51 protein-coding genes are annotated in these 52,019 nt (G+C 38.1%); 24 read left to right on the top strand and 27 right to left on the bottom strand.

Annotation, left to right across the window (positions count from 1 at the left end):
• The 9 genes from AC07YT_RS22475 to AC07YT_RS22435 form a co-directional block, all read left to right on the top strand.
• A partial coding sequence (locus AC07YT_RS22475) for a type II toxin-antitoxin system RelE/ParE family toxin (protein ID WP_494945538.1) occupies positions 1-250 on the top strand: 250 nt, incomplete at its 5' end.
• Positions 251-369: 119 nt separating this feature from the next.
• Positions 370-813 (top strand): SPOR domain-containing protein, encoded by a 444-nt coding sequence (locus AC07YT_RS22470; RefSeq protein WP_086548933.1) that lies wholly within the window; start codon positions 370-372, stop codon positions 811-813.
• Complete coding sequence (locus AC07YT_RS22465; protein WP_086548934.1) at positions 800-1,984, top strand: M20 metallopeptidase family protein; 1,185 nt, start codon at positions 800-802, stop codon at positions 1,982-1,984. The genes AC07YT_RS22470 and AC07YT_RS22465 overlap by 14 nt, the downstream gene beginning before the upstream one ends.
• Positions 1,985-2,103: 119 nt before the next feature.
• Positions 2,104-3,045: a hypothetical protein gene (locus AC07YT_RS22460; RefSeq protein ID WP_086548935.1), complete on the top strand. Its 942-nt coding sequence runs from the start codon at positions 2,104-2,106 to the stop codon at positions 3,043-3,045.
• A gap of 254 nt (positions 3,046-3,299) precedes the next feature.
• Entirely contained in the window at positions 3,300-4,868 is a 1,569-nt protein-coding gene (locus AC07YT_RS22455; protein WP_086548936.1) for a serine hydrolase, read from the top strand.
• 17 nt (positions 4,869-4,885) lie between these two features.
• The gene (locus AC07YT_RS22450) at positions 4,886-5,545 is read left to right on the top strand and encodes an SGNH/GDSL hydrolase family protein (protein ID WP_086548937.1); all 660 of its coding nucleotides are present in this window, start codon (positions 4,886-4,888) and stop codon (positions 5,543-5,545) included.
• 124 nt (positions 5,546-5,669) lie between these two features.
• Positions 5,670-7,649, top strand: a complete 1,980-nt coding sequence (dnaG, locus tag AC07YT_RS22445; protein WP_086548938.1) for a DNA primase — start codon at positions 5,670-5,672, stop codon at positions 7,647-7,649.
• Between the two features lie 289 nt (positions 7,650-7,938).
• On the top strand, positions 7,939-8,304 hold the full coding sequence (locus AC07YT_RS22440; protein ID WP_086548939.1) for a YraN family protein: 366 nt from the start codon (positions 7,939-7,941) through the stop codon (positions 8,302-8,304).
• Positions 8,282-9,364, top strand: coding sequence for a glutaminyl-peptide cyclotransferase (locus AC07YT_RS22435; RefSeq protein ID WP_086548940.1), 1,083 nt, complete (start codon positions 8,282-8,284; stop codon positions 9,362-9,364). The genes AC07YT_RS22440 and AC07YT_RS22435 overlap by 23 nt, the downstream gene beginning before the upstream one ends.
• A gap of 89 nt (positions 9,365-9,453) precedes the next feature.
• On the opposite strand, the gene AC07YT_RS22430 is transcribed toward AC07YT_RS22435, so the two are convergent.
• The 3 genes from AC07YT_RS22430 to AC07YT_RS22420 form a co-directional block, all read right to left on the bottom strand.
• Positions 9,454-9,984: a DUF4251 domain-containing protein gene (locus tag AC07YT_RS22430; RefSeq protein WP_086548941.1), complete on the bottom strand. Its 531-nt coding sequence runs from the start codon at positions 9,982-9,984 to the stop codon at positions 9,454-9,456.
• Between the two features lie 97 nt (positions 9,985-10,081).
• On the bottom strand, positions 10,082-10,714 hold the full coding sequence (locus AC07YT_RS22425) for a prealbumin-like fold domain-containing protein (RefSeq protein WP_086548942.1): 633 nt from the start codon (positions 10,712-10,714) through the stop codon (positions 10,082-10,084).
• Between the two features lie 88 nt (positions 10,715-10,802).
• The gene (locus AC07YT_RS22420) at positions 10,803-11,144 is read right to left on the bottom strand and encodes a TfoX/Sxy family protein (protein ID WP_086548943.1); all 342 of its coding nucleotides are present in this window, start codon (positions 11,142-11,144) and stop codon (positions 10,803-10,805) included.
• Positions 11,145-11,266: 122 nt separating this feature from the next.
• On the opposite strand from AC07YT_RS22420, the gene rnhB reads away from it, so the two are divergent.
• The 4 genes from rnhB to AC07YT_RS22400 all read left to right on the top strand — a co-directional run bounded on the left by rnhB (position 11,267) and on the right by AC07YT_RS22400 (position 15,234).
• A complete protein-coding gene (gene rnhB, locus AC07YT_RS22415) occupies positions 11,267-11,875 on the top strand; it encodes a ribonuclease HII (protein WP_086548944.1) in 609 nt (202 codons plus the stop codon).
• Between the two features lie 22 nt (positions 11,876-11,897).
• Positions 11,898-13,100: a glycosyltransferase family 4 protein gene (locus AC07YT_RS22410; protein ID WP_086548945.1), complete on the top strand. Its 1,203-nt coding sequence runs from the start codon at positions 11,898-11,900 to the stop codon at positions 13,098-13,100.
• Positions 13,101-13,355: 255 nt separating this feature from the next.
• Positions 13,356-14,435, top strand: a complete 1,080-nt coding sequence (gene gcvT, locus AC07YT_RS22405; RefSeq protein WP_086548946.1) for a glycine cleavage system aminomethyltransferase GcvT — start codon at positions 13,356-13,358, stop codon at positions 14,433-14,435.
• Positions 14,436-14,517: 82 nt separating this feature from the next.
• Positions 14,518-15,234 carry a 2-phosphosulfolactate phosphatase gene (locus AC07YT_RS22400; protein WP_086548947.1) on the top strand — a complete coding sequence of 239 codons (717 nt, stop codon included), beginning with the start codon at positions 14,518-14,520 and terminating at the stop codon, positions 15,232-15,234.
• Here the strand turns inward: AC07YT_RS22400 and AC07YT_RS22395 are convergent.
• From AC07YT_RS22395 to gldB, 4 genes are all read right to left on the bottom strand, one after another.
• Positions 15,231-16,070, bottom strand: coding sequence for an omptin family outer membrane protease (locus tag AC07YT_RS22395; protein ID WP_494945537.1), 840 nt, complete (start codon positions 16,068-16,070; stop codon positions 15,231-15,233). The two genes, AC07YT_RS22400 and AC07YT_RS22395, sit on opposite strands and share 4 nt — an antisense overlap.
• A gap of 152 nt (positions 16,071-16,222) precedes the next feature.
• Positions 16,223-17,017 (bottom strand): M12 family metallopeptidase, encoded by a 795-nt coding sequence (locus tag AC07YT_RS22390; protein WP_086548949.1) that lies wholly within the window; start codon positions 17,015-17,017, stop codon positions 16,223-16,225.
• 315 nt (positions 17,018-17,332) lie between these two features.
• Positions 17,333-18,103 (bottom strand): patatin-like phospholipase family protein, encoded by a 771-nt coding sequence (locus tag AC07YT_RS22385; protein ID WP_086548950.1) that lies wholly within the window; start codon positions 18,101-18,103, stop codon positions 17,333-17,335.
• A gap of 66 nt (positions 18,104-18,169) precedes the next feature.
• On the bottom strand, positions 18,170-19,204 hold the full coding sequence (gene gldB / locus AC07YT_RS22380) for a gliding motility lipoprotein GldB (RefSeq protein ID WP_086548951.1): 1,035 nt from the start codon (positions 19,202-19,204) through the stop codon (positions 18,170-18,172).
• Between the two features lie 30 nt (positions 19,205-19,234).
• Here gldB and AC07YT_RS22375 point away from each other — a divergent pair, with 30 nt between their 5' ends.
• Positions 19,235-19,918, top strand: a complete 684-nt coding sequence (locus tag AC07YT_RS22375) for a porin family protein (protein ID WP_086548952.1) — start codon at positions 19,235-19,237, stop codon at positions 19,916-19,918.
• 48 nt (positions 19,919-19,966) lie between these two features.
• The gene (locus tag AC07YT_RS22370; RefSeq protein ID WP_086548953.1) at positions 19,967-21,607 is read left to right on the top strand and encodes an NAD+ synthase; all 1,641 of its coding nucleotides are present in this window, start codon (positions 19,967-19,969) and stop codon (positions 21,605-21,607) included.
• A gap of 131 nt (positions 21,608-21,738) precedes the next feature.
• On the opposite strand, the gene AC07YT_RS22365 is transcribed toward AC07YT_RS22370, so the two are convergent.
• The 7 genes from AC07YT_RS22365 to rsmI all read right to left on the bottom strand — a co-directional run bounded on the left by AC07YT_RS22365 (position 21,739) and on the right by rsmI (position 27,814).
• Entirely contained in the window at positions 21,739-22,512 is a 774-nt protein-coding gene (locus AC07YT_RS22365) for a hypothetical protein (RefSeq protein WP_086548954.1), read from the bottom strand.
• Positions 22,513-22,641: 129 nt separating this feature from the next.
• Positions 22,642-23,058 carry an OsmC family protein gene (locus AC07YT_RS22360; protein ID WP_086548955.1) on the bottom strand — a complete coding sequence of 139 codons (417 nt, stop codon included), beginning with the start codon at positions 23,056-23,058 and terminating at the stop codon, positions 22,642-22,644.
• Positions 23,059-23,261: 203 nt separating this feature from the next.
• The gene (locus AC07YT_RS22355; RefSeq protein ID WP_086548956.1) at positions 23,262-24,011 is read right to left on the bottom strand and encodes a M57 family metalloprotease; all 750 of its coding nucleotides are present in this window, start codon (positions 24,009-24,011) and stop codon (positions 23,262-23,264) included.
• A gap of 138 nt (positions 24,012-24,149) precedes the next feature.
• A complete protein-coding gene (gene lspA / locus AC07YT_RS22350) occupies positions 24,150-24,656 on the bottom strand; it encodes a signal peptidase II (protein ID WP_086548957.1) in 507 nt (168 codons plus the stop codon).
• A gap of 31 nt (positions 24,657-24,687) precedes the next feature.
• Entirely contained in the window at positions 24,688-26,304 is a 1,617-nt protein-coding gene (gene lnt / locus AC07YT_RS22345) for an apolipoprotein N-acyltransferase (protein WP_086548958.1), read from the bottom strand.
• 104 nt (positions 26,305-26,408) lie between these two features.
• The gene (locus tag AC07YT_RS22340) at positions 26,409-27,062 is read right to left on the bottom strand and encodes a PH domain-containing protein (RefSeq protein ID WP_086548959.1); all 654 of its coding nucleotides are present in this window, start codon (positions 27,060-27,062) and stop codon (positions 26,409-26,411) included.
• Between the two features lie 38 nt (positions 27,063-27,100).
• Complete coding sequence (gene rsmI, locus AC07YT_RS22335; RefSeq protein ID WP_029277358.1) at positions 27,101-27,814, bottom strand: 16S rRNA (cytidine(1402)-2'-O)-methyltransferase; 714 nt, start codon at positions 27,812-27,814, stop codon at positions 27,101-27,103.
• Between the two features lie 98 nt (positions 27,815-27,912).
• Between rsmI and serS the strand changes: the two genes are divergently transcribed.
• On the top strand, positions 27,913-29,184 hold the full coding sequence (serS, locus tag AC07YT_RS22330; RefSeq protein WP_086548960.1) for a serine--tRNA ligase: 1,272 nt from the start codon (positions 27,913-27,915) through the stop codon (positions 29,182-29,184).
• 178 nt (positions 29,185-29,362) lie between these two features.
• Here serS and AC07YT_RS22325 read toward each other — a convergent pair whose 3' ends face one another.
• The 6 genes from AC07YT_RS22325 to AC07YT_RS22300 form a co-directional block, all read right to left on the bottom strand.
• Positions 29,363-29,677: a seryl-tRNA synthetase gene (locus tag AC07YT_RS22325; protein ID WP_029277363.1), complete on the bottom strand. Its 315-nt coding sequence runs from the start codon at positions 29,675-29,677 to the stop codon at positions 29,363-29,365.
• Positions 29,678-29,774: 97 nt separating this feature from the next.
• On the bottom strand, positions 29,775-30,461 hold the full coding sequence (locus tag AC07YT_RS22320; RefSeq protein ID WP_086548961.1) for an SIMPL domain-containing protein: 687 nt from the start codon (positions 30,459-30,461) through the stop codon (positions 29,775-29,777).
• A gap of 583 nt (positions 30,462-31,044) precedes the next feature.
• Positions 31,045-31,497 carry a cold-shock protein gene (locus AC07YT_RS22315; RefSeq protein WP_029277369.1) on the bottom strand — a complete coding sequence of 151 codons (453 nt, stop codon included), beginning with the start codon at positions 31,495-31,497 and terminating at the stop codon, positions 31,045-31,047.
• A 371-nt stretch (positions 31,498-31,868) separates the two neighbouring features.
• Positions 31,869-32,408, bottom strand: a complete 540-nt coding sequence (locus tag AC07YT_RS22310; protein ID WP_086548962.1) for a GNAT family N-acetyltransferase — start codon at positions 32,406-32,408, stop codon at positions 31,869-31,871.
• Between the two features lie 100 nt (positions 32,409-32,508).
• Positions 32,509-33,702 (bottom strand): enoyl-ACP reductase FabV, encoded by a 1,194-nt coding sequence (gene fabV, locus AC07YT_RS22305; protein ID WP_086548963.1) that lies wholly within the window; start codon positions 33,700-33,702, stop codon positions 32,509-32,511.
• A 146-nt stretch (positions 33,703-33,848) separates the two neighbouring features.
• Positions 33,849-35,174 (bottom strand): hypothetical protein, encoded by a 1,326-nt coding sequence (locus AC07YT_RS22300; protein WP_086548964.1) that lies wholly within the window; start codon positions 35,172-35,174, stop codon positions 33,849-33,851.
• Between the two features lie 134 nt (positions 35,175-35,308).
• Between AC07YT_RS22300 and AC07YT_RS22295 the strand changes: the two genes are divergently transcribed.
• The gene (locus AC07YT_RS22295; protein WP_086548965.1) at positions 35,309-36,016 is read left to right on the top strand and encodes a DUF2490 domain-containing protein; all 708 of its coding nucleotides are present in this window, start codon (positions 35,309-35,311) and stop codon (positions 36,014-36,016) included.
• Positions 36,017-36,101: 85 nt separating this feature from the next.
• Positions 36,102-36,992, top strand: coding sequence for a hypothetical protein (locus AC07YT_RS22290; protein ID WP_494945536.1), 891 nt, complete (start codon positions 36,102-36,104; stop codon positions 36,990-36,992).
• A 222-nt stretch (positions 36,993-37,214) separates the two neighbouring features.
• Here AC07YT_RS22290 and AC07YT_RS22285 read toward each other — a convergent pair whose 3' ends face one another.
• From AC07YT_RS22285 to AC07YT_RS22265, 5 genes are all read right to left on the bottom strand, one after another.
• Complete coding sequence (locus tag AC07YT_RS22285; protein WP_086548967.1) at positions 37,215-37,667, bottom strand: DUF1572 family protein; 453 nt, start codon at positions 37,665-37,667, stop codon at positions 37,215-37,217.
• 9 nt (positions 37,668-37,676) lie between these two features.
• Positions 37,677-38,435, bottom strand: coding sequence for a hypothetical protein (locus AC07YT_RS22280; RefSeq protein ID WP_086548968.1), 759 nt, complete (start codon positions 38,433-38,435; stop codon positions 37,677-37,679).
• Between the two features lie 497 nt (positions 38,436-38,932).
• On the bottom strand, positions 38,933-39,664 hold the full coding sequence (locus tag AC07YT_RS22275; protein ID WP_086548969.1) for a head GIN domain-containing protein: 732 nt from the start codon (positions 39,662-39,664) through the stop codon (positions 38,933-38,935).
• 266 nt (positions 39,665-39,930) lie between these two features.
• The gene (locus tag AC07YT_RS22270; protein WP_086548970.1) at positions 39,931-41,583 is read right to left on the bottom strand and encodes a M1 family metallopeptidase; all 1,653 of its coding nucleotides are present in this window, start codon (positions 41,581-41,583) and stop codon (positions 39,931-39,933) included.
• A 182-nt stretch (positions 41,584-41,765) separates the two neighbouring features.
• Positions 41,766-43,637, bottom strand: coding sequence for a CocE/NonD family hydrolase (locus AC07YT_RS22265; RefSeq protein WP_086548971.1), 1,872 nt, complete (start codon positions 43,635-43,637; stop codon positions 41,766-41,768).
• A 241-nt stretch (positions 43,638-43,878) separates the two neighbouring features.
• Here AC07YT_RS22265 and AC07YT_RS22260 point away from each other — a divergent pair, with 241 nt between their 5' ends.
• From AC07YT_RS22260 to AC07YT_RS22235, 6 genes are all read left to right on the top strand, one after another.
• Positions 43,879-44,712, top strand: coding sequence for a DUF6515 family protein (locus tag AC07YT_RS22260; RefSeq protein ID WP_086548972.1), 834 nt, complete (start codon positions 43,879-43,881; stop codon positions 44,710-44,712).
• 631 nt (positions 44,713-45,343) lie between these two features.
• Positions 45,344-46,504 carry an esterase-like activity of phytase family protein gene (locus AC07YT_RS22255; protein WP_086548973.1) on the top strand — a complete coding sequence of 387 codons (1,161 nt, stop codon included), beginning with the start codon at positions 45,344-45,346 and terminating at the stop codon, positions 46,502-46,504.
• A gap of 25 nt (positions 46,505-46,529) precedes the next feature.
• Positions 46,530-47,195 (top strand): HAD family hydrolase, encoded by a 666-nt coding sequence (locus AC07YT_RS22250; protein ID WP_086548974.1) that lies wholly within the window; start codon positions 46,530-46,532, stop codon positions 47,193-47,195.
• 341 nt (positions 47,196-47,536) lie between these two features.
• On the top strand, positions 47,537-48,088 hold the full coding sequence (locus AC07YT_RS22245) for an outer membrane beta-barrel protein (RefSeq protein ID WP_086548975.1): 552 nt from the start codon (positions 47,537-47,539) through the stop codon (positions 48,086-48,088).
• Positions 48,089-48,328: 240 nt separating this feature from the next.
• Positions 48,329-48,841 carry a DUF2306 domain-containing protein gene (locus AC07YT_RS22240; protein ID WP_494945535.1) on the top strand — a complete coding sequence of 171 codons (513 nt, stop codon included), beginning with the start codon at positions 48,329-48,331 and terminating at the stop codon, positions 48,839-48,841.
• Between the two features lie 57 nt (positions 48,842-48,898).
• Positions 48,899-49,225, top strand: coding sequence for a bleomycin resistance protein (locus tag AC07YT_RS22235; protein WP_494945534.1), 327 nt, complete (start codon positions 48,899-48,901; stop codon positions 49,223-49,225).
• Positions 49,226-49,290: 65 nt separating this feature from the next.
• On the opposite strand, the gene AC07YT_RS22230 is transcribed toward AC07YT_RS22235, so the two are convergent.
• Together AC07YT_RS22230 and AC07YT_RS22225 are read right to left on the bottom strand one after the other, a co-directional pair.
• Positions 49,291-49,923: a response regulator gene (locus AC07YT_RS22230; RefSeq protein WP_086548977.1), complete on the bottom strand. Its 633-nt coding sequence runs from the start codon at positions 49,921-49,923 to the stop codon at positions 49,291-49,293.
• Positions 49,916-51,931, bottom strand: coding sequence for a sensor histidine kinase (locus AC07YT_RS22225; protein ID WP_086548978.1), 2,016 nt, complete (start codon positions 51,929-51,931; stop codon positions 49,916-49,918). The genes AC07YT_RS22230 and AC07YT_RS22225 overlap by 8 nt, the downstream gene beginning before the upstream one ends.
• Positions 51,932-52,019: the final 88 nt, after the last annotated feature.

Raw genomic sequence — 52,019 nt, 5'->3', positions numbered from 1 at the left:
ATTTTATGCCAATAGAAATGGGAATAAAAAATATTCTGCTAAACTTTATAAAAGGTTTAATAAAGAAATCAAACTCGTAATTAAGAATCCGAACTTAGGGATTCAGTCCTCAGATCCAAATATTAGGGGTTTGATTATTTTTGATTTTATTATATTTTATGAGGTTAGTGACACTCAAATCATTATTCACACCATTTGGCAAACACATCAAAACCCAGATAAATTAATTGTTGAAATACCTGCACGCTAAACTATTTGCTTAACCCATAAAGAATGCCGATTTTTGCAACGATTTCGGCATTCTTGTTGTTAAGAAGAAAGGAGATGATATTTTATTCATCTGCTCACTAAATGCCGGGGTTTTTACACATGAAAATAATATTAACTTTTATAAGCTGTTTGTTCCTTTTTACTACTGCTTTTGCACAAAAAGGAGAGGTAACGGTTATAAAAGATCCTTTAATCGATAGTTTAATTGCTAAACGTTTGGAAGTTTATAAAACTTCTGGCGAGGTAAAACCCGGAAAACCGATTGTTTCGGCTTATGGTTACCGCGTACAAATTTTTTATGGCTCAGACCGGCGCGAAGTTTTTAGCGAACAAGCCAGGTTTAAAGGTCTTTATCCTAAATTAAACACCTATCTCGTTTATAAAGAACCCAACTATTATGTGCGCGTGGGCGATTTTAGGACACGGCTGGAAGCACAACGCCTCATCAATGAGCTCAGACCAAATTTCCCGACATTGTTTATTTTTAGGGAGAAAATTAATGCACCAAGTTTAGATACCACCACAAGTAATGATCAAAAATAAAATCCAAGAACTGGCCAGCAACATTTTTAATGATGTAGTAGGCTATCGTCAACATATCCATGCCAATCCCGAATTATCTTTCAAAGAATTCGAAACTTCATTGTTCATCAAGGATAAATTAAAAAAATGGGGCATTGAATATACCGACTGTGCCAATACTGGTGTGGTAGGTTTAATTAAAGGTAACCTGCCCTCCGATCAGGTAATTGCCTTACGTGCGGATATGGATGCTTTACCGATCCATGAAACCAATGATAAACCTTATCGTTCTAAAAACCATGGCGTAATGCATGCCTGCGGCCATGATGTGCATACCTCTTCGCTTTTAGGAACAGCACATATTTTAAATCAGCTAAAAGATGAATTTGGAGGGACAATTAAACTGATCTTCCAGCCAGCCGAAGAATTGTTGCCGGGCGGAGCGAGTATCATGATTAAAGAAGGTGTATTGGAGAATCCAAAGCCTAATGCTATCGTTGGTCAGCATGTAATGCCATTAATTGATGCTGGTAAAGTAGGTTTCCGTTCAGGTATTTACATGGCCTCAACCGATGAGTTATATGTTACTGTAACCGGAAAAGGCGGTCATGGTGCACAACCTCACCAAAATATCGATCCGGTTTTAATCGCATCACATATTATTGTTGCGCTGCAGCAAATTGTTAGCCGTAATGCCGATCCACGTTTACCATCCGTTCTATCTTTCGGTAAGGTAATTGCCAACGGGGCGACCAATGTAATTCCAAACGAGGTAAAAATCGAAGGTACATTTAGAACCCTGGATGAAAACTGGAGAGATGAAGCACACAAACGCATGAAAAAAATGGCCGAAGGAATGGCTGAAAGCATGGGTGGAAGTTGCGATTTTGATATCCACAGAGGTTATCCGTTTTTAATCAATGAAGAAAAACTAACCGCAAACGCGAGGGCTTTCGCCGAAGATTTTTTAGGCAAAGAAAATGTGGTTGATTTAGATATCTGGATGGCTGCCGAAGATTTTTCTTTCTACTCGCAGGTAACAGATGCCTGTTTTTATCGTTTAGGTACTGGGAATGCAGCAAAAGATACGCAATATTCGGTACATACCCCACGATTTGATATTGATGAAGATGCTTTGAAAATATCCACAGGATTAATGGCTTATATTGCTTTAAAACAACTAGGGAATTAATGATGTAAGGTGGAGGATGTAAGATGGACAACGGCGTTAAATCGTCCATGAGAGACATCTTACATAACACATTTTCCATTATCCATCGTCTATTTTCCATTTTACCTATTCCATTTTCCATGAAAAAAGTACTTTTTCTTTTACTGTTAATATCGCTCTTTAATAAAGGTTTTGCTCAGGAAATCAACCGTTTTAATCCTGATACCATTAAAACCATTACGCTCGATTCGGCAGTAAATATTAAGGCCGAAAAGTTGAATGTCGAAACTTTCATCAGAAAGGTCATGTACGATACTTCTTTTTATCAGTCGTTTAGGGATATGAAACGTTATACTTTTATCGCTGAAAACAGGATTTATAGTTATGACAAAAAGAATAAGGTGGATGGAAAAATTTACCGCAAAATCCGCCACAACAACAGCGGACCTTATAAAATGGAATACCTGGTAAAGCAGGATACCGGTAAGATTTATAAGAAAAACGGTAAATACCAGTTATATACGGTAGAAATGTTCGATTACATTTTTATGAATGCTTACAATACTGACTTTGTACCGAATGCACCAAAACCTGACGGAAAAGGTGGAACAAACGAAAGTTATAAAGACAAACTGAAAACATTAATCTTCAATCCCGGTCGTCCGGTAAAAGTTCCTTTCATCGGTAGTAAAACCGAAATATTTTCGGCCAATATGCGCCAGTATTACGATTATGGTTTCACCAGTGGCACTTATCTCGATTCTATTCCGGTGTATCGATTCAAGGTTTCAGTTAAGCCTGACCTAAGTAGCTGGACAAAAGATGGTATCATGATCAAAGAGCTGGTGACCATTTTCGATAAACGGAATTTTAACATTCTGGGCCGTTATGTCGACATGAAATACAGCAATATGCTGTTCGATTTTGATGTACAAATGAATATAGAAATGGGCTATTTCGGAGAGGATAAATTACCAACCAAAATTACTTACCAGGGTAACTGGGATTATCCTTTCAAAAAAGAAGAAAGGGCAAGTTTTTTAATCGTACATAAAGATTATAAACTCGAAAAGGGCAAATAAGGATTTGAGGCAAGCGGTCGTCATCCTGACCTTTAGCGCAGCGGAAAGCTACGCAGTATATTTATTCAGGATCTATTTTGCATGAAGATGCTGACCACGTAGTAGCTACAAGGCAATTGAAAACACTATTCTACTTGTAAAATGAATTCAGCATGACGATCGCGTTGGGATGAGGGGATGAAAATTAATCATTGAGAATAAATATTAATCGAATTCAGGTTATTATCTTTAAACGATTATTTAAACCGATCAATATGCAACTCTTTTCTTCCTTGAAATTTAAAATATCATTTACTTTAGTATTGTTTACGGGTATTCATGTGCATGCACAGGTATTGTCGTCGAAGCAAATCGATAGTGTGGTAGAAAAAACGCTGAGCACCTTTAACGTTCCAGGGATTGCAGTTTCTGTAATTAAAGACGGTAAAATTATCCACTTAAAGGGTTATGGATTAAGCTCTATTAAAACCAATAAAAAAGTTGATGAGCATACCCTTTTTGGTGTGGCATCAAACACGAAGGCTTTCACCGCTGCTGCTTTGGGGATGCTGGTTGATGAAAAGAAAATTACCTGGGACACAAAAGTTACCGATGTAATTCCGGAGTTTAAAATGTACGATGCCTACGTAACCAGCGAATTTACCATCCGCGATCTGCTTACACATCGCAGTGGCCTGGGTTTGGGCGCTGGCGATTTAATGATCTGGCCGGATTCGTCAACTGTAGATAAAAAACAGCTGATCCATAACCTCCGTTATTTAAAACCAGTTTCTTCTTTCCGCACCAAATATGATTACGATAACCTGATGTACATTGTTGCTGGAGAGGTGGTAGCAAGAGTTTCAGGGATTACTTATGAAGATTTTATTGAGAGCAGGATTATTAAACCATTAGGTATGACCAAAACGGCAGCTTCTTGGTACCGCTTAAAAGACAAATCGAATGTGATTGATGGCCATGCACCATATCAGGGCAAACTGCTGCCTGTAGGGTTAAGTTTTGGAGAAATCGCAAATGCCGCTGGCGGGATTTACTCGAACGTTACCGATATGAGCAAATGGGTGATGGCCATGATTAATGGTGGTAAGTATGGCGAAACATTGGATAAGAAATTATTCAGTCCTGCTGTAGCAAGAGAACTTTGGACTCCGCAAACCATTATCGCTGGAGGTAATCCGGCTGCTTTCAGTAGTTATGGTTTAGGTTGGTTTTTAAGTAATGTGAATGGCAATTTCCAGGCGACACATACTGGTGGGTTATCTGGAATTGTAACACAGGTAACCATTCTTCCCGAAATGAAATTGGGCATTATTGTATTAACCAATCAACAATCGGGTGCGGCATTTAATTCGATCACGAATTCGATTAAGGATGGCTACCTGGGTATTAAAGGACAGGATCGGATTAAAACCTATAACGATAACAGACTTAAAAACGAAAAACAGGCTGACGAAATGGTGAGCAAAGTTTGGAATGATATTGCAGCACAGCAAAAACTGTCGGTCGCAAAGCCAGATGCTAAAAATTATTATGGCACTTTTCATGATGCCTGGTTTGGCGATGTAAGCATTAGCGAGGTGAATGGCAAGATGCATTTTCAGGCAAAAAATGCCCCCAAATTAAAAGGTGATATGACTTACTATAAGGGCAACACCTTTATTGTAAAATGGTATGATAGAAGTTTAGATGCCGATGCTTTTGTTAATTTTAGTCTAGATAACAATGCTTTGGCAGATGGGTTTAAAATAGAAGCCATTTCGCCATTAACCGATTTTAGTTTCGATTTTCAGGACCTGGATTTTAAAAGAACCGATAAAAAATAATACTAATCAATTATACAATGAAAACATTATTTAAAACGAGTATTTTACTAAGCTTTTGCTTACTTGCATTAACATCAATGACATTTAAACCAAAACGGATTATCTTCTTTGGCGATTCGATTACCCAACAGGGCCTTTCTAAAAATGGGTATGTAACCCTGATCAAAAAATCGCTTGATTCTACCAAATACGATGTAATCGGGGCTGGGATAGGCGGCAACAAAGTTTACGATTTATACCTGCGTTTAGAGGATGATGTATTAAATAAGAAGCCTGATTTAGTGGTAATTTATGTCGGTATTAATGATGTCTGGCATAAACAATCATCCCATACCGGAACCGATTACGATAAATATTTAAAGTTTTACCAGGCTTTAATCAATAAAATTCAGGGTGTGGGCAGTAAGGTGGTATTGGTTACCCCATCGGTTGTTGGGGAGAAAAAAGATGGTACCAATGAGTTGGATGCCGATTTAAATAAATATGCAGAAGGGATAAGAACATTAGCCGCAAAAAATAATCTTCCTGTATGCGATTTGAGGAAAATTTTTGCAGAATACGAAGCGAAAAATAATCCCGAAGATAAAGAAAAAGGCATTTTAACCGTTGATAGAGTACACTTAAACGAAACAGGTAATAAATTGGTTGCTGATCAGTTATTGCCTTTGGTAAAATAGTAGGTTTTAAACCGCAGAGTACGCAAAGTATTCCACAAAGAACACAAAGAAATTTTCTCTGTGTTCTTTGTGTTTTTTCTCTGTTATCTTTGTGGTTAAATAAGAAGGAAAGAGCTGTGCGTATATGATCAACCGCGAAACGATAGATAAGATAATGGATACCGCCCGTATTGAGGAGGTAGTTGGGGATTTTGTGCACTTAAAAAAACGCGGAACCAGTTTAATTGGTAATTGCCCTTTTCATGGCGAAAAAACCCCTTCCTTTCACGTATCCGTAACTAAAGGCATTTACAAGTGTTTTGGTTGTGGTAAAGGAGGCGATTCAGTGCGCTTTATCATGGATCATGAAAAATATTCATATCCGGAAGCACTTAAATTTTTAGCCAATAAATACAATATAGAAGTTGAGGAAGCCGAATTAAGCCCTCAGGATGCCGAAGCACAGAGTGCCAAAGAAAGCCTTTATGTGGTTTCGCAGTATGCCGCTGCATTTTTTGTAAAACAGCTCTGGGAAACCGACGAAGGCCGGGGAATAGGCCTGAGCTATTTTAAAGAACGTGGTTTTAGAGAAGATATCCTGAAGAAATTCGAGGTAGGTTATTCTCCCGATGTGTGGGATGCCATGACCCAGAGCGCAACTAACGCCGGCCATAAATTAGAGTTTTTAGAAGCTACCGGATTATCGATCAAAAACGATAACGGAAAAATTTATGATCGCTTTCGGGGTCGGGTAATGTTTCCGATCCATAACTTTACGGGCAGGATTATTGGTTTTGGTGGTAGAACGCTAAAAACAGATAAAAACGTTCCGAAATATGTAAACTCGCCTGAAAGTGAAATTTATCATAAGTCGAATGTACTTTATGGCTTATTTCATGCTAAAAAAGCCATCCGCGATTTGGATAACTGTTACTTGGCAGAAGGTTACGCCGATGTGCTTTCGGTACATCAGGCCGGAATAGAAAACGTGGTGGCCTCTTCGGGTACTTCGCTAACGGTAGAGCAAATTAAACTGATCGGGCGTTTTACCCAGAACATTACCATTTTATTTGATGGCGATGCTGCGGGGATTAAAGCCTCACTTCGTGGTTTGGATATGATTTTGGAAGAAGGCCTGAACGTGAAAATCGTTTCCTTTCCCGATGGCCACGATCCCGATTCTTATATGCACCATGTTGGGGCAGGCGCTTTTAAAACTTATCTCGAACAGAACAGAAAAGATTTTATTCTGTATAAGGCGAATGTGCTGCTTAAAGATGCAGGGAATGATCCGATTAAAAGAGCAGGTATTATCCGCGATATTGTAGAAAGTATTGCCAAAATTCCTGATCCCATTAAGGCTTCTGTTTTTATCCGTGAGTGTAGCAGCTTACTTGAAATCGATGAGCATATTTTACTGAGCGAACTCAATAAAATGCGTTCGGCTAAGCTTAAGAAAAGTTTTGATAATAATCAGCGGGCAAATCCATCAGCAAGTCCGAAACCCTATTCTTCTGGTCCGCCGGAGCCGCTTGGTCCACCCGACGATTTATGGGATGATAGCGCAGGCCCGATGGGTCACGAGGCACCTGTAGAAGAAAATGAACATCAGGAAAAGGAAATTGTACGTTTGTTACTGGCTTTCGGGCACGAATTTGTAAACTGGGATAAAATTGATGATATGTACATCGGTTCATTCATCATGCAGAACCTGAGTGATGTAGAATTTGATGATCCACTTTGTAAAAGAATTATCGATTATTATAAATCAGAAATCGACAACGGCAGATTACCTACATCGAACCATTTTGTTAAACATGAGGATAGGGATATTGCCGATCTGGCCATTACACTTTCAACCTCAGAGTATGCTTTAAGTGAAAACTGGTTAAATAAACACCTTATTTATGTGAAGGATGAATCGATGAATTTAAAAGCCACTATTTTAGGCGGTATTTTTCACCTTAAAAAACGTAAAGTCGAAAAGATATTGATGAACCTGTTGAAAGAGATAAAGGAAGAAAAGAACGAGGATAACCAAATGATTTTAATGCAGCGTTATGGCGTAATTAAAGGTGTGGAAAGGGAAATTTCTAAGTTTCTGGGTTCTGTAATTGTTAAATAATGACGGAATAATTAGTAGCAAGTAATGATCGCTTATCTTTAAGTAATTTTACTTCATACGTTACTATAGTATCGTCACCCTGACCTGTAGCGCAGTGGAAAGCTACGAAGTAAATTTATTTCAGGGTCTTAATAGTATGAAAGATGCTGACCACGAAGTAGCTATTAGACCATTAAAAAACAATAGAAATGGCTAATAAAATAAATTCAGCATGACGATCGACCTAAATAAGAAGCTAAAAGCAATCATTGTAGTAAAATATTAATCAAACTCCAATATTTAATCACTCATGGCATTTCACAATGATTTAGGTAAAGAAGGAGAAAATATTGCAAAGCATTATCTGGTGGATAAAGGTTATGAGATCTTAGATGAAAACTGGACCTATGGCAAAGCGGAGGTGGATTTGATTGTTTATAAAAATGGCATCATGGTTTTCGTAGAAGTTAAATCACGTAGCTCGGTTGCTTTTGGCGAACCTGAAGAATTTGTGCACAAAGCCAAGCAAATTCAGATGGAATTAGCCGCTAATGCTTATATTGAAATAATGAACCATCAAAACGATATCCGTTTTGATATTATTGCCATTACATTTACAAAGAATAAAAATTATAATTTAAACCATATAGAAGATGCGTTTTGGCCTGAAGATTAACCCCATTAAAAATTTCCTGTTTATCGGAATTGCACTTGCATTGGTAAGTTCCTGTAAAGACAGTTCTACCACAACATACCGTAGCTTTCTTTCTCCAATGATTGGCCTCAATGTGCCCTCAGGAAGCGAATTTGATGTGAAAGTACAGTTTGGAGCTGAACAAAAAGTAGACTCTGTCGTTTACCTGATCAATACACTTAAAGTGGCTTCAAAAGCAGATACTTCTGCCATCAAACTTAAAACCGCAGGTTTAAAATTGGGTAATCACCTGTTGACGGCCAAAATATTTGGCGCCGGAAAGTCGGAAGATTTAACTTCGAATATTAATGTATTGGCTGCCCAGGCGCCTGTTGAATATACTTACAAAGTGATTAAAACCTTACCTCACGATACCTCTTCGTATGTAGAAGGTTTAGAATATCATGATGGCTTTTTCTATGAAAGTGCCGGCGATTATGGCCACTCCAGCTTGCGTAAAGTAGATCCTTCAACTGGTAAAATCCTTCAGAAAACAGATTTGGATAAACAGTATTTTGGCGAAGGCATAACGGTAATCGGCAACAAGATTATTCAATTAACTTACCGCGAGAAAGTTGGTTTTGTATATGATAAAGCAAGCTTTAAAAAACTATCCGAATTTTCGTACACCACTGGCAGAGAAGGCTGGGGTCTGGCTTTTGATGGTGAGAAAGTATTGAATACCGATGGCTCGAACACCATCTTTTTCCTGAATAAAGATACCTATCAGAAAATTGGATCAATTGATGTTTTTGATCATAAAGGGCCAATTCAAAATCTGAATGAACTGGAAATTATCGATGGAAAAATTTATGCAAATGTTTATACCACCAACGAGATCCTGATTATTAATCCAGCAACTGGTGCTGTGGAAAGCAAGATTGATTTATCGGGATTGTTGCCTGCAGATTATTTTAAAACTGACGATGCAAAGGCCAATAATGTGTTAAACGGTATCGCCTACGATAAAGCAACCAAAAGACTTTTTGTTGCCGGTAAAAAATGGCCACATATTTTTCAGATTGAGTTGATTAAGAAATAATTTAATTTTCGATATGTCACATTGAGCTTGTCGAAATGCCTTACTATGAATTTAAGTAAGTCCTTCGACAGGCTCAGGATGACAAACTTCTAATCCTGTTTCTTTGGCTCATCTAAATAACCATTAAAAATAATGGGTTGTTTATTCATGCTGCTTGCCGTTAATGAGGCATACCCATTGGTTGAAATGTTTATCGTAAACCGATAATTTTCTCTTTTCACATCCTTTGTATTAATCTGGATTGTGTACGATCCTTTTTTATTCTTCGATTCCGTATAGGTAAAATCTTTTGAAGTAAATTTAATACCACCCTGTGTAGGATCCATCGGGGCAGAGAAAGATCTGCCATAATAAGGCAGATAAGCAACAATACTGTCTTTGGTAACCCTAACATCGTATTGCGAACCCGATAGGTTGATAGAAGAACCACCCTGACTACCCGGCATCATGGCCAATACTCTGCTAATGTCGTTGTTCGACATCGGCAGGGCAGTGTTAGCAACAAAAGTATAATTTTTATCTGCTACAATTTTTACTGTAGTTTCCTTATTGGTTTGGGCAAAAGATTGAAATCCAAGCGAAAGAAGTGCTAGACTCAATATTAAATTTAAACGTTTCATAATGTGTGTTTTAAATGTGTAACAATTTAAAGATGCACAGAATTGAAAGATTCCATAATAGTGCCAGAAAATGGAAGGTAGCGTAAATTTAACGTTTTTAGTTTTTATATAAAGGGTTTACCTTTTCCGAATAACTCGATTTGTATAAAGGATTACTTTTTTCTGTTGCAGAAGCACCTAAAGCGGTGAATTTATACGTACCCACAGCAAGGTTATTAAGTTCTATCTCACCATTTTCGTTCGTGATTAGCGTAATTAAACTTCCTCCAGGATTTTTGCCACCTTTCACAATTATGCCACCAATTGGTGATCCCGCTACCCGCGATTTGGGATTAGTAGCAGGTACTGAAATGATAAATTTATAATTCCCTGCGCTGGCGTTGTTAAATTCGATTTCCCCATTCTGATTCGTCACTAGTGTAATGGTATGGTCTCCAGGGTTTTTGCCGCCTTTCACTACAATACCGCCTATTGGTTGCCCCGCCACAAAACTGACTTCACCCGTGGCTACATCTAGTTTGCCTTTAATAGACTTCATGAGACAAGGGAAATGCGATTCAGGATAATTTAATTTACAGTAATCACAATAATGTCCTTCCGGTGCCTGAACCCTTAATGGTTGCGTATTTGTTTCCTTAGTTTCTGTTGATGTACTGGTTCTTTTAACCTGAGCTTGAATGGTAAATGAAATGCATAGCAGACATACTGCTATAAAAGCCCGTTTTTTCATAATATTTGATTAGTAAGATAAAATTAATCAAAAAATATGGCTCTTGCTAGTTTTTGAAGAGGGATGAGGCAATAACTTTTTTGTGTGATCATTTCTTTTTAGATGCCTTGGCAAAGGGGTTGAAGGCCAGGGCAAGCTTAACCCAGAAATCGAGTTCATCATTCCGGCCCAAAACATCTTCTGATACAGAGATATAACCCTTCATTGGTCTGTCGCCCATAATCATCTGCTGCCAGCCATCTTTATGTGATAGGCTTTCTAAACTATTTGGATCGAGCCGTACCATTAAGCTATTCTTAGAAACACCAAGGCACATTTTGCCATTAACCATAAAAACAAGTCCGCTGAACATTAGTTTTTCTTCTACATCGGCTATATGCATCAACCGTTCGGCCACGCGAAGGGCTAAGGTTTCATTATATGCTCTCATAATTCAGTTGTATGGTCTGTTGAAACAAATTTGATTCCTTTTGATTTAGTCGTGTTCAAAACTAAATTACATCTTTATCAACCAATTTTCAATAATCTGACGTTATTCTTTAAATTTGCAACATGTTGTTAAACTGCTATCAGGAAGAATTATTAGAGGCCGGATGTGATGAAGCTGGAAGAGGTTGCCTCGCTGGTCCTGTTTTTGCTGCGGCGGTTATTTTACCAAAAGGTTTTGTACTGGAAGGACTAAACGATTCGAAACAGCTATCTCACGAGCAAAGGGCTTTACTGAGGCCCATTATAGAGCAGGAGGCTTTGGCCTGGGCGGTTGCTTCTTGCGATCATGAAGAGATAGACCGGATCAACATTTTAAATGCTTCTTTTCTGGCCATGCACCGGGCGATCGAAAGATTGCATACCCAGCCACAATACCTGGTCATTGATGGCAACCGTTTCAAAACCTATCCGCAAATTCCACATAGCTGCATTATTAAGGGCGATGGTAAATATTTAAATATCGCTGCAGCCTCTATATTGGCAAAAACGCACCGGGATGAATACATGACCAACCTGCATCTCGATTTTCCGCATTACAACTGGCAACAGAATAAAGGATACCCAACCATTGCACACCGTAAAGCCGTAATCGAAATGGGCCTATCGCCTTTTCACCGCAAAACTTTTAATGTGAGCGATCCTCAGTTAGAACTGTTTTCAAAAAACGCCTAAAATTTCGTATTTTCACAACATCGTGAAAATTCTGTTGATTACTAAGCGGGTTCCCTTTCCGCCAAATAGTGGTTATCCCATTGTGGTTTATAATACCATAAAAGGTTTACTGCAACTTGGTGCAGATATTACTTTGTTTAGCCTCAACCCCACAAAAGGACGGATTGATATCGAAGATATATACGATCCTATTTTTGAACAGATTAAATACCACACCTACGATTTAGATACCGATGTAAATGTGTGGTCGGCATTTTTTAATATTTTCACCAACGAATCCTATAATGTTTCCAGGTACTATAGCGAAGATGCTGCGCGGCAGTTAGAAAATCTCCTGCGCGAAAATGTGTTTGATATCATCCAGTTTGAAGGACTCTTTGTCGTGCCTTATCTGGATGTGGTTAAGGCAAATAGCAATGCAAAGCTGATTTACCGGGCGCATAACATAGAGTTTACTTTGTGGGAACGTCTTTCTCATTCAGAAAAGTTTCTCATTCGGCGCAAATACCTAGCTTTTTTAGCCCAACGGCTTAAAGCGTATGAAACGGATCAGATTAACCGTTTTCACCAGATTTTTGCCATTTCCGAGCCCGACCGCCAAAGTATATTGAGGTTTGGCTGCGAAATTCCAATGTCGGTTTTTCCTGTTGCCATCGATCTGGAAAAATATAAGGTAGATAAAACCAAAACCAGTTTCCCTACACTTTTTCATTTGGGTGCGATGGATTGGCGACCAAATCAGGAAGGATTAGAATGGTTTTTGGATGATATCTGGCCCGATATTGAAAAACTGAATAAAGACCTGCGTTTTTATATTGCGGGGAAAAACATGCAGAAACATTTCTTCGAATACGATTCTGAAAACCTGATTGTAGAAGGAGAGGTTTTCGATGCCGTAGAATTTATGAATTCGAAGGCGATTATGATTGTTCCTTTAATTTCGGGTACCGGCATGCGGGTGAAAATTATTGAAGGCATGGCCATGAAAAAATGCATTATTGCTACAACTACCGCTGCAGAGGGCATTAATTGCCGGCATGGGCACGATATTTTAATTGCTGATTCTGCAGATGAATTCTATCGCTCCATTTTACAATGCATCATCAACCCTAAGCGTTGGGTAGAGATAGGAGAGAACGCCCGTAAAACGGTCGAAACCGACCACGGCGTGCATTTAATTTCCAGTAAAATGCTGAAGATTTACGAAGAATTGGTGAGCGCGTAAGTATATAAGAGTTGACAACTTTTCTATGCACTTGGAAAGAAAAATTGTCAACGCTGGAAATCTCTTAAATAGATGCTGAAGCAAGTTCAGCATGACGATTACGATAAGCAGTCTTCTAAAAAACTCCTTAAAATTAACCTCAAAATTTTGTCTTTTTCTTAGTAGTTTTGCCCCACGAAGAATAAAGATGAAATCATCATATTAAGGATTAATAAATTACAATCGCTTCATTATCATAAAATATAAAATTTACGGATGAAAAACACCGCATTAACAGAAAAACACATCGCTTTAGGCGCTAAAATGGTTCCATTTGCAGGTTACAATATGCCTGTTACTTACGAAGGTATTAACGCCGAACATGCAACTGTTCGTAATGGTGTAGGTGTTTTTGATGTAAGCCACATGGGCGAATTTATTCTTAAAGGTGAAAATGCATTAGATCTTATTCAACGTGTAACCAGTAATGATGCTGCTAAATTATATGATGGAAAAGTTCAGTACTCTTGTTTGCCGAACAAAGATGGTGGTATTGTAGACGATCTTTTGGTTTACAAAATAGACGATAAAACCTATATGTTAGTGGTAAATGCTTCTAACATAGAAAAAGACTGGAACTGGATTCAACAATTCAACTCGAAAGATGTTGAAATGCACAATATTTCTGATCAAACTTCGCTTTTAGCCATTCAGGGACCAAAAGCAGCAGATGCTTTACAAACATTAACTGATGTTGATTTGGCATCAATGGAGTATTATACTTTCGTTAAAGGTACCTTCGCTGGTGTTGATAACGTAGTGATTTCTGCAACGGGTTATACCGGAGCTGGTGGTTTCGAGATTTATTTCGAAAACCAATATGCTGATCAAATTTGGGATGCGATTTTTAAAGCAGGTGCACCATACAACATTCAGCCAATTGGCTTAGGTGCCCGCGATACTTTGCGTTTAGAAATGGGTTTCTGTTTATATGGAAATGATATTGATGATAGCACTTCACCTATAGAAGCTGGTTTAGGCTGGATTACAAAATTTTCTAAATCTTTTACCAATTCAGAAGCATTATTGGCACAAAAAGAAGCTGGTATTCAAAAGAAACTGGTTGGTTTCGAAATGATCGATCGTGGTATTCCGCGTCATGATTATGAAATTGCTGATGCCGAAGGAAATATCATTGGTAAAGTAACTTCTGGTACCCAGGCACCTTCATTGCAAAAAGCAATTGGTATGGGCTACATCGCAAAAGATTTCACTAAAGAAGGAACTGAAGTTTTTATTTTAATCCGCAATACGCCAATTAAGGCTAAAGTGGTTAAGTTTCCTTTTTATAAATAAGGCTTGGGGTTTAAGGTTTAAGGCGGAGGGCAGATCCTTATAACCTTAAACCTTTTGCCCTTCACCTTTCACCTCCCTTTACATGTCAAAAAAAATAGAAGTTTGTTTAACTCCGGCCTTAATCGACTTGTACGATATAGAACAGAGTATTGTGGTCGTGATCGACATTTTAAGAGCCACTTCATCTATTACTTACGGGATAGATAATGGCGCTGAAGCGATTATTCCTGTAGCTAATGTGGAAGATTGTTTAGCTTATCGCGATAGCGGATTTTTATTGGCAGCAGAACGAAATGGAGAAGTGGTAGCGGGATACGATTTCGGCAATTCGCCATTCTCTTACACCCATGAGAAAGTAAACGGAAAAACGGTTGTTTTAACTACAACCAATGGCACCAAAGCCTTACATTTGGCACAAAAAAGAGCCTATCAGGTTGTAATTGGATCTTTCCTGAATTTAGATTTTCTTTGCGAATATTTGAAAAGCCAGGATAAAAATGTGCTTTTGCTCTGTGCGGGATGGAAAGATCAGTTTAATTTAGAAGATACCCTTTTTGCTGGTGCAGTGGTGAATAACCTGCGTCAAAATTTCGAACATTTTGATGATTCCAGTGTGGCTGCAGAAGATTTGTATGCCTTAGCTAAATCAGATTTAAGGAAATACCTTCACAAATCATCACATAGCCATCGCCTGGCGCAGTTGAATATAGAAGAAGATGTTGTTTTCTGTTTGCAGCTCAATCTTTGCAAAACCATTCCGGTATTGGAAGGCGAACGCTTAGTGGCCTTAAGAAGCTAAAAGCTAAAATTTAAGCCTAGTAATATGGCGTTTTTTCTAAAATTTGCACCATTAAATTGAGTTTCCTCAGTTGGCCGGCTATTAAAATAGGCTTTATCTACGCCAGCGTACGTGTTGATGTTATTGATCTTGTAGTTAAGTCCTAACCGTAAACTTTTGTTTAATGGTACAGCCAGATTAATATCACCACTTAATGCAAAGGAATTTGCCTTATGCGTAAAGCTTACAGGTTTTGCAAAATCGGGTATTAAATTCCAGTTGGCTTTTGCCGAATAAGTATAAAAACCACCTAAAACCGTGGCGCCCACACTAAATTTCTGCGTTTTAAGAACAAATTCTGCTCCGAAATCGAAACCTTTATATCGTGCTTCATAAGTAGAGTTTAAACCTTTGCTTTCAGGGTTATTTGCACTTTCTAACAGGTGAAATTTTTGCTGCTGGTAGGAGAGCCCGGCAATTGGATTAATGTTAAATTGCCCAAACTTTAATAGTTGGTAACTGAGCTGTAAATCGGCATTGTATAAATAACCTTTATTTGCGTTGAGCAGGTCAAAATAAAATGCACTTTGCCGGTTATCGTCTGCGTAATCGGTATCTTCTGCTTCACCCTTAGTTATGTTGCTGTATTGGTTGGCGGCTTTAATACTGAGCCGGTCGGTGATATGGTATTTGATGTCTAATCCATAACTCGGTCCTTTAATGTTTTTCCAGATCAGTTCTGATAATACATTCGGACTGGTTCCGGCAGCATTACCGGCAATAGACCAATCAAATTTAGATTGCTGAATACCAAAATAAGGTTTTAACTCCCATTTAGGAGATGGGTTTTGCGCCAATGCACTTATGTAAAATAGAAGGAGGGTTAAACAGGTTAAAAATGGTTTGACAAATGAAATCCGCAAAGCAATCAGCATATCTATTTTTTATTTTATAGCAGAAAAATACACATAATGGCTAATATTACCACTATGTGTAATTATTTTATTTTCTAAAATGGATATACTGAAGCAATAAATGATTTATCAGTAGGTGATAATACGGTATTCCATCCCACTTCGAAATCGCCGATGGTTAATTCATTCGGAACTGAATAGTGCATGATGGAATATTTATCATAAGCACTATAATTGGTTTGTGTAGTACTGTATTTTGCAAATAAATTATTGTCTACATCTGCCTGGGTCCAATAATTTGGCGCTGCAGCATAATAAGCGTAAACAGCAGGTTTATCCCAGGGAATGGCCACTAATGGGTGTTGGTGCTCATGGATTAATCCTAAGGCATGACCGAATTCGTGGATTACCACGCGACTATATTCCGAATCTGCTGTACTTGAGGTTAACCAACCGTAGTTCATGGTTGCACCAGTACTAGGTGTTGATTTTCCAATATATGACCAAGATCCATCTCCACTCACAAAACTTACCCTGATTTTGGCTGTATTGTCGTTTGTTACAAAGTTGAATTTGATGTTTGCATATTGTTCCCATGCTTTCGCATATTGGATAACTTTGGCCCTGATAGCTGCCGTGCTTCCATTTAAACTCACTTTAATTGTGGCTCCCGGAGTCCATTTTGTTGATTTTAGAACGGCGCCCCTAGGGGTAGTACCATCTAAAGATCTTTCGGTACAGATCTGGATATTACCAAGCGGATTAACAGCAGTTGTTTCTGGTTTTTCTAAATCTGCTGTTTCTGTTGGTCTTTCTTTTTTACAAGCGAATAATACTGTGGTTAGCGCAAGGGCTGTTAATAGGGTTTTATTTGATTTTAAAAATTTCATGTTTTAGGTTTTTTTAGGTAAAAAAATTAATGATCTGTTTTTACTGAAAATCAAGTTAGAAAATGGTAAAAACAGGAATTCTTCTTCTTTGGAAAAGAATAATTAGGTTGAAAAACATAGATAGACTTTTAGGTTTATTCCTTCGTATTTGCGAAGTATAATCCTAAAGTAAAATATTAATATGTTACCACCAAGAGAATTGTAATATTTTTATTGCATAAGTGTATGTTTTACACTATATTTTTGATGAATATTTTCTATTTATGTGTAGTTGTAGAATTACATTTTTGAAAGCCCTATTATTTGGAGTAGCTTTTACTTTTTAATTAATTCAGAAATTGTCGGACTGTTTTTAATGGTAATCAGGGCTTCTTCGTGTGCCAGCCAATAAATATCTTCAGCACGTTTCATATCGAACGTACTAATGGCGCCTAATCCTTTTGGTTCGATTAACACATTACAGAATTTTGCTTTTCTTTCCATATCATGGTTGATAGACATTATACCTGCACGCCCCATTAAATTGGTAATACCTGTAATTTTATCAACCGGCTTAAGGTGGTTACAAGACGAGCCGATAATAAAATCGCATTCATCCATCAAAGGTTCAACCGGAAAATTATTTAAAATACCGCCATCCACATACATCTGCCCATCAATCATAATGGGTTTAAAAATGCCGGGAATACAGCTGGAGGCATGAATAGCCCTGATAAGCGGTCCTTTTGTAAAATAAACCAACCGGCCTTCGCTAAAGTTTACGGCAGCAATGGTTAAAGGTATTTTAAGCTTCTCAATCGAATCTTCAGGAAAATATTCCTTTAAAATTAAAGCGGTATTCTCAATATTAATTAAGCCTAAAGAACCTACTGCCGGGCGTACAAAGCGCCAGAGTTTTGTTTTAAGGAAAATATTTAATCCTTCTTCGGGATCTATACCAGCAGCAAAAAAGGCTCCGGCTATTGCTCCTGCACTTGTTCCGCTAATGTGACTAAAGGTAATCCCCAAATTGCTAAAGGCCTTTAAAACGCCTAAATGTGCTATTCCCCTAATGCCTCCGCCTGATAATACAATGCCAACTTTCATTCTTTTGGGTTAATGGTTTGAATTGGTTAATCGGTTAACTGTAAACTGATCACTGCCAACCGAAAACTATTTCTGTTGTTTCGGTTTATACTTCGATTGATTTAAAATTTTCTGCGCATCGTTATCTGCCATTAACTGTTGCAAAGTAACATCAGGATGCGATTTCATATATTTTTTAACAATTTGCCAACCCATCCATACACCCAATTTTGGTGCCGAATCTCTGTTTTCACCTAAACCCGGGGTAAAAGGTCCTTCAGATAAAAACACCTGGATTTTTTGGTAATCAGTTTCATACAGGTAATTGTTCTCCAAAAAATATGCCCAAATATCTCCTTCGAAATTTTGTGCCCATTCTAATTGCTGTTGAGTATATCCGATTTTGGTAGAATCGCTTAAGTTTTCGGGCAAAACCTGATCAAGAAAGTATAAAACCTTTCCCTGGAAGATCATTTTAGATAACAGGGTTCTATTGTCGTCAGGCTCTGCAAAAAGTTCCTCGTGGGCGTAGGTTTCGGCTACGCGTGGCACAATATATTCAGGTGCAAACCTCCTCGAAAGGTATAAGGGTACACTTTGAACAATAGCCCTATAAAATTTGCTGTCTTTACCCAGAAACATGTCCAGGCCAATACCCAAGTAGTTATCGCCCACTGGCATTTGGTAAGCAAAACCTGAAGCAAATGAAATAAATTTTGGAACCTTCGCTTTCGGGTAATAGTACTTAATGTATTTGAAAGTTTCGGTCAATCCCTCTTCCTGTGACTTTAAGTTTGGAAAAACACTATCTACCTCTTTGCTCAAATCGGTATAGGCTTGGTCGTGGTATAAATTGGTCAACGATTCGGTATTCGAATATTTACTGTCTAGAATCTGGTGGATAAAATCGTAATAAAACATGCCATACTTTGAAGCAAGCTGTTTATCTACCTCAATTACATTTTTGTTTTTCCCTGCAAACAGCTCGTTATCAAATCTTTCGATTTTGATGTTTAGCTGTATATTACTTACATCGGGCCTGTTGTTTTGCCTGCAGGAAATAAATGTGATGGCAAAAAGAAAAATTAGATAAATTTGCCAGTGTTTTACGTTATACATCATGTACAACAAATATATATAAACACCTATAGCATGAAAAGAATATCAACCATTTTAATTTTGTCTGTTTTAAGTTTTGGCGCATGGGCGCAAAACTCACCTTTAACCAGTTATGGCTTTAGATTAGGTTTAACCGCTACCCCAACTTTTGGCTGGATTAAACCTGAGCAGGGAAAAACAGATGGAATAGCTTTGGGCTTTTCTTACGGATTAATGGGCGATTTTAATTTTGCCCCGAATTATAGTTTTTCTACTGCCTTAACGGTTACCACTATAAACGGTAAGAGTACAGAGGTAGATCCTTCAAACATTATGCGGCCTACGCCTAATGCGGGTGGTACGGCGGTGCCGGTAGCTTACGATTTGAAATATAAACTTCAATACCTGGAGCTGCCTTTAACGGTCAAACTAAAAACGATAAAAGAAGACGGTAAACGCTGGTATGGCCAGTTTGGTTTATCCAATTCGTTTCTTTTAGGCGCAAAGCAGGATGCTGTTGGAGCGGGCGTTAAACTAAGCAATGAGAAGATTAACGATTACACCAAATTTTACCGCGCCGGATTAATTATCGGTGGAGGTGGCGAATTTGATATTTCGAACAATACCAGCATTGTGGCCGGTTTAACTTTTAATAACGGTTTCACAAATATTGTAACTGATAAAGCCAGAGATGTTAGAAATCATTATTTGGCGCTTAATTTCGGCGTATTCTTTTAATCTGGATATTTGTCCTGATACCTTTACTTACTACTTGATACATTAACCATGAAAATAGCGCTAGCACAACTCAATTACCATATCGGAAACTTCGAAACCAACACAAAAAAAATAACCGAAAATATTCAATTGGCGAAAGATAAAGGTGCTGATTTGGTAGTTTTTGCCGAACTGGCTATCTGTGGTTATCCGCCAAGAGATTTTTTGGAGTTTGATGAGTTTATTGTATTGTGCGAAAGCGCTGTACAGGAAATTGCCAGACATTGTACCGATATTGCTTGTATTGTTGGCCTCCCAATTAAAAACGAGGTATTACAAGGAAAAGATTTGTTTAATGCAGCCTATTTTATCGAAGGGGGAAAAGTTAAAGCAGTGGTTAAAAAAGCACTGTTGCCAACTTACGATGTATTTGATGAATACCGCTATTTCGAACCCGCCACACAGTTTAATTGTATCGATTTTAAGGGTAAAAAAATTGCACTAACCATTTGTGAAGACCTGTGGAATATCAACGATAATCCACTGTATGTATCTAACCCGATGGATGAGTTGATTAAGGAGCAGCCGGATGTGATGATTAACATTGCGGCATCCCCATTCTCTTATACCCATGATGATGAACGGATTAAGGTGTTGGGCGATAATGCAAAGAAATATAATTTGCCGGTATTTTACGTAAACCAGGTTGGTGCACAGACCGAGATTATTTTTGATGGTGGCTCTTTGGTTTTCGATGCTGATGGAGCTGTGAAAGCAGAAATGAAGTATTTTGAAGAAGACCTTCAGGTTTTTGATCTGGAAGAGGTTGAAAATGTGCGCAACAAATATCCCCAATCTGAAAGATTAACCGATATTGAGCAGATTCACGATGCGTTAATTTTAGGTATAAAAGATTATTTCAGGAAATCTGGTTTCAGTAAAGCCGTTTTAGGACTGTCTGGTGGAATTGATTCGGCTGTAGTTTGCGCCCTGGCTTGTCGCGCGTTAGGCCCGGAGAATGTAATGGCCGTTTTAATGCCTTCTAAATTTTCTTCCGACCATTCGGTTCAGGATGCTTTAGATTTGGTTAATAACATTGGTTGCATGCACGAAATTGTGCCCATTAAAGAAGTTGCCGAAGCTTTTGATCATATATTGGCGCCGGCTTTTAAAGGGCTGCCTTTCAACCTAGCCGAAGAGAATATCCAGGCCCGTATCCGTGGCATTATTAATATGGCCATGAGTAATAAGTTCGGTTATATTTTATTAAATACCTCGAACAAAAGTGAGTGCGCAGTGGGTTATGGTACCTTGTACGGCGATATGTGCGGCGCCATTGGGGTAATTGGCGATGTGTATAAAATGCAGGTTTTTGAGCTGGCGAGGTACATTAATAAAGAAAGGGAAATTATCCCGATCAATACCATTGTTAAACCACCATCAGCAGAGTTAAGGCCTGATCAAAAAGATTCTGATTCCTTACCTGAATATGAAATTCTCGATAAAATATTATATCAGCACATCGAAAAGAAACAGGGCTCGAAAGCCATTATTGCTCAGGGTTTTGACGAGGCATTGGTACTGCGGATTTTGAAAATGGTTAATGTTGCAGAATTTAAACGTTATCAAACACCACCTATTTTAAGGGTATCGCCGAAAGCTTTTGGTATGGGCAGAAGAATGCCGATTGTAGGGAAATATATGGCGTAGTGGTTGAAAGGTTAGAATGTTGAACTTGCTAATTGTTTAATTGTTGGGATTGCTAAATGGTTGTATGGTCCAACCGTTTTAACTAATGATTACTACAAACTGTGAACTGCCAACTGAAAACTGCCAATTGATTAATTGCGATTGAGTTGACTTAATGCAAGTTGCCTAACCTCACTTTCTTTTTCAAAAGCGATAATGTGGTTTAGATTTGCCTGATTGTTCATTTTACCAACTGCAATTTTTCGCACTTCTGCATTACCGTCAAAACAGGCAATATGAAATAGGTTTGCTTGATTATCCATTTTTCCAACCGCAATTTTCCGCACCGCAACATCTTTATCAAAGTTTGCAATGTGAAGTAAATTTGCTTGATTATCCATTTTTGCAATCGCAATTTTCCTTACTGCAACATCGTCATCAAAATTCGCGATGTGAAATAAATTTGCTTGATTATCCATTTTTCCAACCGCAATTTTCCTCACCGCACCATCGCCATCAAAGCTTGCAATGTGAAATAAGTTGGCTTGATTATCCATTTTTGCAACCGCAATTTTCCTTACTGCCCCATCGTCATCAAAGCTTGCAATGTGAAATAAATTGGCTTGATTATCCATTTTTTCAACCGCAATTTTCCTTACTTCTGCATCATCATTAAAACTGGCGATATGAAATAGATTTGCCTGATTGTTTATTTTACTAACGGCAAGCTTCCTTGTCGCCACATCTTCATCAAAACTGGCCACATGAAATAAACCCTGCTCAGAAGTAGTGTCAATGCCTATAGCATTAGTTTTAGCATCTTCAACATTAGCAGCTGTACTAAAGGCATTTTCATTTTTACTACTTAAAGTGATACAACTGCTTAAGCATAAAACAGTGCCTAAAAATAAGAGAGATCTTTTCATGTTAACTTAGCTTATAAAACTAAGTTATGAAAAATTTTATGTTTTTAGCTGCAATGGAGAACAAGTTGTCATGCTGAGATTAGGTGCAGATGCTTCGTAACTCAGCATGACAAAGAAAATTTATTTTATTTATGCTAAAGTAGCATCAACAGTAATCGTGGTGTTTAATAATTTAGAGATCGGGCAGTTTTTTTCTGCATCAGCTACCAGTTCATCAAATTTTTCCTGTGTTAAATTCGGAACAGAAGCAGTTAGAGTCAAATGTGATTCTACAATTTCACCTTTAGATGGATCGAGGTTGATTTCGCATTTGGTTTCCAGTTTATCGGCTGTAAATCCTGCTTCAGTTAAGTTAGCTGATAATTTCATGGTAAAACAGCCTGCATGCGCAGCAGCAATTAATTCCTCTGGATTTGTGCCAACGCCTTCTGCAAAACGCGAATTAAAAGAATATTGAGTATTATTTAAAGTCGTACTTTGTGTAGTGATGTTACCATTGCCTTCTTTAATAGAGCCTTGCCATACGGCTGTTGCATTTCTTTTCATGATTGGATTTTATTTTTAGATTGTTTAACACCTAAAGATAAAAATATGTTTGTTTAATGGCGGTAATTCTTTGTTAAGAAATCATCTTGTTAAAATCATTTTAAATCCTATTTGAATAAGCTTTCCAAAAAAAAGAAGCTGCTTCAAAAGAAACAGCTTCCCTTTCATTACGATCTTTTTAGGTTGTTTATCTGATTTTTAAATTATAAAGGGTACAATACGGCAGTTGCCTGTTTATCCTTTGCTGATAAAACAGTTGCGCCACTTCCACATTGTCCGCCGTTCATTAATGATAAGGCATCGGTTCCTCCAACCCCTGGTACATTAATGGTGGTAGATTGGTTGGTGTGTTTAAATGAAATGGTATGTCCGAATTCATGTGTGATGGTTCTTTGTCGCTGTGCAAAAGAGTTGTTTTGAATCAGGTTTTTATTAATCCAAACCGTATTGCCAGCCTTACCGTTAGATGTCGATAAATAAGCCTGTCCACATGTTGAACTGCCGATGGTATTATCTACTTTAATTAGAATATCATAAACAGTACCTGTTGTAATTACAAATTTGATTTTAGAGTTCGGTACGGTATTCCATTGGTTGATTGCAGAATTGATTTCGCTGATCATGCTGTTTATCGAAGGATCGATTTTAACACGGATATTACTGCTATTGGTTACAATATTTCCATTATAATACTGTTCTGTTATCGGTTTTCCGTTATCAGCAGGAACTTCCATGTTTTTGCTAAATACGATATCGCCATCAACAACATAATTATCTCCGCTTTCTACAATCTGAGCATCTGAAAATCCAAGATTTTTGATGTAGGCAAGAACTTTTTGATTTTGAGTGGTTTCGTTTTCCAGATCGGCTGGTACCTCATTTTTTTTCGAACATGAGATCACGACTACTGATAGCAATGCAATCAGCGCAGTTTTTTTGAATAGATTTTTCATAGTTTAGGTTTTTGGTTTAGATCGTAATATGCTGTAATTGAGATTACAGTATAAATATAACATAAATAATACAAGTCTGTATTTTTAGTACATATTTTTTGTATTTTTAATTAGTATAGCCCGATCTTGTCTTTTGCCCTAATCTACTGGTTGTTTTAGCGTACTGTTTCTAATCGATTGAAAAAGCAATATGCCTACCCCAATCATAATCGAAATATCAGCAAAATTGAAAACACCTGTCTGGAAGATATAAAAATCCATATGCATAAAATCGGTAACCGACCCATGTACAATCCGATCGTATAGGTTGCCGATGCCGCCACCGATCAGAAAACACAAAGCAATTTGCATACTGATTGGTAAATTACGTTTGGCAAACAGGAAATACAAACCATAGCCCAAAAATAATAAGGGCAAGCCAGTTAAAATAATGAGCCTGAAAATATAAGGCATATTATCGCCAAGGCTTAAAAACGCACCGCTATTTTCTACTTTGGTTAAGGTAAAACGGTCTTTTATGATGCTGATATGCTCGTAATCGCTGATCTCGGTACGCACAATTTTTTTAGAAATCTGATCGCAGCCAAAATTTAAGGTGAGTAACAATAATAAAACAGACCACCTAAGGTTTTTAAACTGTTGCATGTTTTTTATAATTAGAAATTTACTAATGGGCTTATTTTTTCACCCATTTTCTATAAGGAATAATCAAGGATAGGATAACCGCTAAAACACTCAATATTTTTGCAATGATATCGCCGCTTTTTACGTAAAAAGTAATTTCGTCATTTAAATTGATGTTTGCTTTAATGGCAGTTCTTGTCCACCATTTGGTGCTTTGTGTAACATCGCCACGTTGATTGATAAAACAGGAAATACCCGTATTGGCCGAGCGGGCTACATCACGGTGGGTTTCAATTGCCCTTAGTTTAGCGTACATCATGTGCTGGTCTTTACCAGAGGTATTTCCCCACCAGCCATCGTTGGTAATAATGGCAATAAATTGAGCCCCATCTTTAATCTGCATACCAATCCAGTCGCCCCATAAACTTTCGTAACAAACAACAGGAGCGGCACCAATACCACTTTGTGCATACAGAACACTAGGTTTTTCCTGCCATCCCCAGCCGCTTACACTTCCGCCTAATTGTGAAAACACACCATCCATAAAAGAAAATACTTTAGGGAAAGGCATTTTTTCGGCTCCCGGAACGAGTTTCGATTTATGGTAAAACTGAACATTTGCCGAATTTTCTACCTGCATGGCTGTGTTAAAATTATCCCAATACTGGTTGCTTTGCGGGTCGTATTTTGCTGAAAGTGTTTTCTTGGTCTGATAGATTTTTTTGCTTTCAATTCCGGTAATCAGTGTTCCATTTTTGTATTTGTTTAAAAAACTTTGAATGGTATAAAAATCAGGATTACTCCGGATTCTATCCTCATCTGCGTAATTTGGAATAGCCGTTTCAGGCCAGATAAAATATTCGGTATTGGTTTGCCCGATAGAATCTGATAAGTGTGTTAATATTTTAATCTGCTCAGCAGTTGGAATATTTTCCAGCTTTTGATAAGGATCGATATTTGGTTGAACCACGACTACGTTACTTGGAGTACCTATTTGCCCGGCAGTGAAATATTTGGTTAATGAAATACTGATGGGAATAAGTACCACTAGAGCCCAGATTCCTGCGGTTCTAAACCTTAAATAACCGGTTTGGGATTTGAATTTTTTGTAGGCCTCGAATGCTAAAATATTGCTGACCAAAATCCATAATGAACCTCCGTAAACGCCAGTGTAATCGTACCATTGTGCCAACTGGTGCATGCCTGCCAAACCATTTCCTAAAGTCATCCAGGGGAAAGCTAAATCCCAGGTTTGCTGTAAATATTCTAAAGCGATATAAAAAGCAATTAACCCGAGGTAGGCGATTTTTCTATTGACGTATTTGCCCAAACGATAGTATAACCAAAAAGCAAAAGTCATTAAAAGTGCCCCTAATCCGTAAGGAATTAAAGAAACAGGTAGGGCTACTGCCGCGCCATTGTAGGCACTTATGGCGTTATACACCCAGTAGATTGATGCGGTATTCCAAACTAAAAAAGTTAGGCCTGCGGTTAAGAAAATCCTTTTACCCTGTTTTTTGGTGTTCGCATGGCCAATGGCTTCCAGGGCGATAAACAAAGGAACCAAACCAATCAGTAATAATGGGGTGGTAAAGGGCATTGGTGGCCAGGCTAGCCAAAGTAAAAATGCACTTAAGAGGGCGAGGAGGTAGGTTTGTTTCTTGTTCATTTTAAGTGCTGGCGCAATATTGTCATCCTGAGCTTGTCGAAGGACTAATTAATTATAATTTGACGTTTCGACAAGCTCAACGTGACAACTCGAGGGGATTAGTTTTACAAACTATCTAAAATATTTGCTTTTTTAGCTTCGTATTCTTCCTGCGTAATGAGGTGTTTATCGTACAAAGTTTTAAGCTTGCGTAATTTTAAGGTGGTTTCGTCTTCCGGCTCTTCAACTACCTCAGCAATCTGGATCACAGGTTGAACGGGTTCCGGAGTTGGTTCGTAAGCCGGAATTTCGGCAAGGGGTTGAGCGTTCAAGCTAATCGGAGAAGCCGTTGCACGGTTTTCTTCCAGTTTTTGCTGACGAAGCATTTCCTTATACTCTTCTAATTGCTGATTCGCAGCCTGATGTAATTTACGCGCCTGTACTTTCGGAATAAATTCGGTTACGATATTTTCGCCATGCTGGGGTACACAGATAAATTTAGAACCAAAAAACTCTTCTTTAAACGACACCTCTTTTATGCTTTTCCACGAAATATCCTTGAAATTCATGGTTAAGCCTAAATTACCTGGCTCGCAATAAAAAATGCGCTTGTTCGAAATCGCGATGCTATCTGGTAACAAGTTTACTGCCGGTTTTTTCTGTACCGCTAAATATAAAAGTTCTTCGCCTGTTGTTAAAAGGTCGTTTAATTTTCCAATAACTTTTTCAACCGCTTTTGGGTCTTGTTCGTCACTCAGAAATCTATCTATGCTAATCATAATGTTTTTAAAATTGGTGTGTTGCTTATTTTCTGATGCTACTCTTCAGCATCTTCATATTTGTTTTTGCTTTTAATGTTGGGTTTCCCCGCTATGCAAATTACAAATTCTCCTTTTAAAGTATTGTTTTCAAAATGTGATTTTATTTCTACTAAAGTTCCGCGTACGGTTTCTTCGAACATTTTGGTCAGTTCTCTACTTACCGATGCCTGCCTGTCGGCACCCAAATACTGTGCAAATTCCTCTAAAGTTTTTAATAAACGGTGCGGACTTTCATAAAGTATAATGGTGCGGTCTTCTTCGGCCAATTTTTTGAACTTGGTTTGTCTGCCTTTTTTAACCGGCAAAAATCCTTCGAAACAAAAGGCATCTGCAGGTAAGCCCGAGTTAACCAGGGCAGGTACAAAAGCTGTTGCACCGGGTAAACACTCTACGGCAATATCATTTTTGATGGCTTCGCGTACCAGGAAGAAACCCGGGTCGGAAATGGCAGGTGTTCCGGCGTCGGATATCAGCGCTATTTTTTGCCCTTCATTTAGAAACTTAATAATCTCAGAAGTGGCCTTATGTTCGTTGTGCTGGTGGTGCGAGAAAACTCTTTTATCGATGCCAAAATGTTTGAGCATCGGGGCGCTGGTACGGGTATCTTCAGCGAGGATTAAATCGCATTCTTTTAATATACGGATTGCCCTAAAGGTCATATCCTCCAAATTGCCTATGGGCGTTGGTACGAGAAATAGTTTGCCATCCATATTTCAGTTTGCAGTTTAAAGTTAACGGTTTGCAGTTTTTTCCAAACTCCTTACCCCAAACTCCAAACTCTTGCTATCTTTGCTTAAAAAATTAAATAATGCTGCAAGTTAACTATATCCGCGAAAATAGAGAGAAAGTTTTAGAACGTTTAAGTATCCGTAATTTTAAACAGCCAGAACTGGTAGACGAAATCATCAAAATAGATGAAGACCGCCGTTCTACACAAACTTCCCTGGATAATATTTCCGCTGAGGCTAATGCAGCTGCCAAACAGATTGGCGATTTAATGCGTACGGGTAAAAAAGAAGAAGCTGAAGCGATTAAGGCGCAAACTGCTTCTCATAAAGAAAATATCAAAAACCTGAGCGATAAACTAAACGAGCTGGAAACGGCTCAGCATAATTTAATTGTGCAGTTGCCGAATTTACCATATCATTTAGTCAAACAGGGATCAACTGCAGATGATAACGAGATTGTTTTAACACATGGTGAGCCTGCCCAGTTACCAAGCAAAGCTTTACCGCATTGGGAGCTTGCGGCGAAATATGATATTATCGATTTCGAACTGGGTGTAAAAATTACTGGTGCTGGTTTTCCGGTATATAAAGGAAAAGGCGCCAGGTTACAACGGGCACTCATCAATTTCTTCTTAGATCATGCTACTGCAGCTGGTTATAAAGAAATGCAGGTACCTCACCTGGTTAATGCAGCTTCAGGTTTTGGTACCGGGCAGTTACCCGATAAGGAAGGGCAGATGTATCATTCAACAGTTGATGATTTATATTTAATTCCAACTGCCGAAGTACCGGTAACCAATTTATACCGTGATGTAATTGTTAAGGAAGAAGATCTTCCGATTAAAAATACGGCCTATACACCTTGTTTCCGTAGAGAAGCGGGTTCTTATGGTGCGCATGTACGTGGTTTAAACCGTTTACACCAGTTTGATAAGGTAGAAGTCGTGCAGATTACACATCCTGATCAATCTTACGAAACTTTAGAAGATATGAGCCTATATGTTCAGTCTCTTTTACAGGAACTGGGCTTACATTACCGTGTGCTGCGTTTGTGCGGTGGCGATATGGGCTTTACTTCGGCCATGACTTACGATATGGAGGTTTGGAGTGCTGCTCAAGAGCGCTGGTTAGAAGTTTCTTCTGTATCAAATTTCGAAACTTATCAGAGTAACCGTTTGAAATTGCGTTTTAAAGGAAAAGAAGGTAAGGCGCAACTGGCTCACTCCTTAAATGGAAGTGCATTGGCGCTACCGCGTATTGTGGCTTCAATTTTAGAAAACTACCAAACGGAGAACGGTATTAAAATTCCGGAAGCTTTAGTAAAGTACACCGGATTTGATATTATTGATTAAACCTCACCCTATTATAGCAACTGCTTAGGCTTCTATTTGAGCCTCCCACTCCTTCAGGAGAGGGAATGCACAGACGCTACGCATTGCTAAGCCCGTTAAAAGGGTGAGGGCATAAAAAAAGCTTTGCATTGCTGCAAAGCTTTTTGTTTTTTATATAGATAGATGTGATGCGTATTGATTATAAAATCAGGATCAACAATAAAATGATGATGATGATTGCACCAACTGAAAGGTAAACACCTCCAGAAACTGCACGGGCTTGCCCTTTTAATTCTCTTAACTCGCTACGTAATGCTTTACGTTCTGCTCTTGTTAAGTTCGATTTGTCCATGTCTCTGATCTCTTCAACACGGGTTTTAATTCTTTCCAGTTTCACGGCTTGTTCAGCAGTTAATTCTGTTGGGTTTTTCGCAGGTTTATCAGCTGCCTGAGCTGAATTAAAACTAATGCCTAAAGAGAAAACCAAGGCTAGCGTGTAGATGAATTTTTTCATAATATATAATTTTTTAGTGTTCGACCTCTACGTAACAAAAAACCTACCAAAATGTTCTGGTAGGTTTTAAAAAGCCTTGATTTAACAATTAAAATTCTTATTTGATCTCGAAAATGGCATTCACCGTGAAATTCAGCTTAATTTTTTTGAAATCAATTTCAGGAGCGCTAGCGGCATCAGCCATTTCAGCTTTCATTGCATAATTTCTATAAACCGGTTGTATTACATTGTCTCCACCGTCTTGTATCTCAATTACACCACCTAATTTATCGCCTAATGCTTCGACCATGTAAGCTGCTTTTTCTTTTGCAGCCAATAAAGCTTTAATTTTAAGCTCTTTTTTTAAACTTTCAATTTTAGAATAATCGTAGCTTTCAATATTCGTATTGGCAATTCCTTTGGCATCAATCGACTCTAATATGGCGTTGAATTTATTCAGATCGCTAACTTTTAAACGATATTGTTTGCTCGCTAAGAAATCAGGATTTTTCTTTTTTTCTGCAGCGTAGTTCCAGCTGCTTAAATTGCTAATGGTTAAATTTTCTTTTGCAATGCCCGCTTTTTGTACAGCGGCATACAATTGTTTTTCCAGTTCTGTAATGTCTACTTTTTTCTTGCCGTTTAAGTATTCTTTAAGTGAAATGCCGATGTAAATAATATCGGGGGTTACTTCTGTTTCTGCAGTTCCGCTAACATTAATTTTTCTGCGTAAATCTACTTGTTGAGCCATCGCTGTTGATAATCCTAAAAATGCAACCAGTGCAAGTGCTATTAACTTTTTCATAATGTATTTTCTTTGTGTGTACGTTAATGATGTAAACCGTGCACAAATTCCACACCGAGATTAGAAAAAATTTTATTTTTTTTGAAAATGGACAGCAGTAGTTGATGGCAAAACCTGCCCCGCTATACACTTTAGCCCCGAAGAAAAATCGGGGGCTGTCGTTGTTATCGGGTTTATTAACAAAGGTTTATGCTACTGGCAAAAAGACAATCAGAATAAAACAATTGTTGCAACCATAAGTTTTAACCTGAAAAATATTATTCTTTTTATAGTGCAAATATTTTTCATGTATTTCCTTCTTTGAAAGGACTATTGTTCTGGCCACCTTAAACCCGACAGAGCGGATAGCCCGGAATGGAAGCGCAGCGGAATGAGGAAAATAGCGATGGCGGGACCGGATTGGCCGATGCACACTGAAACCTGATTTTCTAAAATAAATAGAAAGAGTAAAATTTTGCGCAAGGTTTTATGCTTAAATAGACGGAATTATATATGGTTATAAAACCTAGCGCAGCAGAGTTTTCTGCAGAATTTTAATCATGTTTTGCAATTAGGAATCGCAAAAAGAATTGAATTGTGGTTGTTAGACCTTTGATACTTTAACAGCAGTTGGTCCTTTTTGACCCATTTCTACTTCGAATGTAACTTTATCACCCTCTTTAATCTGAGTGATTAAACCATTTGCGTGAACGAAAATACTGTCTTGTGTTTCAGTGTTTTTAATAAAACCGTAACCTTTACTGTCGTTAAAGAATGTAACTGTTCCTTTTTTAACAGGATTTTCATCGATGATGTCTTCTTGTCTTGAAATACCGATCTGAATATCTTCGGTGTTAATTACTTTCTTTTTCTTCGGATCTGGTGGAGTTGAAGAGATGTTTCCGTTTTCATCAACATAAGCCATCATATCTTCAAGCGCTAAACCTTTTTTGGCATTAGCCTGACGCTCTTCTTTTTTCTCTTGTTTGTCTTTTTGTTTTTTTAATCGTTTTTTTTCGTTCTCTTTTTTACTGTATGTTGCCTGAGATTTAGCCATATTTTATTTAATTGTTTTGTTTTGAAAGGTGAGTGGAAAGGAGAATTATACAAAGATAACAATACTAAAGCATAAACACGATTTTATTCGGTTATGCTCTTGTCATTTGGGTTTGTATAGTATAAAGGCATTTGCCAAGGAGGGCACAGATTTACACGGAAGTAAGTCTTTTCCCTTTCATCGTCCTCGTTACAAACGAGGATGGAAGGAAAAGGCGATTTTATCGCTATTGGATAGTTTAATGCATTACAAATGCGAATCTCAGTCATCCTCGTTACAAACGAGGACGATTGGTGGGTTATGGTTTATACCTTTTCCGTGATTTCAGTGTTTCCGTGGCAAATTTCATTATAAAATGAGTGCTTAAAAATTTAAGAGGCTTTATTTACCCATTTATCTTTATCGATCTGATAAACGAAATTCCATTTTAGTGGCTCACCGTAATAGGCTACTTCCAATTCAGCAATTTTAACGGCTCCTAATTTTTCTGTTGCTTTTTGTGAACGGAAATTAGTCGCACCAATATGTAAGATTACTTTATCCACAAATTGAAAAGCATAATCGAGCATTAAAGCTTTTAAAGCCTTGTTGTGCCCCTTGCCCCAAAACTCACGGGCAATAAAAGTATAACCAACGGCAACAGAGTAGTCTGTTTCATCTAATTCGTAATATCTGGAGCTGCCCACAACTTTATTGGTTTCTTTTTCATAAACAATAAAAGCACCCTTCGATTCTATTGCACCTTTAAAGAAATTTTCGAAAACCGCTCTTTTATAGCGGTCTTTGTTGGGATGCTGCTCCCAGATTAACGGATCGGAAGCTACGGCAAAAAGAGCTTCAAAATCTTCTTCCTTTAAAGGGGCTATCGTAATTAAATCGTTTGCCAATGTAGGCTGTAAATCGAAATTCATATGGCTTGAATATAAAAACGGCCGGCTTTGCGGCCAGCCGTTTGTTATTAATTATTAGATTTCTCCATTCCGCTTTGCTCCAGTCGAAATGACGCGCTTATTAATCTACCAAACCTTCAATTTCTACCACTTCCTGGGCATCTTTCTGATAGTCAACTTGATCAATTTCGAAACCAAATAAGCTTAAGAAATCAGATCTGTAACCTGGTAAATCACCTATTGCGGGTAAAGTTTCGGTTGTGGCTTCTTTCCAAAGTTCGGCCACTTTAGCCTGGACATCTTCACGCATTTCCCAATCGTCGATTCTGATTCTTCCTTTTTCATCAACAGGAACAGGGCTGCCGGTATATAAACGATCAGCATATAAACGCTGGATCTGCTCAATTGTACCTTCGTGGATGCCTTCTGCTTTCATTACCTTGTACAACAATGAAATGTATAACGGAATTACCGGAATAGCAGAACTTGCCTGTGTTACCAGTGCTTTGTTCACTGATACATAAGCTTTGCCATCAATATCTTTTAATTTATCGCTGATTTTAAAAGCAGTTGCTTCCAAATCATCTTTAGCTCTTCCAATGGTTCCTTTACGGTATACCGGCTCGGTTAAAGCAGGGCCGATGTACGAATAAGCTACTGTTGTGGCAGCTTCGGCAAGCAGATTTTCTGCTTTTAAGGCATCAATCCACATGGCCCAGTCTTCGCCGCCCATTACCGCAACGGTATTGGCAATATCCTCTTCGGTAGCAGGTTCGATAGAAATTTCGGTTACATTACCGGTGTGGAAATCGACTGTTTTATTGGTGTAAGTTCCACCGATAGGTTTTAAGGTAGAGCGGTGAAGCACTTCGGTATCAGGGTGTTTCCTAACCGGAGATGCCAGGCTATAAATGACTAAATCAACCTGACCCAAATCAGCTTTGATCAATTCAATTGTTTTTTCTTTAATTTCTTTAGAGAATGCGTCGCCGTTAATACTTTTCGCATATAAACCAGCGGCATGGGCTTCTTTTTCGAAGGCTGCAGTATTGTACCAGCCTGGTGATGCAGTTTTGCCTTCAGAAGGTGCTTTTTCGAAAAATACGCCAATTGTAGAAGCGCCAGATCCATAAGCAGCAGTAATACGCGAAGCCAAACCAAATCCGGTTGAAGCGCCTATTACCAATACTTTTTTAGGACCATCTATAGCTCCTTTAGATTTTACATATTCAATTTGATTCTTTACGTTTTGCGCGCAACCATCAGGGTGTGCAGTTAAACAGATAAAGCCCCTCATTCTAGGTTCGATAATCATTTTTGTTCTATTTTACGTTTTGTAATGTTAAAATAAGTGCAGTTTTAAGCAAATTGAAAATGCCATAATGCCCAAATCTTTAACGAAGATAAATTTTTAATTGTTTAACGTTAAATGAATTTTAAATAATAAGCTTTTACACTTGTTTAATTCGTTTTAGATCTAAATTCTATATTAATAATATTATCTCTTTTCATATCGGTATCCAGATAAACTATCCGTGTTTTATCGCCATAATAAACGCAGAGCACAGCTGTATTTGGTGGGGTACTTCCTAAATTATCTGCCCTAAACAATAAAGTGTTTTTGCCCGGTTGCAATGTTAGGTAAAACCGCTTAGATATTTTTTTAACTGCAATTTTTTGATGGACCCATACGTCATTAAGTTTTAAAGATACACTGTCTCCATCCTCTACCTGGCCGTCCCAAATTTCAAGTTCTATTTGCTTGTTTTCAACTTGCATGTTTGCAATAACATCGGAGTTTCTGTTTATGGGTTTTTCTGGAGTATTTTTTTGCTTTGATATCTCTACAGGCTTATTGCTTATAGATTGGTTATCCGCTAACTTAGGTTTTGAATATGCGCGATAAAACTTAGCCACCAGAAAAGTTGCAAAAGCGTTTGAGCGGTTTGAAAAATCAAAACTGTACATGTTTTCGCTGGTTTTAACAATCAAATTCCCGGTATTTGGCGGCTTGCGACCATAATTGTCTGCAAAAAGTGCAATGGTATTCATTCCTGTATCTAAATGTAGCGCATGGCTAAATTTTTTCTCATCAATGGCATGTTTGTTTAAAATCATCCTGCCATTTTGAATCAATGTTATGGTGTCTGCATCGATCAGCTCTTCATCCTGTATGGCCAGGGTAACAACGCTATCTTTTGTGGTAATTGGATCGTAAATGCCATAATAAATATTATCCTTCCCGGTAGGGGCCACTATCCTGGGAATATGAGGATCTGTCCAGGGCGTTGAATTTGCTTTGGTTAAGGTAATCTTTTCACGGTATAACAGATCCCTCATATTTACTTTTGAACTTTCGTAAATTTCATCGCCCTCATCTAAACCGCGCATAAAAAGCCCAAAGTTATCAATCCACATCCGTTGCAAACTCAATTGTGCTTGTCCGGTTTTGGATTTGCTTAGTGTAAGTACACCATTTAGGTAGGGCATCCACTGTTTAATTTTGAAAGGGGTTTCTATTATCGGGTATTTATTTCGACCAATGCCCAGTTGGGTACTGTTTTTCTGAACAAGCAAGAGTTCATAACTAAATATAAAATCGCCATTTGTAATTTTTAAGTTCGCAGGATAAAGCATCTTTTCAGTCGCTTTGCCAATATTCATTTGCACATTAATCGGTAAAGCGGTGGGATAAGGACGATACTTAAAATTCCAGGTACCCGTAAAATCCTGAGCCTTTGCTCCGGTTAAAATCATGATTAACAAAACTCCTAAAAGAAAACGCATGTGATTTTCAATGAATTAAATCCTAAAGATAAGCGTCTAAGCTCTTTTTTAAGGATTAATTTAAAGTTAAATGATTTGCTTTGTTCATTTTCTATTAATTTAGCGGCACACAGATAAAACCGGTTTATCATCTTATGAAAAAAATAGTATTCTCTGCTATGGTGTTGCTCATCATGGTTTCTGGAAAGCTTTATGCACAAACCCAGCATCAAAATTCGGGTTGGTTTATGTTTTTAAATAACACCAAGTTTAATGAAAAATGGGGGCTACAGTTCGATGTTCAAATGCGCTCAGCTGATGATTGGGGTTATTTGAGAAATACCTTAGTGCGGCCAGCCTTACAATATTTCATCAATAATAAACACAATGTAGCCCTGGGCTATTTATGGCAAACCACACAATCGCAATCGGTAGTAGCCGGTAATTCATTTTCACACGAGCATCGTATTTTTGAGCAATATATTTACAGCCACAGGCTAAAATCGGTTTTTGCCAGCCACAGGCTAAGGCTTGAACAACGTTTTATCGGCCGCCCGGACGAAGATGTGTTTTCACAACGTTTCCGTTATTTCTTCAGGCTCATTCAGCCATTGCAAAAAGCTCAGCCAACATTTACAAAAGGGCCATTTGTAGCTATGCAGAACGAGGTGTTTTTAAATTTGCAGAATAAGGAGAAAATTAACAATAGTGTTTTCGATCAGAACAGGTTGTACCTTGCTGCGGGTTATCGTTTTTCGAAGCAATTTGATCTGGAAGCTGGGTATATGAACCAAATTACAAATGGCGTTTCGAACAATACGGTTAATCACATTATTCAGCTGGCTGTTTACACGAGGTTTTAATGTTTTAAAGTCATTTTTTGTACAACAACTCTTACAAAATGTTAAAGCTGTTGTAATTGATTGGTCTTTTTGCTCAATTTGCCGCGTGAAAAGATTTACCATTCTATTTTTAGCACTCTTGTTTGGCAAGCGAATGCAGGCACAAGAGATTAAAACCTCTTCAACCAGTAATACGCCAACTTCAAAAAGTTTATTTAACCCTGAGCATAAAAGGAAATTTTCCCGTAAAGGTGATTTTTATTTTCACTGGGGATATAATAGCTCCTGGTATGGTAAAAGCGATATCAGGTTTCAGGGACCGAACTACGATTTTACTTTAAAGGATGTGGTGGCTCATGATAGACAATCGAAATTAAGCTGGGCTTATTTAAATCCGGGTTTAATCACTGTACCACAGTATAACATCCGTGCGGGATACTTTATCAAAGATAATTACAGTATTTCTATCGGCTGGGACCACATGAAATATGTGATGGATATTCCGCAAACTGTTGTAATCAACGGACATATCGGTGCAAATATTTCGCATGATAATGCACCTACAGGCGCTTTAGCTGGCGATTATAATGGCCAAAGCATTAACGTGAAAGAAAGCATGCTTACTTATGAGCATACCGATGGATTTAACTATGCCAATATCGAGATTGAGCGTTATGATGATATCTGGGTTGCGCCGGGTGGCAATACTTCTTTAACTTTAGAAACCGGTTTGGGTGGCGGTTTAATGGTGCCACGTTCTGATGTACGTCTTTTTGGCCAGGGCAGGAATAACCATTTCAGCATTTCGGGTTATGGTGTTTCAGCGAAAATTGGTCTTAAGTTTTATGTTTGGAAAAACGTTTATTTACAGAATACCACTAAGTTTGGCGCCACCAATTTAACCAATGTGCATACAACCGGTTGGGATGAGCTGGATAAAGCCAGTCAGAAAATCAACTACATTGAAAATATATCGCTGATCGGGGTTCAGTTTTAAAAAATATAAAAGGAGGCTCAAGCCTCTTTTTTGTTTTAGGTGCAGGTGGTGGGAATCGGTGCACTACAGTTTGCCCGCTGATTAAAGAGATAAACGCTGATTATTTTTGGTGATTATAAATAGCCATGAAAGCAAAGAAGACTATTATATTTTCTCCAGTTTGTCTAGCCTTGCAATTTCAATCTAGTATAGATCGCTTTACGCTTGGCGCCTAGCGCCCGGCTACTGTCCGTAATCTAACAACCTTCTATGGTAGTTAATCTGCCCCAAATGGTAAGATAAATGTGTGGACAGGTGAACCAGGAAAAATTCGGTTGATGTTTTCTCCTGAAATACCAGCATCGGGTATTCAGTATTGATTTGTTCAGGGGTTATTTTATCAAGCGTTTCACTAACTACAATTAAAGTTGCTTCGATCATTTTAATCAATTCTAGCCTTGGGATATCTTTTAATGAAAACTCCAGTTCGCGGTTGCGGATGTAATGGCTGCCACCCAAAGTTGCACCAATATACGTGTTGAGGTTTCCGATTAAATGCAGACAGAGGTTCCCGGCTGAATTTGCAATGCTTTTATCTACAACCCAAAGCGTAGCTTCGTTTTTATATAATTCAATTTCCGATTTTAATTTGTTAAGATCCCGGGTGAAAAGTGATTTTAAGGTTTCGGTAAGCATATGTAGATTTTAAGGGATTAATTTTTTTACTTGCTGTGATAGGATCTCTTTATCATTCTTTTTAATGATTAAATGCCCTAGTGCATTATTTTCTCCAATTGCACTGATAAAACAAGTATAGAGGTAAATACCACTTTCAAAGTTAAAATTGCCACTTCCACCGCTTCCATCAGGATCATATCGTCCATTGGATAAAACAATTGAAGGTTTATTGCCCATTTTATTTTTTAAGGGCCATGATGCAAAACGGTAATTTCTATTACCCAAGTCGTCAATCCGTACTCTGTATTGTGCTGTCTCGAAGATTAATATGGGTTTGTAGAATTTTTTAATTGAAGGATGTAATCCTGTTTTTTCTAGGGCAATTAATCGGGACTTTTCTAATGTCTCAAATTTTGATCGATGATTTACGCTCAACAATTTGCCATCCGAATCGTTCAGCCATAATTCGCCATTTAACAGCATTATTCCTCTCCAGCCCATAAAATCCCAGTCTGTTAATGGATTTGAGTTGATGATCTTTTTGGTTAGTTCATCGTCAAAAACCTCTTTATATCTTTTTATAAATTCCTGCTTGTTTTTAATAGGCGGGATCGGGTATGCCCTGTTTAAAGGATATCTAATTTTATTGCTTAATTTTTCTATTTTACCATTTTTAATAGAGGTGATAAAATCGGTAACAATAGGGAGATATTTTTTATCTAGTGTTTGGCTTTGAATTGAGCCGATGTTCACTATAAAAAGGACTGCTAATAATAGTATTTTCATTGAAGAGAGGTTTTTAAGCGAATATAATAGTTTAAAGCCGAAAAGGTGTCTTTCTGCCCTATTACTCTACCGACCTATGTATCTAAACCCGATAAAATGGAAAGCCCGGAAGCCCGATCCTTTATCGGGATGAGGACTTGAAATGATAGCGGGACTAACACTTAATAGTAGCAATGATCTGCTTTTCAAATAAAAATAAAAGGATGTTAAGGCACATTGTCCGACCGAGGATCTTTTGCAGAAAAGATGAGGCTGTATCATAAGTTGTGATTCTATTCGAACTTGTCACGTTAAGCTTCCCGAAGAATCGGGACAAGTAGTCGAAACGCTTTGAGCAGCATTTAAACAGGTCCTTCGACAAGCTCAGGATGACAATCTATATTTATGATACAACCTCTTGACGATCGCATTGGAAAACAGCGCTAATCATTGATCCTTTGCCCATAAAAAAACACCTGCAAGAAATTGCAGGTGTTTCGCTATCAAAAGGCTTTAATTTATACTTTTCTAACTCTTCCTGAGCCTATAACTGTTTTATCAACTGATGGATCGCCTGAGTAATTTACACTTCCTGAACCGCTGATTACCGCTTTAATGCTTTTCTCTGCAGCGATATTAACTGTTCCAGAGCCGCTGATCGTTGTTGATAATGTTTTTACTGCAAAAGATTTGCCACCAAAGGTACCCGAGCTGCTGATAACTACTTTAGCATGATCGGCATTGCCATTAATGTTGATTGATCCTGAACCGCTAATTACGCCGCTAAAATTGTCAACATCGGCATTTACTTTTATACTGCCTGATCCGCTTAAAACAGTTGCAAAATCTCCAGCACTAACTTTGCCGTTCACTGTCATTGCTCCAGATCCGTTCATGGTTAAACTTTTTAGCGAAGGTGCAGTAACGTAAGCAGTTATTTTTTTGTTTTCGTATTTTCTAGACCAGCTAGTAATGCTGGTTTCCGGACGGATAATGAGTGCATTTCCTTTTACTTCTGTTACAATGGTCGCAATGGCATCGGCATCGCCTTCTAAACGGCAGCTTGCTTTTGAACCTATCGTAATTACGATATTGATTGGGCCTGCACCCGCAACTGAAGTAAAGTTAGCCACATCTCTTTCATCGCTATTGTATTTTGATGATTTAATGTGGGTTTGGTCTTTTGCAATTACATTAATACCCGAGGTTAATGTTAGTGTTGCCAATAATATTGCAAATACTTTTTTCATGATGATAGATTTTATTTTTTTAGATGAATAATGAGCTTTTCTTATAAGACGATGCTTTTGCCGAAAAGTTGCACAAGACAGAATTTAATTCTTTTTTATTAATGGTCTTGGCTATGCTCAAAAGAGAAGCCGTATCATTAAGGTAATTTCTCTTCCAAATTTGTCATGTTGAGCCTGTCGAAACACCTAAAAGCATATTTAAGTAAGTCCTTCGACAAGCTCAGGATGACAAATTATATATTTATGATACAGCCAATGAGATTTAATTATCCTTTTTTGATGTTGATGTAAAACAACGGATCGTGTTTAAAGTTATCGGCATTAATACTGCCATCAATTTTAATGGTTTTCCAATCGTTTGTAGGTTTGATCAAAGTATAAACACCTGCTTTTAGTGTTACGCGCACAGGCATATCAAAACCTTTTACATCTGTTACCCATCGGTAAGAAAGTATGCCTTTATTGATTTTATAGCTTAAAACAGGAATCTTCGTATAACGCAGGTACTGATCGAAAACTTTATCTAATTTAAGTCCGCTTTGTTTGGCTATGTAATTTTCAATCTCTGCAGTGGTTACGGTTTTGTGGTAGAATGTTTTACCCAATCCGCGCAAAACCTGTCTGAATTTTTCATCGTTATTGATCAATTGGCGAATGATACTCACCAAATTTGCACCTTTGGGATACATATCGCCCGAGCCTTCCTTGTTTACGCCATAAGGGCCAATTACCGGCACATCATTACGGATGATTTTCTGTAATCCGATCACATATTCTTCGGCAGCTGCTTTGCTCTCAGTACATTCGGTAAACAATACCTCTGAATAATTGGTGAAACCTTCATGAACCCACATATCGGCGATATCTTTTGAGGTGATGTTATTCCCGAACCATTCGTGGCCGCTTTCATGGATGGTAATAAAATCCCATTTTAAGCCATGATCGGTACCACTTAAATCTTTACCTAAATAACCTGGTTTAAACTGATTGCCATAAGCTACTGCACTCTGGTGTTCCATACCTAAATGTGGCGCCTGAACCAGTTTGTAGCCGTCTTTGTACCAGGGGTAAGGGCCAAACCAATATTCGAAACATTTTAGCATGGGTTTAACATCTGCATCCCAATGTGGGCGGGCTTTGGCGCTATCGGTTTGTAGCGCCCAGTAGTCGATACTGAGCTTTCCGTTTTCACCATCATAACTGTCTTGCCAGTGCGCATATTTCCCAATGTAAAAGGTTACGTCGTAATTGTTAATGGGATTACCTACAAACCAATTGTATTGTTTATTGCCATCAGGTTTGTCAACGGTATTTCTCAGTCTTCCGTTAGATATTTCCTGCAAAGTTTTAGGAACAGTAATGCTGATTAACATACTGTCTACTTCATCGCTTTGGTGATCTTTATTTGGCCACCACACACTTGCACCTAAACCCTGGCAAGCCACCGAAACAAATGGATTGCCTGCTTCATCTTTTTTGAAGATAAAACCACCGTCCCAGGGTGGTGTTTTTGCTACCGTAGGATTGCCTGAATAGAAAACGGTGAATTTATCTTGACTGCCTTTTTTAACCGCTTTAGGGAAGGTTACAAATACCGCGTTATATTCCCGGGTAAAAGGTAAATCGGCACCTTTGTAAACCACCTTGTCTACTTTTAAGTTATCAAAAAGATCGAACTGGAGTTTGGTAAAATCCTGCGTAGCGGTAAAAGCAAATTCATTGCTGCCGCTAACAGATTTTTGGTCGATATCTATTTTAACATCCAGGTGGTAATAATTAATATCGTAACAGGTGCGCAAAGGAGTCAGTGTGCCACGGAGGCTGTCGGCCCTTGAGTTTACCTGGTTTTTCCCGAGCATCTGTGCCTGTACCGCTGAAATACTGAAGATGATGGCAAGGATGAATAGTAACTTTTTCATTTATTATATTTTTGTTAATCGTTAAAAACGATTGCTTATTAATATGCGCTTAGAAACGAGCGTAACTTTTTTGTCTTTGCGGCGCACAAAGCCTCCCTGTTGCAGGCAGGCAATCCTAATGCAATGGCTATACACCTAAAGTTACAAGAATGCTCCGTCGCTCAACATGAGGGATTTTGCATTTACTTCAATACTGAAACCGTAATAAATGAGCTGTTGTGTACATCATGATAAATTTTGTGTGTAGCTTTCTGGAAATCCTGCGCTTCTGCCTGATAGATGTCCATAAATTTCTGCGGATTACGATCGGCTAAGGGGAACCACGAGTTTTGAATCTGAATCATAATTTTATGCCCTTTTTTGAAGGTATGTGCTACATCTGGCAGCGGATAATTGACTTTGGTAATGGCGCCAGGAACAAAAGGCTCTGGTTTTTCAAAACTGTTGCGGTATTTTCCACGCATAATTTCTCCACGTACCAGCATTTCGTAACCACCCATAATCAGGTTTTTAGGATTAGGTTCTGGATTTGGTGCATCTTCAGGATAAACATCAATCAATTTAACTACATAATCGGCATCTGTTCCGGTAGTCGAAACCACTAAGTTGGCCAGAACAGGGCCGGTTAAAGTAATATCTTCAGTTAAAGCATCTGTTTGGTAAGTTTTTACATCCGGACGGCGGGCCGCAAAACGCTGATCGTCGATCATGTACTCGCGGGTACGTTTGGCCTGGATACCATCCTGGTAAGGTACCGGATTATTCGGATCGCTTACATATTCATCCCAGCTATCGGTTCTGCCCACTTTTTCGAAACTGAGTTTTCCATTGGGTTGTAAGTAAAGGTTTCTGGTTTCGGTATCTTTTGGTGGCCAGGTATTAAATTTTTTCCATTCGTTGCTTCCCGTTACAAAAATATTGGCTTCTGCAGCATTAAAATCTCCCTCGCCTTTTAAATAATGTTTAAAGAAAGGCAGTTCGTATTGTTGCTGGTAATCGATACTGGTGGTTTTGCCGAAAGGGATGTCGCCGAAATAAGAACCATCACTACGTACCCAGCCGCCATGGAACCAGGGACCTGCAACCAGGATATTGTTGGCACCAGGATTCTGTTTCTCAATCGCTTTGTAGGTGTCAAAAGTTCCATAGGCATCTTCCGCATCGAAAAATCCCCCCACCACCATCACAGCAGGTTTTACATTGGTTAAATGTGGCGTAATTAAACGTGCTTTCCAGAAGGTATCTAAATTTGGATGTTTAAATAAATCATTCCAGAATTTAATACTGTCGGCAAAATACCGGTCTTTTAAGTTCTTAACCGATCCGGCTTCTAGATAAAAACGATAATTGTCCTGAATGGGGAACTGAAAACCTTTAGGCCCTTTATCTGGGGTAATCGGTTTAGGCCTCGGCACACCAAAGCTGCCCATAAAACTAAAAGCATCCATGAGGAACAAGGTACCACGGTGGTGAAAATCATCACCCATAAACCAATCGGTAACTGGCGCCTGAGGCGAAACGGCTTTTAAAGCGGGATGTGCATTTGGTAATGAAGTGGTAGAATAAAAACCAGGGTACGAAATGCCATAAATACCGGCATTGCCATTGTTACCTTTTACGTTTTTAAGCAGCCAATCGATGGTATCGTAAGTATCGGTGCTTTCATCGATAGCGGTTTTACTTTTTTTGCCAACAACCTGCGGACGGATATCGGCAAAAGTGCCCTCACTCATCCAACGGCCCCTAACATCCTGATATACAAAAATAAATCCCTCACGCATCATCGCCGGAAAATTACCCAGGCTCAGCTTATATTTATCTTCACCATATGGTGCAACGGTATAGGGGGTGCGGTTAATTAAAAAAGGATATTTTTTGGTTTGATTTTTGGGTATATAAATGGATGTGAAGAGTTTAACCCCATCGCGCATGGGAATCTGGCGTTCTATTTTGGTGTAGTTTTCTCTAACATATGCCGAATCGGTTTGCCGGGCCATTAATTCATTAGAAATAAACAGACATAATAACAGACTGAAAATTCTTGTAAGGTTCATTTAAGCTAGTTTTTAGGAATAAAATTTAAATATAGGTGATTAAGGATTCATTAGAAAAAATAGCCCGTAAAAGGTTTGTTAGTTTAAGCCGTAATGATGTAAAATGGACGAGGTGTGATGTACTATGCCACTATAACCTTTCGTTCGTCATTACTTTATCAAAATTTAGTTAAATAATGTTAAGGCATAATCTTTTAGGAATTTTCATCGTCATATAGATAATCGAAATAAACACAAAATAATGAATAGGTTATTAAATAAAGGATTGGTTGTTTTCGCTGCAGCAGCGATGATAGCAACTTTGAGTATGGAGACTGTTTCGGCACAGCGGCCAAGTAGGAGTGGAGGTTCTTCGAGCGGTGGCAGATCTGGTTCGATAGGCAGCCCATCCAGAGGTGGTGGTGGTATTTCCAGACAACCATCTATGCACGCACCAAGCAGAGGTAGTTATTCGCCAGGCAATGGCGGCCGTCCGCCCAGACCGAATTACAGCTATAACAGACCAGGTTATCGCCCTGGTTATGTGAGGCCGGGTTATGGTTATCGCCCCGGATACGGTAGACCTTATTACAGGCCATATTATAGCTATTATAATTTTTACAGACCGTTTTTAGGCTTCAGGATTGGTGTGTTGCCTTATGGATATTATCCGTTTTATTATGGTGCTAACCAGTTTTACTATTCTGGCGGATTGTTCTATCAGCAAAACAACAGTCAATACGAAGTGGTCACACCGCCAGTTGGTGCTGAGGTTCCGAATTTACCATCAGATGCTAATCTGGTTACCATTAACGGAGTTGATTATTACGAATACAAAGGCGTTTATTATATCCAAAAAGAAAATGCTGATGGTAAAACCGTATATGTGGTTGCCGGAAAAGATGGTATTTTAAATACAACGGATGGACCGGTTGATACGCATAATATAGGTGATATTATTAATCAGCTGCCAGAAGGATGCAGGGAAGTAACCATTAAAAACGAAAAATATTTTGTTTCGCCTGATGATGTTTATTATGAGGAAATAGTAGATGGAACCAATATCACTTATCGCGTAATTGGTAAGTTGTTTTAATCTTAATTTTATCAGTGTCAGATGGTAACATCTGACACCACTTATATATTTTTGATTCCATTTGAATTGTAACATTGAGCTTGTCGAAACGCGTTGTGGGTATTTAAACAGGTCCTTCGTCTACCTGTCCCGATTTATCGGGAGGATTAGGGTGACAATTCAATATTTATGATACCCCACTTATCATTTTAATAGATTCGTTATCCTTAAATTGTTTCAGGATCTATTTTCCTATAATGTAGAGTCGGACATTAGCATCTGGTTGTTATTTATCTGATAATACAGAAAAGCCTAGATCTTCTTAATTTCTTAATGGTAGGACTACTGGTTTTTTTATCATTAAGGAGTTAAGATCATCAAGTTTAGCTGTGCAGTTGGATGTTACCATCCGACCGTTTTTTTTTTAATATCTATAAGAAAGAGGCTATCTTCTTAATGTGCTCAATTTCTTAATGGTATGACTACTGTTTTTTTTATCATTAAGGAGTTAAGATCATTAAGTATTAGCTATGCAGTTGGATTTTACTATCCGACACCACTGGAAAAAGTAGCTTTATTAATGTTCTCCATCTCTTGATGATAGACTTTTTGCAGCAAAAATTCCATATTTTTACGGCCTAAACATTTCGATTTGAAACCTGTATCGCAGCTCTTCCTTGTTTATTCGGTTCTTGCTATTGTCCTCTCCTCCTGTGCAGCAACAAAGTATGCAGCAGTTAAACAAAATGAGGCTAGTATTTCCGCTGTAAAGTTTCTGGATGAATATGTTATGCCCTTAAATCCAATTTTTCAGAATACGGTTGTTGGTGGTTTATCTGGGATTGATTACGATGTAAAGCAGAACCAATATTACATGATCAGTGATGATCCATCGCAGCGGGGTCCCGCAAGAATTTATACTGCACAGATTGATCTTAAAGAAAATAAGATCGATACTGTCCGGATAACTGGTGTGACTTATATGCTGCAAGAAAACGGGAAACCATATCCTCAATACGGTACTGATAAAAGTGTAAAACCTGATGGAGAATCGGTTCGTTTTAATCCCTTAACCCAGCAATTACTTTGGAGTAGTGAGGGAGAAAGGTTATTTAAGAATGGCGATACTACGATAGTTCAGCCTGGTTTAACCTTTATTTCTACAGCAGGAAAGTTTCTGGATACCATCCCAATGCCTAAAGGTTTTCATTTTACTAAAACGGAAAGTGGTCCACGTAAAAATGCTTTATTTGAAGGTTTAACTTATGCCGATCAGTACAAAACGTTATATGCCAGTTTAGAAGAGCCACTTTACCAGGATGGCCCTCAGGCTGCTTTTGAATATGATAAAGCCTTAACGCGGATTTTAAAATTCGATGTAACGACTAAAAAGAATACTGCCCAATATGCTTATCAGCTTGACGCAATGCCTGTTAAACCTACGGTTGAAAATGATTGGAATGTAAATGGAATTTCTGAAATATTAGCCATTAATAATCATAGCCTTTTGGTAATGGAAAGGGCCTGGGCAAAAGGACATGATGATCATACTTTTATAAAACTTTACCTGGTTGATTTGCGTGGGGCCGAAAATGAAATCGATAACAGTTCTTTTGTGCAGCATCCGCCGAAGCCATTAACCAAAAAATTGCTTTTCGACTTTGATTCCTTAAACCGGCATATCGATAATTTTGAAGGCGTAACCTTTGGGCCACAGTTGCCGAACGGGCACCTTTCATTAATTTTTTGTGTAGATAACAATTTCGGGAAAGCTCAGGTGCAACAATTTTTCTTATTTGAGATCCTTCCATAAGGATGATTCCTGTTAAAAATTTATAATGAATAAAATAAAAGCAATACTGTTTGATTTAGATGGTACATTAATTGATTCTGAAAAGTTTCATTTCGATTGCTGGAATAAGTTTTTATGCCCTTACGGGGTGACGCTGGATTTTAAGGATTGGTTAAGCAATTATGCCGGAATCCCCCTGCCTAAGAATGCGAAGACTATCGTAGACCGATATAAAATAGAAGAAGAGCTGGAAGGTTTTATCGATAGAAGAGAAAAGATAACTTTTGATGGTTTTAGAACAACGGATATACAGTTAATGCCTTTCGCGTTAGAATTTATCCAGTTTGCTTTTGAAAAAGGGCTCACACTTGCCGTGGTTACGGCTAGTCCTAAAATGGATGTTGAAGCCGTTTTTGAGCGCAACGGATTGGCAAAGTATTTCAGTTTATTTATTACCAGAACAGATGTAAGTAAATCTAAACCCGACCCCGAAAGTTACAATCTTTGTGTCGCGCGGTTAGGTCTTGAAAAAGAGGAATGCCTTGTTTTTGAAGATACAATAAATGGTGTTAAATCTGCTCTGGCTGCGGGTATTGCCTGTTATGCCATTCAAAGCAATGTACGGGCGCATCAAAAACTTAAAATAGCCGATGAAATATTCCTCAGCTTTGCGAATGCCAAAGAATTTATGATCCAAAAAGGATTAATTTAGTCGCTTCTTATCTTAAAATAAACCTGGTTAAACCTCTTTCTAATAAACGCTACCCAAAGCGTTATCGGTTTGTGCATAAGATAAACCTCATAAATATGTCATCTGGTAAAGGTTAATTATTATGATATAGCTGTTTCCAGCTATGTGCAAAAAGGCTATTTCCAGCTATATACTAACATTTTTATTGACTGTAAATTAGATTTTAAATTTATTTACGCTCCTGGCAAGCCAAAACCATAGTCGCTTTGCGTGTAAATTATTTAAGATGTGCATTTTTTGCCGTCAAGGGAGGGCTATTTGCTAATTTTTATCATCAATCTATATATAACAATTAAAAAAAAATGAAAAAACACTTACACCTTACCGCATTATTTATTCTTATAGCGCTAACCGGAATAGCCCAATCTAAATCTGGCTCGTTTAATAAAGGCGATAACCTTTTTAACATTGGAGTGGGCATCGGTAGTCCGTTTTTTGGTTCGGGTTATACCTCATCGCTACCTGTTAATCCATCAATCAGTTATGAAAGGGGGGTAACAGATGCAATTAGTGTAGGTGGCCAGCTATCGTATGCGAGTTCAAAATACGAAGGTTTTAATAATACTTATAGCTTTAAGGAAAGTGCCATTTATGTTAGTGCAAGGGGCTCATATCATTTTAATCAGTTACTTGACCTGAATCCTAAATTTGACCTTTACGGTGGAGCAAGTTTAGGTTATGTTACGGTGAGTATCAGTGATAACCAGGGATCTTTCGAAGGTGCTGCGAGCGGGCTTGGGTTTGGCCTTTATGCAGGTAGTAAGTATTACCTAAAACCAAGTACAGCTATATATGCCGAATTGGGTTACCAAAGCCTTTCGCTTTTAAACATTGGAATCGCTTTTAAATTTTAAAGCTAGGGGCAGCAGAATAAAGCTGGAATTAGAAATTGAGTTTGTTAGTTGAGTTAATATGGTGGCTGGTAGCAATACCAGCCATTTTTTTAGCCAAATACTTCTTGAAAATTAACTAAATTAGTGGAAAGCAATCGAATCTGTTATGGTAAAAAAAGGATTATGGATTTTATTGGCCACCTTAGCAATGCTGATTGGACTGTATCCGGTAATTTACTTTTTGTTCGATAGAAAATTGGATTGCTAAATTCAAAATCAGTTGAGTTGTTAACAGATACTTTTTGGAACATTGGTTTTTATACCCATATCATCCTTGGAGGAGTCGCTTTATTTATTGGCTGGACACAATTTAGTCCCAAAATGAGAAAATGGAGCATCAAATTACACCGACAGCTAGGTAAAGTTTACGTGATTGCTGTTCTGCTTAGCGCATTAGCAGGTATTTACATAGGCTTTTTTGCAACAGGTGGGTTAATTTCTTCAGCAGGGTTTATATGTTTAGGGATAATTTGGTTTTACACTACCTTAAAAGCTTATTTATACATTAAAAACGGTGAAATTGAACCACATCAAAAAATGATGGTTTATAGTTATGCCGCTTGTTTTGCTGCGGTTACTTTGCGGTTATGGCTTCCGCTATTGACCATGATTTATAGCGATTTTGTAAAGGCTTACCTACTTGTGGCCTGGTTATGCTGGATTCCGAATCTGATTGTTGCTTATATTATAAACCGAAGAACCATTGTTCAATAAAAAAACCGATTTTTGAAATAAAAAAATATGCTAACAGCCATTAACCCCAAATTGCCCATGCGTGATAAAAAAATCACGAGAGATTTTTATGTCAATAAATTAGGCTTTAAAGATCTGGGGAGCGCCGACTTTAAGGAATATCTGATGGTACAAAAAGACCATGTTGAGATTCACTTTTTTTTATTCGAAACGCTTGATCCGAAAGAAAACTACGGGCAGGTGTATATCCGTACCAACGATATTGATGGGCTGTACAAATCGATGCTTGAAAGTAAACAAAGCATTCATCCGAATGGAAGTTTGCAGACAAAGCCATGGGGGCAAAAAGAATTTTCAATGCTCGATCCGGACAGTAATTTACTCACTTTTGGGCAAGAGATTTAAGAGGTGTTCATTGGTCAATAGCTGATCGTTTAATAGAGTAGCTACGCCAAACCCCTGGCTCCAAACTAAATTAGCAACTGTTCGATAGCGATATTGATCAATTCGATAGAATTTTTAACAGCTAATTTCTGCATCATATTACGTCGGTGGGTTTCGACGGTGAGTGGACTTAGAAAAAGCTCTTCTGCTATGCTGGCGGTTGTTTTTCCCTGTGCAATTAACTGAAGGATCTGTTTTTCGCGCTTGGTGAATTTTGGTCGTCCTTTTAAGTCATTTATTGAAGGTTTGGCAATAATTTCTATAACTTCTTTGCTAAAGGCCAGTTCTCCGCTAAGTGCAGTTTCAATGCCATTTTTTAGCTCTTCTACCGAAGCATTTTTTAAAATATACCCACTTGCACCGTTTTGCAGCATCTGCATGATGATGCTTCTTTCGGTATGGTTGCTAATGGCAATAACCACTGTTTTCGGCGACAACTTTTTAACCTGCGCACACAGTTCAATACCATTAACATCGGGCAACATAATATCGAGTAATACAATATCTGCTTCGTGGTTATTCAAAAAGGAAATTAATGCGCTGCCCGACTGAAAACTGCCTGCTACATGCATGTTTTCGAGGTTGTTGATCAAAGAAACGATTCCTTGTATAACAATCGGATGGTCGTCAACAACAGCCAGTTTAATTATACTACTCATAACTGATGGGGATTTCGATATTTATGGTTGTGCCATTGCCAGGATGCGAATCGATTTCGAAAGTACCCTTAAGATAGGCGATCCTGTTTTTAATGTTTTCTATTCCTAATCCCTTTTTATGGGTTGAGGTATCAAAGCCAATTCCATTATCTTCCAGCGTGATATAAAAGCGGTTTTTATTTTCGCTGACCTGTAAAACTACTTCTGATGCCTGCGCATGTTTTAGGGTGTTGGTGAGCATTTCCTGTACAATCCTGTAAATGATGATCTGTTCTTCCAGTGCAATCTGTTTAGAGATATTGAGTGCTTGAAAATCGATGTGCATATGGTTGCTCATCGCCGATTCTGCCAGGTCTTTTAAGGCCGTTTCTAATCCGAATTTTAGTAAGGTTTGGGGCATCATATTCCGGGCAATGTGCCTTAATTCGGTAACAGAACTATCCAGCTGATTAACAATTCTTTGTAACTCTACATCATGCAGTTGCATTTCCCTGTGTTTTGCCCAATTGGATAAGTTAATTTTTAAACCCGATAACATTCCGCCTAGTCCGTCATGTAAATCCTGTGCTACCCGGTTTCTTTCTTTTTCTTCGGCATTGAGCATGGCCTTGCTAATTTCTAATTGTTGTTTTTGTTGTAATTCGGCCACTCTCTGTTTATAATTTATGGCTCTTTGCGCTGCAAGTTTTTTATAGCCCCTAAAGTAAAAGTACAAAAGGATAGCGATGATCAGCAGAAAGAATGATGCTGCGATTAACAGGAATGTTGTTATTTTATTGTTCTTAATAATTAATGCATTTTGTTTCTTTTCTGCATTTAAACTCGCTATTTTTTTCTGGTTCTCTGCATTTTTATATTTAATTTCTAATGCATTAATATCCGCTTTAAGTTTACTATCATTCAGGCTGTCGTTTAATACTTTACTCTTTTTTATCCAGTTATAAGCCTCTTTAATATCACCATTCGCATAGTTTACTTCCGCAAGCGCTTCTGCTAATTTGAGTTTATTCGACGAAAGTGTATTTATTTCAGGCTGATCGACAATTTGCAGCAAGGTTTTTTTTGCCAGCACAAAGTTTTTCTGCTTAAAAAGGATCCTGTATTTCTCAAATATCACTTCCTGTAAAGAATAATTGTCGCTTAGCTTTTCGGCCAGTTTAATGGCTTTATCTGCATCTGATAAAGCAAGGCTGTATTGTTTGGTATTAATTAAATAACGAGTGGTGCTTTTGTAGTAGTCGAGCCAGAATATTGCCATCGGGTAGCCTGTAGCCACATGGTTTGATTTATCCAGTATGGTTTTAGCCAGATCGAGGTATTTTTTGGTGAGATTATAGTTTTTGAGGTGATAATAGTTTCCGGCAGTGGTTAGGTAAGCATTAATCAGCAGGTAATATTTATCCGGAGAAGTCGCTTTTAAGGCATTTAAACCCGCTTGCAGGTAAGGTGTTGCTTTTTCGTATTGGCCAAGGTTTGTAAATATCGTTCCGATAGAGACGTATTCTGTGCCTAAAAAGTCTTTGTCGCCAGCCTTTTTAGAAAGTGGTAAAACGCGGTTAATCAGGATATCGAGTGTTGTTTTAAGGTCGTCTTTGTGCTGTTGTATCAAACCATAGTTGTGCCAAATCATCGATCGCAACCGATAAATACCTTTTGTATTAAACTTGCTTAATAACGAATCTGCATGGGAGAGTAACTTTTCTGCTTTTGCGTAATTCCGGTCCTGGTAAATTAAAGATTCGTACCAATAAGATCTGGCAAAGAGTAATGGATACTTTTTACTCCAGGTTCTTGCCTTGTTCAAATATAATACTGCTTTGGTACTATCATGATCTACCCAGAAATCGGTTAATTTAAAACCAGCTTCGGCTTTAAGGCTGTCGCGGAAGCTTCCATTTAAAATGCGACTCAGACTATCGCTATATTGTTTGTCGGCTGGTTGCAGCTGGGCCCGGCTATTCAGTGAATAGAAAATCAGCAATGCCAGAAAGATGATATAATTTCTCATTAAACTAAAAATGCACGCTTTATTTCTCAACCAGAAATTAAACACAGAATATACCTGAAATCAGGTAGAAAAAAATGGTATTATATGG

Source organism: Pedobacter sp. GW460-11-11-14-TSB4 (assembly GCF_059423705.1).
This window is presented reverse-complemented; position numbering and strand designations above follow the sequence as displayed.

What these genes read in the sequence shown, in the direction of transcription:
- fabV (WP_086548963.1), bottom strand. Translation starts at nt 33,702, where the DNA reads ATGATTATCGAACCTAGAATGAGGGGCTTTATCTGTTTAACTGCACAC.
- AC07YT_RS22250 (WP_086548974.1), top strand. Translation starts at nt 46,530, where the DNA reads ATGAATAAAATAAAAGCAATACTGTTTGATTTAGATGGTACATTAATT.
- AC07YT_RS22385 (WP_086548950.1), bottom strand. Translation starts at nt 18,103, where the DNA reads ATGAAAGTTGGCATTGTATTATCAGGCGGAGGCATTAGGGGAATAGCA.
- AC07YT_RS22390 (WP_086548949.1), bottom strand. Translation starts at nt 17,017, where the DNA reads ATGAAATTTTTAAAATCAAATAAAACCCTATTAACAGCCCTTGCGCTA.
- AC07YT_RS22420 (WP_086548943.1), bottom strand. Translation starts at nt 11,144, where the DNA reads ATGAGAGCATATAATGAAACCTTAGCCCTTCGCGTGGCCGAACGGTTG.
- AC07YT_RS22425 (WP_086548942.1), bottom strand. Translation starts at nt 10,714, where the DNA reads ATGAAAAAACGGGCTTTTATAGCAGTATGTCTGCTATGCATTTCATTT.
- AC07YT_RS22355 (WP_086548956.1), bottom strand. Translation starts at nt 24,011, where the DNA reads ATGAAAAATCTATTCAAAAAAACTGCGCTGATTGCATTGCTATCAGTA.
- AC07YT_RS22360 (WP_086548955.1), bottom strand. Translation starts at nt 23,058, where the DNA reads ATGAAAAGAAATGCAACAGCCGTATGGCAAGGCTCTATTAAAGAAGGC.
- AC07YT_RS22375 (WP_086548952.1), top strand. Translation starts at nt 19,235, where the DNA reads ATGAAAAGAATATCAACCATTTTAATTTTGTCTGTTTTAAGTTTTGGC.
- AC07YT_RS22450 (WP_086548937.1), top strand. Translation starts at nt 4,886, where the DNA reads ATGAAAACATTATTTAAAACGAGTATTTTACTAAGCTTTTGCTTACTT.
- AC07YT_RS22275 (WP_086548969.1), bottom strand. Translation starts at nt 39,664, where the DNA reads ATGAAAAAAGTATTTGCAATATTATTGGCAACACTAACATTAACCTCG.
- rnhB (WP_086548944.1), top strand. Translation starts at nt 11,267, where the DNA reads ATGTTGTTAAACTGCTATCAGGAAGAATTATTAGAGGCCGGATGTGAT.
- AC07YT_RS22225 (WP_086548978.1), bottom strand. Translation starts at nt 51,931, where the DNA reads ATGAGAAATTATATCATCTTTCTGGCATTGCTGATTTTCTATTCACTG.
- AC07YT_RS22470 (WP_086548933.1), top strand. Translation starts at nt 370, where the DNA reads ATGAAAATAATATTAACTTTTATAAGCTGTTTGTTCCTTTTTACTACT.
- AC07YT_RS22455 (WP_086548936.1), top strand. Translation starts at nt 3,300, where the DNA reads ATGCAACTCTTTTCTTCCTTGAAATTTAAAATATCATTTACTTTAGTA.
- AC07YT_RS22340 (WP_086548959.1), bottom strand. Translation starts at nt 27,062, where the DNA reads ATGATTAGCATAGATAGATTTCTGAGTGACGAACAAGACCCAAAAGCG.
- AC07YT_RS22300 (WP_086548964.1), bottom strand. Translation starts at nt 35,174, where the DNA reads ATGCGTTTTCTTTTAGGAGTTTTGTTAATCATGATTTTAACCGGAGCA.
- AC07YT_RS22270 (WP_086548970.1), bottom strand. Translation starts at nt 41,583, where the DNA reads ATGAAAAAGTTACTATTCATCCTTGCCATCATCTTCAGTATTTCAGCG.
- AC07YT_RS22280 (WP_086548968.1), bottom strand. Translation starts at nt 38,435, where the DNA reads ATGAAAATACTATTATTAGCAGTCCTTTTTATAGTGAACATCGGCTCA.
- AC07YT_RS22230 (WP_086548977.1), bottom strand. Translation starts at nt 49,923, where the DNA reads ATGAGTAGTATAATTAAACTGGCTGTTGTTGACGACCATCCGATTGTT.
- dnaG (WP_086548938.1), top strand. Translation starts at nt 5,670, where the DNA reads ATGATCAACCGCGAAACGATAGATAAGATAATGGATACCGCCCGTATT.
- AC07YT_RS22440 (WP_086548939.1), top strand. Translation starts at nt 7,939, where the DNA reads ATGGCATTTCACAATGATTTAGGTAAAGAAGGAGAAAATATTGCAAAG.
- lnt (WP_086548958.1), bottom strand. Translation starts at nt 26,304, where the DNA reads ATGAACAAGAAACAAACCTACCTCCTCGCCCTCTTAAGTGCATTTTTA.
- AC07YT_RS22245 (WP_086548975.1), top strand. Translation starts at nt 47,537, where the DNA reads ATGAAAAAACACTTACACCTTACCGCATTATTTATTCTTATAGCGCTA.
- AC07YT_RS22400 (WP_086548947.1), top strand. Translation starts at nt 14,518, where the DNA reads ATGTCAAAAAAAATAGAAGTTTGTTTAACTCCGGCCTTAATCGACTTG.
- AC07YT_RS22465 (WP_086548934.1), top strand. Translation starts at nt 800, where the DNA reads ATGATCAAAAATAAAATCCAAGAACTGGCCAGCAACATTTTTAATGAT.
- AC07YT_RS22235 (WP_494945534.1), top strand. Translation starts at nt 48,899, where the DNA reads ATGCGTGATAAAAAAATCACGAGAGATTTTTATGTCAATAAATTAGGC.
- lspA (WP_086548957.1), bottom strand. Translation starts at nt 24,656, where the DNA reads ATGCAACAGTTTAAAAACCTTAGGTGGTCTGTTTTATTATTGTTACTC.
- AC07YT_RS22435 (WP_086548940.1), top strand. Translation starts at nt 8,282, where the DNA reads ATGCGTTTTGGCCTGAAGATTAACCCCATTAAAAATTTCCTGTTTATC.
- rsmI (WP_029277358.1), bottom strand. Translation starts at nt 27,814, where the DNA reads ATGGATGGCAAACTATTTCTCGTACCAACGCCCATAGGCAATTTGGAG.
- gldB (WP_086548951.1), bottom strand. Translation starts at nt 19,204, where the DNA reads ATGATGTATAACGTAAAACACTGGCAAATTTATCTAATTTTTCTTTTT.
- AC07YT_RS22365 (WP_086548954.1), bottom strand. Translation starts at nt 22,512, where the DNA reads ATGAAAAGATCTCTCTTATTTTTAGGCACTGTTTTATGCTTAAGCAGT.
- AC07YT_RS22265 (WP_086548971.1), bottom strand. Translation starts at nt 43,637, where the DNA reads ATGAACCTTACAAGAATTTTCAGTCTGTTATTATGTCTGTTTATTTCT.
- AC07YT_RS22260 (WP_086548972.1), top strand. Translation starts at nt 43,879, where the DNA reads ATGAATAGGTTATTAAATAAAGGATTGGTTGTTTTCGCTGCAGCAGCG.
- AC07YT_RS22320 (WP_086548961.1), bottom strand. Translation starts at nt 30,461, where the DNA reads ATGAAAAAGTTAATAGCACTTGCACTGGTTGCATTTTTAGGATTATCA.
- AC07YT_RS22285 (WP_086548967.1), bottom strand. Translation starts at nt 37,667, where the DNA reads ATGCTTACCGAAACCTTAAAATCACTTTTCACCCGGGATCTTAACAAA.
- AC07YT_RS22460 (WP_086548935.1), top strand. Translation starts at nt 2,104, where the DNA reads ATGAAAAAAGTACTTTTTCTTTTACTGTTAATATCGCTCTTTAATAAA.
- AC07YT_RS22325 (WP_029277363.1), bottom strand. Translation starts at nt 29,677, where the DNA reads ATGAAAAAATTCATCTACACGCTAGCCTTGGTTTTCTCTTTAGGCATT.
- AC07YT_RS22370 (WP_086548953.1), top strand. Translation starts at nt 19,967, where the DNA reads ATGAAAATAGCGCTAGCACAACTCAATTACCATATCGGAAACTTCGAA.
- gcvT (WP_086548946.1), top strand. Translation starts at nt 13,356, where the DNA reads ATGAAAAACACCGCATTAACAGAAAAACACATCGCTTTAGGCGCTAAA.
- AC07YT_RS22295 (WP_086548965.1), top strand. Translation starts at nt 35,309, where the DNA reads ATGAAAAAAATAGTATTCTCTGCTATGGTGTTGCTCATCATGGTTTCT.
- AC07YT_RS22430 (WP_086548941.1), bottom strand. Translation starts at nt 9,984, where the DNA reads ATGAAACGTTTAAATTTAATATTGAGTCTAGCACTTCTTTCGCTTGGA.
- serS (WP_086548960.1), top strand. Translation starts at nt 27,913, where the DNA reads ATGCTGCAAGTTAACTATATCCGCGAAAATAGAGAGAAAGTTTTAGAA.
- AC07YT_RS22315 (WP_029277369.1), bottom strand. Translation starts at nt 31,497, where the DNA reads ATGGCTAAATCTCAGGCAACATACAGTAAAAAAGAGAACGAAAAAAAA.
- AC07YT_RS22310 (WP_086548962.1), bottom strand. Translation starts at nt 32,408, where the DNA reads ATGAATTTCGATTTACAGCCTACATTGGCAAACGATTTAATTACGATA.